The organism is Streptomyces sp. BBFR2, assembly GCF_044497305.1.
Taxonomy (GTDB): Bacteria; Actinomycetota; Actinomycetes; order Streptomycetales; family Streptomycetaceae; genus Streptomyces.
The window spans coordinates 2,353,672-2,408,981 of record NZ_CP172415.1; the positions used below are offsets into that span (position 1 = coordinate 2,353,672).

At 73.7% G+C, this 55,310-nt stretch carries 53 protein-coding genes (2 of these 53 only partly in view); 25 read left to right on the top strand and 28 right to left on the bottom strand.

Translation table 11 applies throughout. The features are described from left to right. Positions 1-123, bottom strand: partial view of a DUF5919 domain-containing protein gene (locus tag ACGH2B_RS08805; RefSeq protein WP_399086670.1) — the 5' end (the start) only. It extends 603 nt beyond the left edge of the window; the window shows 123 of its 726 coding nt (coding positions 1-123); the start codon lies at positions 121-123; its stop codon lies off the left edge, out of view. A 131-nt stretch (positions 124-254) separates the two neighbouring features. Here ACGH2B_RS08805 and ACGH2B_RS08810 point away from each other — a divergent pair, with 131 nt between their 5' ends. Continuing rightward, positions 255-914 (top strand): hypothetical protein, encoded by a 660-nt coding sequence (locus ACGH2B_RS08810; RefSeq protein WP_399086673.1) that lies wholly within the window; start codon positions 255-257, stop codon positions 912-914. Positions 915-933: 19 nt separating this feature from the next. On the opposite strand, the gene ACGH2B_RS08815 is transcribed toward ACGH2B_RS08810, so the two are convergent. After that, positions 934-2,130 (bottom strand): DUF2786 domain-containing protein, encoded by a 1,197-nt coding sequence (locus tag ACGH2B_RS08815; protein WP_399096825.1) that lies wholly within the window; start codon positions 2,128-2,130, stop codon positions 934-936. 466 nt (positions 2,131-2,596) lie between these two features. Next, on the bottom strand, positions 2,597-3,004 hold the full coding sequence (locus tag ACGH2B_RS08820; protein ID WP_399096827.1) for a MerR family transcriptional regulator: 408 nt from the start codon (positions 3,002-3,004) through the stop codon (positions 2,597-2,599). A 118-nt stretch (positions 3,005-3,122) separates the two neighbouring features. Here ACGH2B_RS08820 and ACGH2B_RS08825 point away from each other — a divergent pair, with 118 nt between their 5' ends. Further along, positions 3,123-4,196: an alkene reductase gene (locus ACGH2B_RS08825; protein WP_399086676.1), complete on the top strand. Its 1,074-nt coding sequence runs from the start codon at positions 3,123-3,125 to the stop codon at positions 4,194-4,196. 95 nt (positions 4,197-4,291) lie between these two features. Here the strand turns inward: ACGH2B_RS08825 and ACGH2B_RS08830 are convergent, their stop codons facing one another. Together ACGH2B_RS08830 and ACGH2B_RS08835 are read right to left on the bottom strand one after the other, a co-directional pair. After that, complete coding sequence (locus ACGH2B_RS08830) at positions 4,292-5,575, bottom strand: Ig-like domain-containing protein (protein WP_399086679.1); 1,284 nt, start codon at positions 5,573-5,575, stop codon at positions 4,292-4,294. 333 nt (positions 5,576-5,908) lie between these two features. After that, positions 5,909-6,256, bottom strand: a complete 348-nt coding sequence (locus ACGH2B_RS08835) for a hypothetical protein (protein WP_399086682.1) — start codon at positions 6,254-6,256, stop codon at positions 5,909-5,911. A gap of 107 nt (positions 6,257-6,363) precedes the next feature. Here ACGH2B_RS08835 and ACGH2B_RS08840 point away from each other — a divergent pair, with 107 nt between their 5' ends. Then, positions 6,364-6,723, top strand: coding sequence for an LAETG motif-containing sortase-dependent surface protein (locus ACGH2B_RS08840; protein WP_399086685.1), 360 nt, complete (start codon positions 6,364-6,366; stop codon positions 6,721-6,723). A 174-nt stretch (positions 6,724-6,897) separates the two neighbouring features. On the opposite strand, the gene ACGH2B_RS08845 is transcribed toward ACGH2B_RS08840, so the two are convergent. The 4 genes from ACGH2B_RS08845 to ACGH2B_RS08860 form a co-directional block, all read right to left on the bottom strand. Beyond that, positions 6,898-8,088 carry a GGDEF domain-containing protein gene (locus ACGH2B_RS08845; RefSeq protein WP_399096830.1) on the bottom strand — a complete coding sequence of 397 codons (1,191 nt, stop codon included), beginning with the start codon at positions 8,086-8,088 and terminating at the stop codon, positions 6,898-6,900. Between the two features lie 297 nt (positions 8,089-8,385). Beyond that, positions 8,386-9,174 (bottom strand): enoyl-CoA hydratase/isomerase family protein, encoded by a 789-nt coding sequence (locus ACGH2B_RS08850; RefSeq protein ID WP_399086688.1) that lies wholly within the window; start codon positions 9,172-9,174, stop codon positions 8,386-8,388. A gap of 117 nt (positions 9,175-9,291) precedes the next feature. Beyond that, positions 9,292-10,572: an adenylate/guanylate cyclase domain-containing protein gene (locus ACGH2B_RS08855; protein ID WP_399086691.1), complete on the bottom strand. Its 1,281-nt coding sequence runs from the start codon at positions 10,570-10,572 to the stop codon at positions 9,292-9,294. A 193-nt stretch (positions 10,573-10,765) separates the two neighbouring features. Next, entirely contained in the window at positions 10,766-11,698 is a 933-nt protein-coding gene (locus tag ACGH2B_RS08860; RefSeq protein WP_399086694.1) for a biotin--[acetyl-CoA-carboxylase] ligase, read from the bottom strand. Between the two features lie 130 nt (positions 11,699-11,828). On the opposite strand from ACGH2B_RS08860, the gene ACGH2B_RS08865 reads away from it, so the two are divergent. The 4 genes from ACGH2B_RS08865 (at position 11,829) to ACGH2B_RS08880 (ending at position 14,661) form a co-directional block, all read left to right on the top strand. Beyond that, positions 11,829-13,418, top strand: a complete 1,590-nt coding sequence (locus ACGH2B_RS08865; RefSeq protein ID WP_399086697.1) for an acyl-CoA carboxylase subunit beta — start codon at positions 11,829-11,831, stop codon at positions 13,416-13,418. Between the two features lie 26 nt (positions 13,419-13,444). Then, positions 13,445-13,651 (top strand): acyl-CoA carboxylase subunit epsilon, encoded by a 207-nt coding sequence (locus ACGH2B_RS08870; protein WP_399086699.1) that lies wholly within the window; start codon positions 13,445-13,447, stop codon positions 13,649-13,651. A 138-nt stretch (positions 13,652-13,789) separates the two neighbouring features. Next, positions 13,790-13,918 carry a morphogenic membrane protein MmpB gene (mmpB, locus tag ACGH2B_RS08875; protein WP_399086702.1) on the top strand — a complete coding sequence of 43 codons (129 nt, stop codon included), beginning with the start codon at positions 13,790-13,792 and terminating at the stop codon, positions 13,916-13,918. Between the two features lie 131 nt (positions 13,919-14,049). Then, complete coding sequence (locus tag ACGH2B_RS08880; RefSeq protein ID WP_399086705.1) at positions 14,050-14,661, top strand: Maf family protein; 612 nt, start codon at positions 14,050-14,052, stop codon at positions 14,659-14,661. 215 nt (positions 14,662-14,876) lie between these two features. Here the strand turns inward: ACGH2B_RS08880 and ACGH2B_RS08885 are convergent, their stop codons facing one another. Then, the gene (locus ACGH2B_RS08885) at positions 14,877-15,305 is read right to left on the bottom strand and encodes a hypothetical protein (protein ID WP_399096833.1); all 429 of its coding nucleotides are present in this window, start codon (positions 15,303-15,305) and stop codon (positions 14,877-14,879) included. Between the two features lie 528 nt (positions 15,306-15,833). On the opposite strand from ACGH2B_RS08885, the gene ACGH2B_RS08890 reads away from it, so the two are divergent. Beyond that, entirely contained in the window at positions 15,834-17,603 is a 1,770-nt protein-coding gene (locus ACGH2B_RS08890) for an acetyl/propionyl/methylcrotonyl-CoA carboxylase subunit alpha (RefSeq protein WP_399086708.1), read from the top strand. Positions 17,604-17,747: 144 nt separating this feature from the next. Here the strand turns inward: ACGH2B_RS08890 and ACGH2B_RS08895 are convergent, their stop codons facing one another. Next, positions 17,748-18,932: an alpha/beta hydrolase gene (locus ACGH2B_RS08895; protein WP_399086711.1), complete on the bottom strand. Its 1,185-nt coding sequence runs from the start codon at positions 18,930-18,932 to the stop codon at positions 17,748-17,750. A gap of 346 nt (positions 18,933-19,278) precedes the next feature. Between ACGH2B_RS08895 and ACGH2B_RS08900 the strand changes: the two genes are divergently transcribed. Further along, complete coding sequence (locus tag ACGH2B_RS08900) at positions 19,279-19,938, top strand: TetR/AcrR family transcriptional regulator (protein WP_399086714.1); 660 nt, start codon at positions 19,279-19,281, stop codon at positions 19,936-19,938. A 188-nt stretch (positions 19,939-20,126) separates the two neighbouring features. Here the strand turns inward: ACGH2B_RS08900 and ACGH2B_RS08905 are convergent, their stop codons facing one another. Further along, on the bottom strand, positions 20,127-21,074 hold the full coding sequence (locus tag ACGH2B_RS08905; RefSeq protein ID WP_399086717.1) for a DeoR/GlpR family DNA-binding transcription regulator: 948 nt from the start codon (positions 21,072-21,074) through the stop codon (positions 20,127-20,129). Between the two features lie 236 nt (positions 21,075-21,310). Continuing rightward, on the bottom strand, positions 21,311-22,756 hold the full coding sequence (locus tag ACGH2B_RS08910; protein WP_399086720.1) for an NAD(P)H-quinone dehydrogenase: 1,446 nt from the start codon (positions 22,754-22,756) through the stop codon (positions 21,311-21,313). Positions 22,757-22,870: 114 nt separating this feature from the next. On the opposite strand from ACGH2B_RS08910, the gene ACGH2B_RS08915 reads away from it, so the two are divergent. The 3 genes from ACGH2B_RS08915 to ACGH2B_RS08925 all read left to right on the top strand — a co-directional run bounded on the left by ACGH2B_RS08915 (position 22,871) and on the right by ACGH2B_RS08925 (position 26,360). Continuing rightward, the gene (locus ACGH2B_RS08915) at positions 22,871-23,308 is read left to right on the top strand and encodes a gamma-glutamylcyclotransferase (protein WP_399086723.1); all 438 of its coding nucleotides are present in this window, start codon (positions 22,871-22,873) and stop codon (positions 23,306-23,308) included. Positions 23,309-23,667: 359 nt separating this feature from the next. Beyond that, positions 23,668-24,489, top strand: coding sequence for a purine-nucleoside phosphorylase (locus ACGH2B_RS08920; RefSeq protein WP_399086726.1), 822 nt, complete (start codon positions 23,668-23,670; stop codon positions 24,487-24,489). A 191-nt stretch (positions 24,490-24,680) separates the two neighbouring features. After that, on the top strand, positions 24,681-26,360 hold the full coding sequence (locus tag ACGH2B_RS08925) for a phospho-sugar mutase (protein ID WP_399086729.1): 1,680 nt from the start codon (positions 24,681-24,683) through the stop codon (positions 26,358-26,360). Positions 26,361-26,679: 319 nt separating this feature from the next. On the opposite strand, the gene ACGH2B_RS08930 is transcribed toward ACGH2B_RS08925, so the two are convergent. Together ACGH2B_RS08930 and ACGH2B_RS08935 are read right to left on the bottom strand one after the other, a co-directional pair. Further along, the gene (locus tag ACGH2B_RS08930; RefSeq protein WP_399086732.1) at positions 26,680-27,048 is read right to left on the bottom strand and encodes a hypothetical protein; all 369 of its coding nucleotides are present in this window, start codon (positions 27,046-27,048) and stop codon (positions 26,680-26,682) included. A 546-nt stretch (positions 27,049-27,594) separates the two neighbouring features. Then, positions 27,595-28,218 (bottom strand): PH domain-containing protein, encoded by a 624-nt coding sequence (locus ACGH2B_RS08935; RefSeq protein WP_399086735.1) that lies wholly within the window; start codon positions 28,216-28,218, stop codon positions 27,595-27,597. Positions 28,219-28,540: 322 nt separating this feature from the next. Between ACGH2B_RS08935 and deoC the strand changes: the two genes are divergently transcribed. From deoC to ACGH2B_RS08950, 3 genes are read left to right on the top strand one after another with little or no spacing between them, the layout of a single operon-like run. Next, positions 28,541-29,536 carry a deoxyribose-phosphate aldolase gene (gene deoC / locus ACGH2B_RS08940; RefSeq protein ID WP_399096836.1) on the top strand — a complete coding sequence of 332 codons (996 nt, stop codon included), beginning with the start codon at positions 28,541-28,543 and terminating at the stop codon, positions 29,534-29,536. Positions 29,537-29,544: 8 nt separating this feature from the next. Next, the gene (locus ACGH2B_RS08945) at positions 29,545-31,020 is read left to right on the top strand and encodes an aldehyde dehydrogenase family protein (protein ID WP_399086738.1); all 1,476 of its coding nucleotides are present in this window, start codon (positions 29,545-29,547) and stop codon (positions 31,018-31,020) included. Then, on the top strand, positions 31,013-31,873 hold the full coding sequence (locus ACGH2B_RS08950) for an aldehyde dehydrogenase family protein (protein ID WP_399086740.1): 861 nt from the start codon (positions 31,013-31,015) through the stop codon (positions 31,871-31,873). Before ACGH2B_RS08945 ends, ACGH2B_RS08950 begins: the two co-directional genes overlap by 8 nt. A gap of 63 nt (positions 31,874-31,936) precedes the next feature. Here the strand turns inward: ACGH2B_RS08950 and ACGH2B_RS08955 are convergent, their stop codons facing one another. Continuing rightward, on the bottom strand, positions 31,937-32,323 hold the full coding sequence (locus ACGH2B_RS08955) for a hypothetical protein (protein WP_399086743.1): 387 nt from the start codon (positions 32,321-32,323) through the stop codon (positions 31,937-31,939). A 339-nt stretch (positions 32,324-32,662) separates the two neighbouring features. Here ACGH2B_RS08955 and ACGH2B_RS08960 point away from each other — a divergent pair, with 339 nt between their 5' ends. Both ACGH2B_RS08960 and ACGH2B_RS08965 read left to right on the top strand, forming a co-directional pair. Further along, entirely contained in the window at positions 32,663-33,373 is a 711-nt protein-coding gene (locus ACGH2B_RS08960; RefSeq protein WP_399086746.1) for an ATP-binding protein, read from the top strand. A 56-nt stretch (positions 33,374-33,429) separates the two neighbouring features. Continuing rightward, positions 33,430-33,921, top strand: coding sequence for an OsmC family protein (locus tag ACGH2B_RS08965; RefSeq protein WP_399086749.1), 492 nt, complete (start codon positions 33,430-33,432; stop codon positions 33,919-33,921). A gap of 311 nt (positions 33,922-34,232) precedes the next feature. Here ACGH2B_RS08965 and ACGH2B_RS08970 read toward each other — a convergent pair whose 3' ends face one another. Beyond that, positions 34,233-34,967: a SigE family RNA polymerase sigma factor gene (locus ACGH2B_RS08970; RefSeq protein ID WP_399086752.1), complete on the bottom strand. Its 735-nt coding sequence runs from the start codon at positions 34,965-34,967 to the stop codon at positions 34,233-34,235. 290 nt (positions 34,968-35,257) lie between these two features. Between ACGH2B_RS08970 and afsQ1 the strand changes: the two genes are divergently transcribed. The 5 genes from afsQ1 to ACGH2B_RS08995 all read left to right on the top strand — a co-directional run bounded on the left by afsQ1 (position 35,258) and on the right by ACGH2B_RS08995 (position 39,397). Then, positions 35,258-35,935, top strand: coding sequence for a two-component system response regulator AfsQ1 (afsQ1, locus tag ACGH2B_RS08975; RefSeq protein ID WP_399086755.1), 678 nt, complete (start codon positions 35,258-35,260; stop codon positions 35,933-35,935). Between the two features lie 92 nt (positions 35,936-36,027). Next, positions 36,028-37,632 carry an ATP-binding protein gene (locus ACGH2B_RS08980; RefSeq protein ID WP_399096840.1) on the top strand — a complete coding sequence of 535 codons (1,605 nt, stop codon included), beginning with the start codon at positions 36,028-36,030 and terminating at the stop codon, positions 37,630-37,632. Next, a complete protein-coding gene (locus ACGH2B_RS08985; RefSeq protein WP_399086758.1) occupies positions 37,629-38,261 on the top strand; it encodes a hypothetical protein in 633 nt (210 codons plus the stop codon). Before ACGH2B_RS08980 ends, ACGH2B_RS08985 begins: the two co-directional genes overlap by 4 nt. Positions 38,262-38,633: 372 nt before the next feature. Then, a complete protein-coding gene (locus ACGH2B_RS08990) occupies positions 38,634-39,146 on the top strand; it encodes a VanZ family protein (RefSeq protein ID WP_399096843.1) in 513 nt (170 codons plus the stop codon). A 44-nt stretch (positions 39,147-39,190) separates the two neighbouring features. Beyond that, positions 39,191-39,397 carry a PspC domain-containing protein gene (locus ACGH2B_RS08995; protein WP_399086761.1) on the top strand — a complete coding sequence of 69 codons (207 nt, stop codon included), beginning with the start codon at positions 39,191-39,193 and terminating at the stop codon, positions 39,395-39,397. A 71-nt stretch (positions 39,398-39,468) separates the two neighbouring features. On the opposite strand, the gene ACGH2B_RS09000 is transcribed toward ACGH2B_RS08995, so the two are convergent. Together ACGH2B_RS09000 and ACGH2B_RS09005 are read right to left on the bottom strand one after the other, a co-directional pair. Beyond that, positions 39,469-39,741 carry a hypothetical protein gene (locus ACGH2B_RS09000; protein ID WP_399086764.1) on the bottom strand — a complete coding sequence of 91 codons (273 nt, stop codon included), beginning with the start codon at positions 39,739-39,741 and terminating at the stop codon, positions 39,469-39,471. A 165-nt stretch (positions 39,742-39,906) separates the two neighbouring features. After that, positions 39,907-41,043 carry an adenosine deaminase gene (locus ACGH2B_RS09005; RefSeq protein WP_399086767.1) on the bottom strand — a complete coding sequence of 379 codons (1,137 nt, stop codon included), beginning with the start codon at positions 41,041-41,043 and terminating at the stop codon, positions 39,907-39,909. Positions 41,044-41,146: 103 nt separating this feature from the next. Between ACGH2B_RS09005 and ACGH2B_RS09010 the strand changes: the two genes are divergently transcribed. Further along, on the top strand, positions 41,147-42,034 hold the full coding sequence (locus tag ACGH2B_RS09010; protein ID WP_399086770.1) for an alpha/beta hydrolase family protein: 888 nt from the start codon (positions 41,147-41,149) through the stop codon (positions 42,032-42,034). A 71-nt stretch (positions 42,035-42,105) separates the two neighbouring features. Here ACGH2B_RS09010 and ACGH2B_RS09015 read toward each other — a convergent pair whose 3' ends face one another. After that, on the bottom strand, positions 42,106-42,993 hold the full coding sequence (locus ACGH2B_RS09015) for a LysR substrate-binding domain-containing protein (protein ID WP_399096846.1): 888 nt from the start codon (positions 42,991-42,993) through the stop codon (positions 42,106-42,108). A 479-nt stretch (positions 42,994-43,472) separates the two neighbouring features. Between ACGH2B_RS09015 and ACGH2B_RS09020 the strand changes: the two genes are divergently transcribed. Continuing rightward, positions 43,473-44,792 carry an MFS transporter gene (locus tag ACGH2B_RS09020; RefSeq protein WP_399086773.1) on the top strand — a complete coding sequence of 440 codons (1,320 nt, stop codon included), beginning with the start codon at positions 43,473-43,475 and terminating at the stop codon, positions 44,790-44,792. 69 nt (positions 44,793-44,861) lie between these two features. Here ACGH2B_RS09020 and ACGH2B_RS09025 read toward each other — a convergent pair whose 3' ends face one another. Then, positions 44,862-45,452, bottom strand: coding sequence for a Uma2 family endonuclease (locus tag ACGH2B_RS09025; protein WP_399086776.1), 591 nt, complete (start codon positions 45,450-45,452; stop codon positions 44,862-44,864). Between the two features lie 485 nt (positions 45,453-45,937). Between ACGH2B_RS09025 and ACGH2B_RS09030 the strand changes: the two genes are divergently transcribed. Beyond that, on the top strand, positions 45,938-47,350 hold the full coding sequence (locus tag ACGH2B_RS09030) for an aminotransferase class V-fold PLP-dependent enzyme (RefSeq protein ID WP_399086778.1): 1,413 nt from the start codon (positions 45,938-45,940) through the stop codon (positions 47,348-47,350). Between the two features lie 79 nt (positions 47,351-47,429). On the opposite strand, the gene ACGH2B_RS09035 is transcribed toward ACGH2B_RS09030, so the two are convergent. The 7 genes from ACGH2B_RS09035 to ACGH2B_RS09065 form a co-directional block, all read right to left on the bottom strand. Continuing rightward, positions 47,430-48,707: a thymidine phosphorylase gene (locus ACGH2B_RS09035; RefSeq protein WP_399086781.1), complete on the bottom strand. Its 1,278-nt coding sequence runs from the start codon at positions 48,705-48,707 to the stop codon at positions 47,430-47,432. A 450-nt stretch (positions 48,708-49,157) separates the two neighbouring features. Continuing rightward, positions 49,158-49,559: a cytidine deaminase gene (locus ACGH2B_RS09040; protein ID WP_399086784.1), complete on the bottom strand. Its 402-nt coding sequence runs from the start codon at positions 49,557-49,559 to the stop codon at positions 49,158-49,160. Beyond that, complete coding sequence (locus tag ACGH2B_RS09045) at positions 49,556-50,839, bottom strand: ABC transporter permease (protein ID WP_399086787.1); 1,284 nt, start codon at positions 50,837-50,839, stop codon at positions 49,556-49,558. Before ACGH2B_RS09045 ends, ACGH2B_RS09040 begins: the two co-directional genes overlap by 4 nt. After that, a complete protein-coding gene (locus ACGH2B_RS09050; RefSeq protein WP_399086789.1) occupies positions 50,836-51,990 on the bottom strand; it encodes an ABC transporter permease in 1,155 nt (384 codons plus the stop codon). Before ACGH2B_RS09050 ends, ACGH2B_RS09045 begins: the two co-directional genes overlap by 4 nt. Then, the gene (locus tag ACGH2B_RS09055) at positions 51,987-53,618 is read right to left on the bottom strand and encodes an ABC transporter ATP-binding protein (RefSeq protein WP_399096849.1); all 1,632 of its coding nucleotides are present in this window, start codon (positions 53,616-53,618) and stop codon (positions 51,987-51,989) included. Before ACGH2B_RS09055 ends, ACGH2B_RS09050 begins: the two co-directional genes overlap by 4 nt. Before the next feature lie 120 nt (positions 53,619-53,738). Next, positions 53,739-54,770: a BMP family protein gene (locus ACGH2B_RS09060; protein WP_399086791.1), complete on the bottom strand. Its 1,032-nt coding sequence runs from the start codon at positions 54,768-54,770 to the stop codon at positions 53,739-53,741. Positions 54,771-55,103: 333 nt separating this feature from the next. Next, positions 55,104-55,310: the 3' portion of an alpha/beta hydrolase gene (locus ACGH2B_RS09065; RefSeq protein ID WP_399086794.1), read on the bottom strand. 708 nt of this gene lie beyond the right edge of the window; the window shows 207 of its 915 coding nt (coding positions 709-915); the start codon falls outside the window, past its right edge; its stop codon occupies positions 55,104-55,106.

Below are 55,310 nucleotides of genomic sequence, written 5' to 3' on the forward strand. Positions count from 1 at the left end.
GGTGTCTTCCCTGTTCCTCGCGTGCGGGATCAGCGCGTCGTCGGCCAGCCAGCGCTCGACCGTCTTGCCTGTCACTCCTACGCGCAACGCCAGTTGGCGTGCGGAGACACCGGCGTCAGCCATAGCAGTACGTAACGAACCGTTCAAGGTGCCCTCCATGGACATTTGGGCGTTCTTCAAGGTACCGCCGTAATGCCCCAAAGCGCCTGGATCACGGGAGGATTCGTCCCTCATGGGTGGCCAGCCTGGCTGGCATGACGACCGACAGGCTCGCCCCTCAGAACCGGAAAAACCTCCCGCGCCAGACCTCTTGGACAGGTCCGGTCCCCTACATCACCCGGTGGAGTGCGGAGCGGCATCCGCCCCTACGCCTGGTGGAGAAGCGCGGAGGCATCGGTTACGCGGACGAGAAGCCCTACGACCGTGACACACGGGGTGTGCTGTGGAGCCGCACGCCGTCCATTCCTGGGAAGGGCCGCCCCCAGTTCGGCGAAGTGCACACGCTGCGGCAGCACCGGGCCATGGCAGAGCTGCTGTGCCAGGTGTGCGGCGGTCCCGCGGATCGCAACGCGGAGGGAGTGCTCTGGCTTCTGGGCGAAGATCCGCACGATCGCACGTCCTGGCCCGCGGAGTTGCTGACCACCCACCCGCCGCTGTGCAGGCCGTGCGCGGCCGCGTCCCTGCGGATCTGCCCTCATCTACGACAGCGGTGCGTGGCGTTGCGCGTCCGCAGCTTCCGGCCGGTGGGCGTGCGCGGTGCCCTCTACCGGCCGGGGCTTGCGGCGCCACTCCCGGTCGGTGCGGTCGGCGTCGCCTACGGCGACCCCAGAATCCGTTGGGTGCGGGCCGGGCAACTCATCATGCGCCTCGATGACGTGAACGTCGTGGATCCGGCCTCATGGGCTGACGGATGAGGCCCCCGGTCTGCGCCCCTCACCCCTCCCCCAACCGCGCCCGGTCCGCCGCCGCCCGCCCCTGGTGCCAGCCCTCCGCGTCGTTCAGGCCGCGGAGGCGGACGGGGGCCGTGTCGGGGAAGAGGGTGCTGGTGGCTTCCTCCACGGCCAGGGCTCGGGCGGCGAGGACGGGGAGGAGGTCGGCGGCCGTTCCGGCGCCTGAGGTCGTCGCCTCGGTCGTGGCCGTCTCGGTGGCGGTGGTCAGGCGGGTGCGGACGCGGTCGGCGTAGGCGACGAGGAAGGTCTGGCGGAAGTCGCGGGTGCGGCGGGCGCGGCCGCGGGTGTGGTGGGCGTCGGCGGCGCGGTGCATGGCGGTGGTGGCCTGGAGGAGGAGCGAGGTGTAGAGGAGTTCCGTCGCCTCCAGGTCGGGCCCGTGGCCGATGAGGGTGGAGAAGGCGGTGTCGGACGACCAGACGGCCTGGCAGCGGTTGGCGGTGGCGACGGCGTCGAGGAGGAGGGCCTTGGCCTGTTCGTACGGGCCCTCGATGCCGATGCGGATCGCGCCGGGGCCGTCCGCGGGGCCGCCGGCCGCCCCGGCGAGCAGGGCCTCGTCGATGCTGTGACGGGCCATCAGTTCCTGGGCCTTGGCCGACAGCGCCTCGGCCTCCTCGGCGTAGTCGGTCGCCTCGGCCTTGGCGAGCAGGCCGCGGATGCGGCCGAGGGCGCGGGAGGCTCCCGGGGACGCGGCGGCGGGCGGCGGTGCGGCCGGGAGCGGGGTGATGCGCGGTAGCCGGGCGAGGGCGCGGAGCGCCGCGAGGACGGCGCAGGCGGTCTCGAAGCGGGTGGTGCGGCGGCGGGCGGCGAGCGCGTCGAGGTAGCCGGCGTCGGACGGCCACCAGACCTCGGCGCCGAGCCGCCGTAGCTGGTCGTCCCAGCGGGCGGTGGCGGACGGCGGGCGGGGGCCGCGCCGGGCGTCGGCGGCGAGGGCGTCCACGACGGGCCCGACGTGCGCGGGGTCGGCGGCGTCGCGGCGGATGATCCGTTCCAGGTCGGCGGGTTCCCAGCCGCCCGCCCAGCAGCGGCGTACCGCGTCGGCGGCGGCCCGCAGGACGGCGGCGGAGACCGCCTCCCACCCCTCGGACGCGGCGGCGAGCCGGGAGGCACCCGCCTCGATCGCGTCCTCGGCTGCCGCCCCGTCGTCGGCGTAGCGGACGGCGCCGAGGACTTCCCCGACCAGGGCGTCGGCACCCCGGTCCCGGCCACCGGCGGCACGGCCGGAACGGTCCTCGCCGGAACGGCCCTGGCGAGAGCGGTCCCGACCGGAAGGATCCTCGCCAGAACGGCCCTCGCCAGAACGGTCCCGACCGGAACGCCCCCGGCCACCGGCGGCACGGCCGGAACGCTCCTCGCCGGAACGACCCCGACCGGAACGCTCCTCGCCGGAACGACCCCGACCGGAACGCCCCCCGCCGCCGCCCGCACCAGCCCGGCCCCCGCCCCCGCCCCCGGCGGGCTCCGCGCCGGACCCGGCCGAGCGGTCCCCGCCGTCACCCGCACCGGCGCGCCCCGTACGGGCCCGCCCGTCGTCGCCGGAAGCCTCCGATCCGGCCCGGTGGCTCCGACGCCCTTCCTCTCCGGCGCGGCCGCCCCCGGACCGGCCGCCCCCGCTCACCCGTCCGCTCTCCGTACGCTCACTCACCCGCTCACTGTACGGAGGGCCGGCGGGCCTCGGCGGTGTCCGGGCGACCCGTGCGGAGCTGTTCGCGGTAGGCGCGTGCCGTGGCCATGACGGTGTCGAGGGCGTCGCGGGTGCGGACGAGGTCGGCGATGTGGGCGGTGAGCCGGTCGCGTTCCTGGGCCATCCGGATCAGGGCGGAGTCGGAGTTCTCGGCGCTGGGCGCGTCGGCGCAGGGCAGCAGTTCGGCGATGATGCGGCTGGACAGGCCCGCCGCGTACAGCTGTTGGATGAACAGGACCCGCTCGACGTGGGCCTCCTCGTAGTGGCGCTGGCCGCTGGGGCTGCGCACGCTATGGAGCAGGTCCTGTTCCTCGTAGTAGCGCAGGGACCGGACGCTGACGCCCGTCCGTGTCGCGAGTTCCCCGATCCGCACGGCACCCTCCACCCCGCCTGTGACCTGCGCCACAGCGCTTGCCTCTGACATCGATGTGAGGTTTTAGCGTAGCCGCGTGTCCGAAGCGCGGGCACGCGGATTCCGAAGGAGCCCGGACGTGACAACCCTTTTCTCCGGTTACCGGCTCGGTGAACTGACGCTCCCCAACCGGGTGGTGATGGCCCCGATGACCCGGGTCCGGGCCGCCGCGGGCGGACTGGCGACCGGGTCGATGGCGGCCTACTACGCGCAGCGCGCCACCGCCGGGCTGCTGATCAGCGAGGGGGTGCAGCCGAGCCTGATCGGGCAGTCCAACCCGGGGACGCCGGGGCTGTACACCGATGAGCAGGTGGCGTCGTGGCGCCCGGTGACCGACGCCGTCCACACCAACGGCGGCCGGATCTTCGCCCAGATCATGCACGGCGGCCGGGTCTCCCACCCCGAGACCATCGGCACGCAGCCGGTCGGCCCCTCCGCCGTCCCCGCCACCGGCGACGTGTTCACCCCGTCCGGGCGGCAGCCCGCCCCGATGCCGCGCGCCCTGGAGACCGCCGAGGTGCCCGAGCACGCGCGGTCGTACGCGCTGGCCGCCCGGCGCGCGGTCGACGCGGGCTTCGACGGTGTGGAGCTGCACGGCGCCAACGGCTATCTGATCTCCCAGTTCCTCTCGTCCAACGCCAACCTGCGGACGGACCGTTACGGCGGTCCGGTGGCGCACCGCATCCGGTTCGCGGTCGAGGCGACCGCCGCCACCGTCGAGGCGGTGGGCGCGGCCCGCACCGGTATCCGGCTCTCGCCCGGCACCGATTTCTGGGGCGTCGAGGACCGCGACGTACCGGAGCTGTACACCGCCCTCCTCGCCGAACTGGCCCGCCTGGACCTCGCGTACATCCATCTGGAGGCGACCGCCGAGGAGGAGCTGCTGCTCGCGCTGCGCCGGGCCTGGCCGGGCGCGCTGATCATGAATCCGGTGCTGCCGATGGGCGCGAAGCGGACCGGACGGGACGACGCCGACCGCTGGCTGGGCCTGGGCGCCGACCTGATCAGCTTCGGCCGCGCCTACGTCTCCAACCCCGACCTCGTCGAGCGGCTGCGCGCCGGACACCCGCTCGCCCCCGCCGACGAGACCACGTACTACGAGGGCGGGGACGCGGGCTATCTGACGTATCCGGCCTATCGGTACACGGTCTGACGCGGGCCGGGGACGGCTGAGCGGCGACCGGGTCAAACCGGTCGCCGCTCAGAGGTTGTCGCACCGCCGGAGCCGAGGGCCCGGCGGGAGCCGCGTCAGGAGGCGGCGCCGCCCAGGGCGCTGCCGGCGATCCACCGCTGCCAGTCCATGTTCCAGCCGTTGAGGCCGTTGTCGGGCTGGACGGTGCGGTCCGGGGAGTTGACCATGGTGACGACGTCGCCGATCAGCGAGTGGTCGTAGAACCACGCGCCGTCCGTGGACGGGTCGCCGGCGCCCTTCGCGTCCGCCAGGCCGATGCAGCCGTGGCTGGTGTTGACGGCGCCGAAGATGCCCTTGCCCCAGTAGTTGCCGTGGATGAAGGTGCCGGAGGTCGACAGGCGCATGGCGTGCGGCACGTCCGGGATGTCGTACTCGCCCTCGCCGTCGTTGTTGGTGAAGCCGACGGTGGAGCCGTCCATCCGGGTCTGCTCGTACTTCTCGGAGATGACCATCCGGCCGTTGTACGTCGGGTGGTCGTCGCTGCCGGCCGAGACCGGGATCGTCTTGAGGGTCCTTCCGTCGCGCACCACCGTCATCAGATGGGTCTTCGCGTCGACGGTGGAGACCTGCGAGCGGCCGACGTTGAAGTGGAACGTCTTGTTCTGGATGCCCTGCACACCGGGCGACGCCTGGACGCCGTCGAGCGCCAGCTTCACGGTGATCCCGGAGTGGGCCTTCCAGTACTCCTGCGGGCGGAAGTCCAGGCGGGTGTCGTCGAACCAGTGGCCGACGGCCTTCTGGTTGCTGCTGGAGGCGACGGTGATCGCGGACTCGACGGCCTTCTTGTCCTTGACCGGCTTGTCGAAGTGGATCGAGACCGGCATCCCGACGCCGACGGTCGCGCCGTCCTCGGGCGTGAAGGTGCCGATGAAGCTGTTGGCCGGGGAGACGGTGGTGAAGGTGGAGTTCTCGACCGCCTTACGGCCCGCGGAGTCCACGGCATGTGCGGTGATCTTGTACTTCGTCGCGCGGGCGAGGTCCGACGACGGCGTCCAGGACGCGCCGTCGGCGGAGAGCGTGCCGCCGACGCTCTTCTTCGACTCGACGGCGGTCATGGTGACCGAGGTGAGCTTGCCGCTCTTGACGGTGACCTTCGCGTCCTTGCTGATGCCCGCGGTGGAGGCGCCATCCTTGGGCGTGATCTTGATCTTCGCGTCCGAGGCGTCCTGCGCCGCGGCCTCGTCGACCTGCTGGGACTTCTCGTGCGCCGGGGTGGAACCGCTGCTCGCGTGGCTGTCGCCGCCCACGCCGCTCGCACTGCCGCAGGCCGAGAGCACGACCACGCCCCCGGCCAGCGCGGCGGTGGCTATGAAGCCCTTGCGGCGCTTGCTGTCCGTCATCACACGCTTCTCCATTGATCCGATAGGAATCCCCGAGCAGCAGACCGGGTGCAGCCTCCCCGGCCGACGTCCAGGAAACGCCACTTTCCCCGTGGTTCGCGCCGGATCCGGACAAAGTGTGGGGAACGACACGCAATGCGGGCACACGCCCGCGAGACGCCCCGATCATGCTCCGCCCGCTCCATGGAGCGGCGGGCGGGGCTTCGCCGCGCACGGGAACGGCCCTCGTACGACAGGTGTCGTACGAGGGCCGCGGGGGCGCCGGGAGGGGAGCACGGAAGCTCCCCCGGGGGCGCGCGGACGGTGGTCACGCTCCGTGTGGACGGGGCCGGATCAGACCTCCTCCTCGACGGGGAGGGAGTCGCCCGCCAGCTCCCACTCATCGGCGTCCCACGCCGCGTCCGGGTCGTAGTCGCCGCGCTCCTCGCAGCTCCAGGACGCCTGCGCGAGGGCGGTGCCGGGGACCGCGGTGACCAGGTCGGACGGGTCGACGAGGTGGGCCAGCGCCTCCGCCGGGTCCTCGCGCACCGCCTCCTGTGCCTGATGGCGTCCGCCGTCCGGGAAGGAGGGGTCGGCGGCGACGTGGTCGAGCGCCGCGGCGGTCAGCAGACCGGGGTCGGTGACCTCCAGGACCAGTTCGATATGAAGCCGTACAAACCGTGATGTCTCGCCATTGCTCATGGGACGGAGGGTAAGCACTCCGGGGCCTGACTTTCCCGCGACCCGCTGCGGTCACTAACATCTGAGGTCAGCGGCCAATTCGCCGGACCTGCAAGGGGGATTGTTCTGTGACCGCGCGCCGACCACTGCTGACCGCCGCAGCCGCGGGGTCGGTGCTGATCGCCCTGTGGTTCGTCCCGTCCGCGCACGCGATCGTCTCCGCCGAGGACGCCCCCGCCACCGGAGCGCGGACCACCGCCGCCACGGTCCCGGACGGCGGAGCCCGAGGCTCCGATGCGGTGACCGCCGACCGGGGCAGTGCCCTCCGGAGCGGCCCGGGAACACGGCCCGACGGCGCCGCCGCCCGCTCCCTCGCCGAGACCGGCTCCCCGGACACCACCCCGTACGTCATCGGCGGCGCCGCCTGCCTCGCCCTCGGCGCCGGACTGGTCAGCTACTCCGTCCGCCGGAACCACGACGGTACGTGAACCGCGACAGCGCGCGCTGAGCCCGCGCGACACCAGCCCTGACCTGCACAGAAGCATCGGGCCGGGTCTGCGGAAGCACCTCGGCCCCGGCTCGTACGGAGCGTTCCGGCCGGTCCCCGCACCAAGCTCCCGGCGCCCCCGGGGCCCGTACCGTCCGACGTGCCCCGCGCCCCCTCACCGCCGGAACCGCCGCCGCTCCGTGCCCGGCCGGCGCTCCGGGGTGTCGGCGAGGCGGACGACGGGGTCGTCCGGGCCGCCGTGGCGCCCGGCCACCACCGGCTCCGCCGCGCGGGCGGCCTTCGCGCGGTACTGCGCGGCGTCGGCGAGGCGGAAGAGACGGCGGGCGGTGCGGACCGGGCCGATCGGGTCGCCGGTCGAGGCGACGCCCACCGCGACACCGTCACCGAGCCCCAACTCCCCTGCGCGGACGCAGAGTTCGGCGGCGACCTCGACCACGTCGTCGGGTGGCGGGCCGACCGCGAGGAGGCAGAACTCGTCGCCGCCGAGCCGGGCGGCGAGGGTGCCGGGCAGCCGGGCGCCGCAGAGCGAGAGGACCGAGCCGAATCGTTCCAGCAGGCGGTCGCCGACCGCGTGACCCTGCGAATCGTTCACCTGCTTGAGGCCGTTGAGGTCGCAGACCACCAGGCTCACCACGGCCGCCTCCCGGCGGTGCGCCTCCAGCGCCTCGTCCAGCCGCATATCGACGGCGCGGCGGTTGGCGAGCCCGGTCAGCGCGTCGGTGAAGGCCAGCCGGCGGGCCTCCGCCAACCGCTCGGTCTGGGCGATCCCGGCGGCGGTCACGGCGGCCAGCACCGTCGCGAACTCCGCGTCCGCCGCGCCGAACACCGGCTCCCCCGCCGCCCGCGCCACGTACAGCTCGCCCCACGCGCGTCCGCGCAGCACCAGCGGCGCCACCACGCAGCAGCCGCGGCCACGGCGGCGCAGCGCGGCCGCCCGCCGCCGGTTGGCGCTCCCGCCGCCTTCCGGCGCGACGGCCGTCACCTGCGCCGGGGCCCCGGGCAGCGGCGCGTCCTGGGGGCTGGCCGCCGCGGGCACCACGGCGAGCGGCACCCCGCTCGCCGCACCGGCCCCGTCGGCGTGCTCCACCCACGCGTCGGGGCCGCCGCCCGCCGCCCGGCGCTCGCGCGGCAGTCCGACGATCTCCGGGAACTCGTGCACCGGGTACGACTCGTCCTCCGGGAACTCCTGCTCGTCGTCGGCGAGTTCGCCGACGTTGACCAGCACCCGCAGCTTTCCGCGCTCGCGTTCCCACTTCGAGATCGCGGCGAAGGAGCCGCCCAGGGCCAGCCGTACGCTCTGCGCCGCGGCGTGCGCGGCATCGCGTGGTGCGTGCGCCGCCGCCATCGCCTGCGCCAGTTCCACCACGGCCCGCAGCTTCGCATCGCCCTCATCCGTCACCGGGCCCTCACATTCCGTAACCGTGAGCACACTCTGTACTACAGCGTAGGAATGTTTAACCCCTTTCGCCCCTTACGCGCGGCTCCCACACCCGGAGGTCATCCTCACCCACGGTGATCCACCCGCGTCCCGCGGAACCGGCGGGGCGGACGGGGGCGCGGACCGGCGGCCATGGGGAGCGCGCCCGCGCGCGCCGGGCGCCCCCGCGCTCCCCGGGGGCACAGGTCCGGTCCGCCCCGCGCCTCACTCCCCGGGCCAGTCCGGATCCCGCTTCTCGTTGAACGCCGCGACGCCCTCCGCGCGGTCGCCGGAGAAGGCCACGGAGCGCCAGGCGGCGTCCTCGACCTCCAGCCCGGCACGCAGATCGAGACCGTGGCCCAGCCGCATCGCACGCTTCGCGGCACGCAGCCCCACCGGCGAGTTCCGCGCGATCCGCGCGGCCAGCTCCAGCGCCTGCGCCCGGTCCGCGCCGACGTCCACGAGCTGATCGACCAGCCCCAGCCGTACGGCCTCCTCGGCGCGCACCCGCCGGGCGGTGAAGACGAGTTCGGCGGCGCGTGCCGCCCCCACCCGGCGCGGCAGCAACTGCGTACCGCCGCCCCCGGGGATCACACCCACCGACACCTCGGGCAGCCCGACCACCGCACTGCCGTCGGCCACGATGAGATCGCAGGCCAGCGCCAGTTCGAAGCCGCCGCCGAGCGCGTAGCCGTGGACCGCGGCGACGGTGGGCTGCGGCAGCTCCAGGACACCGGTGTAGGCGGCGCGGGTGCGCGGGCGCTGCCGCAGCAGGTCCGCGTCGGTGAAGGAGTTGCGCTCCTTGAGGTCGGCGCCGACGCAGAACGCCCGCTCGTGGGTGGAGGTGAGGACGACCGCCCGTACGGCGGTGTCGGCGGCGAGGGCGGCGCACGCCTGCGCCAGCGCGTCGGCCATCGCTGTCGACACCGCGTTCATCGCCTCGGGCCGGTCCATGACCAGCTCCGCCACCCAGCCGTGCCGCTCCACACGGACCCATTCGCCGAACCGCTGCATGCGACCCTCCCGGTTAACGACCGTTGATTCGGTTCCGCCGGGATCATGTCAGCTCGGCACGGACCGGAACAGGGCCGACCGGCCGGAAGGGACCCGCACCGCCCCGGGCGCGCCGTCTCAGCCGCGCCGGGTCAACTGCCAGGGCTCGATGACGCCCAGCCCGCGCACCGGCCGCTGGTACATCGGCTGGAGCGCGAAGCGGTACGTCGGCAGCTCCGGCGTCAGCCCGCTCGCGGTGGCCTCTGCCGCGGCCTTCTCCGCCGCCGCGGCGGCCGCCTCGGAGACCGGGGCGTCGCCGGTGCGGCCCAGCTCCTCCGCGAACGCCTGGTCCACGAAGACGGCGTCCTTCGGCGCTATCGACGTCAGCCGGCTGGCGAGGTTGACGGTCGTGCCGAACACATCGCCCATCCGCGTCGTGACGGTGCCGAAGGCGATACCGACGCGCAGCTCCGGCATGGTCTCGTCGTGCGTCATCGTCTCGATGAGCCGCAGCCCGATCTCGGCGGCCACCCCGGCGTCGTCGGCGGAGAACAGCACCTCGTCGCCGAGTGTCTTGATCAGCCGGCCGCCGTGCGCCGCGACCAGGTCGGAACAGGTCGTCTCGAACGCCTCGACCAGCTCGCCCAGCTCCTCCTCCTCCAGCCGCCGGGTCAGCCGGGTGAAGCCCACCAGGTCGGCGAAGCCGACGGCCAGGCGCCGGTCCACCATCTCGTCGTCGTCCTGCGCGCGCACGACCCGCCCGGTGGCGGCCGCCAACTGCCGCCGCCAGACGTACACCAAGAACTCCTCCAGCTCCGGCAGGAGGAGTTCGACCAGCGGGTACGTGATCTCCGTACGGGTCATGCCGGAGTCCTGGGGCTCGGTGAGGCCCTCCAGGAAGGAGTCGATCTGCCAGTCCGCGAGGCGGGCGGTGGTCTGGCCCGTGGAGCGCGCCACCTGTACGGCCATCGCCTCGCTCAGCAGCCCGGCCTCGACCAGACCGGCCAGCCGCCGCAGCGCCAGCACATCGGCCTCGGTGAGCGCCTTGACCTGCCCGATGTCGGCGAAGCCCATGGCGCGCCAGAACCGGGCCGCCAGATCCATCGAGACCCCGGCGCTGCGGGCCGCCTGGAACGGCGTGTAGCGGCGGTCGGCGCCGAGGATGAGCTGTTCCAGACGGATGGCGATGGTGTCGTCGGAGTCGGCGGCCGTCGACGAGGCCGCCGGGGCCGCGCCCGGCGCCGCGGAGCCCGCGCCGGGCGCCCCGGGCGGGGGTTCGTCCGCGGTCGCGGAGGCCGCCGCGCCGCCGGGGCCCCGCTCGCCGGGGCCGTCGTCGGATGCGGCGGCGCCGGAGCCCGTGGCGGGTCCGTCCGGCGTGGCCGCGCTCTCGGGCGGTCCGCCCGCGTCGCCGGCGGTCACCGCCCGCTCCCTGTCCGCTGCCTGCGCACTGCCCTTCCGATCACTGCTCGCCGGTGGCCCGCTCCCCGGCGGGCCGCCTCAACGATACGGCAGGTGTGCTCTGGCTCACTCTCCCGTGCCCGGTCGGAGCCGTCCGCCCGGCCGCGCCGCTCGGCGTTTCGGCCACCGGCGCCGCCGTACGCAAGGGCGCAGGTCAGGTGTAGCCGCCGCCCGCGTCCGGCCGCAGATGGACGATGTCGCCGGCGCCCACCGGCTGCTGCACGCCCTCCTCGGTCGCGAGGATCAGCCGCCCGTCGCCGTCGAGCGCCACCGCCTCACCGCGCAGCACCCGGTCACCGGGGAGTTCGGCGCGGACGGTACGGCCCAGGGTCGCGCATCCCGCGGCGTACGCCTCCTGCACCCCGCTCGCGCCCGGGTCACCGTCCGCGTCCTGCCAGGCGGCGTACCAGGTCTCCAGGGAGCGCAGGACGGCCCGCAGCAGGGTGTCGCGGTCGGTGGTGTGCGCCCCGGCCAGGGCGAGGGAGGTGGCGGTGGGCACCGGCAGCTCGTCCTCGCGCAGCGAGACGTTGAGGCCCATACCGAGGACGATGCCGTCCCCGGCGCGCTCGGCGAGGATGCCGCCGGCCTTCCGCTCGGCGCCGTCCACGGTCAGCAGGATGTCGTTGGGCCACTTGAGTGCGGTGTCCACGCCCGCGGCCCGGGAGAGCGCGGAGGCGACGGCGACCCCGGCGAGCAGCGGCAGCCAGCCCCAGCGCTCCTGGGGGACGCGCGGGGTCAGCACCACGGAGACGAAGATCCCCGAGCGGGCCGGCGCGCTCCAGCGGCGGTCCAGGCGCCCCCGGGCGGCGGTCTGTTCCTCGGCGAGGAGCACGGTGCCCTCGGGCGCCCCGGCGGCGGCGCGCAGTGCGAGGTCGGTGTTGGTGGAGCCGGTGGCGTCGACGACGTCGAGCGCGGTCCACAGGGAGCCGGGCCGCACCAGGGCCCGCCGGAGCGCCCGGGCGTCGAGCGGCGGCCGTTCCAGATCGCTCCAGCGGCCGCCCCCGGTGGCACCCGACGCGCCGGTGCCGTCCCCGGGCCCGGGCGAGCGGCCGTCTTTGTCCTGGTTTTCCGGCGGTTGAGGTGTCATGGAACCAGCCTAGGTGTGGTCAACGACGCAGTGCCGCCGATCACCCCCGCCGATACGCTACGAAGCGGTAGCAAGGCCGTACGTCTCCCCGTACGCGCACCAGTCCAGGACGAGCAGGAGCCGCATCCCGATGTCCGAGCCGGAAGCACACCTGACCACCACCGCGGGCAAACTGGCGGATTTGCAGCGGCGGATCGATGAAGCCACGCACGCCGGTTCCGCCCGTGCGGTGGAGAAGCAGCACGCGAAGGGCAAGTTGACCGCGCGCGAGCGGATCGATCTGCTCCTCGACGAGGGCTCGTTCGTCGAGCTCGACGAGTTCGCCCGGCACCGCTCGACCAACTTCGGGCTGGAGCAGACCCGCCCGTACGGCGACGGCGTGGTCACCGGCTACGGCACGGTCGACGGCCGCCCGGTCGCGGTGTTCTCGCAGGACTTCACGGTCTTCGGCGGTGCGCTCGGCGGCGTCTTCGGCGAGAAGATCGTCAAGGTGATGGACTTCGCGCTGAAGAACGGCTGCCCGGTCATCGGCATCAACGACTCCGGTGGCGCGCGCATCCAGGAGGGCGTGGTCTCGCTCGGGATGTACGGCGAGATCTTCCGCCGCAACACCCATGCCTCCGGCGTGATCCCGCAGATCTCACTGGTCGTCGGCCCGTGCGCGGGCGGCGCGGTCTACTCCCCCGCCATCACGGACTTCACGGTGATGGTCGATCAGACCTCACACATGTTCATCACCGGGCCGGACGTCATCAAGACCGTCACCGGCGAGGACGTCGGCTTCGAGGAGCTGGGCGGCGCCCGCACCCACAACGCCACCTCCGGCGTCGCGCACCACATGGCGTCCGACGAGAAGGACGCCATCGACTACGTCAAGGCGCTGCTGTCGTACCTGCCGTCCAACAACCTCTCCGAGCCGCCCGCCTTCCCCGAGGAGGCGGACCTGGAGACGTCGGACCACGACCGTGAACTCGACACGCTGATCCCGGACTCGGCGAACCAGCCGTACGACATGGTCACCGCGATCGAGCACATCCTGGACGACGGGGAGTTCCTGGAGGTCCAGCCGCTGTACGCGCCGAACATCCTCACCGGCTACGGCCGCGTCGAGGGCCACTCGGTGGGCATCGTCGCCAACCAGCCGATGCAGTACGCCGGCACCCTCGACATCAAGGCGTCCGAGAAGGCCGCCCGCTTCGTGCGGACCTGCGACGCGTACAACATCCCCGTCCTGACCTTCGTGGACGTGCCCGGCTTCCTGCCCGGCACCGACCAGGAGTGGGACGGCATCATCCGCCGCGGCGCCAAGCTGATCTACGCCTACGCGGAGGCGACGGTCCCGCTGATCACCGTCATCACCCGCAAGGCGTTCGGCGGCGCGTACGACGTCATGGGCTCCAAGCACCTGGGCGCCGACCTCAACCTCGCCTGGCCGACCGCGCAGATCGCCGTCATGGGCGCGCAGGGCGCCGTCAACATCCTGCACCGCCGCACCCTCGCCGCCATCGAGGACCCCGAGGCCCAGGCCACCCGCCGCCAGGAGCTGATCCAGGAGTACGAGGACGCGCTGCTCAACCCGTACGTGGCGGCCGAGCGCGGCTACGTCGACGCGGTGATCATGCCGTCCGAGACGCGGCGCCACATCGTCCGCGGACTGCGCGCACTGCGCAACAAGCGCGAGGCGCTGCCCCCGAAGAAGCACGGCAACATCCCGCTGTAGGCCGCGTCCCGAAGGAGGGCTTGACCATGATCAAGGTCGTACGGGGCAACCCCACACCCGAGGAGCTGGCCGCCGCGCTCGCGGTGGTGCAGGTCCGCGCCGCCGCTGCCGGGAGCGCAGAGCCGGAGCCGGAGCCGGTCTCGGAGTGGTCCGACCCGGCGGCGCGCATCCCGGCCCACCGCACCCCGCACCCGGGACCGCGCGCCTGGCGCACCAGCTACTGGCCGCGCTGACCGGCACCACCGGTATGTGAGGTACGCCGCACACGTCGCGTTCGCCCTGGTCGTCCGGGTGCGGGCGTTCCGCGCGCGAGGGCGCCTGAGTACGCGTACTCAGGCGCCCGAACCCTCGGCGGGCGCAGGATCGGAACCATGCTGTGGTCCGATCCGCCCGACGAGCCTCCCGAGGAGCTGCGCCATGCGCAGAAACGGCTCCGCCGGCTGGGCCTCGTCATGGCGATCGCCTCGATGCTCACCATGGTGCTGCTGGCCGGGCGTTGACGTGTAATCGTTCCCGCCGCCCGCCGGACCGCTCCACGGCCGAGGACGTCCGCCGGGCCGCCGGCGGTTCCGCCGGACCGGTTGTCCACAGGCCCGCCGCGCCCGCCGCGGCGCTCCGTACGATGGCGGGCATGACCGAAGAGCCCCGCCCCCGCCGTCTCGTCCTCGCCTCCCAGTCACCCGCGCGCCTGGGCCTGCTCCGGCAGGCCGGGCTGGCCCCGGAGGTGATCGTCAGCGGGGTCGACGAGGACGCGCTCACCGCCCCCACCCCCGGCGAGCTGGCCCGTGTGCTGGCCGAGGCGAAGGCCACCGCGGTCGCCGCGCGCCCGGAGGCCGCCGGGGCGCTCGTCATAGGGTGCGACTCGGTGCTGGAGCTGGACGGCCGGGCGCTGGGCAAGCCCGCCGACGCCGAGGACGCCACGGCCCGCTGGAAGGCGATGCGCGGCCGCTCCGGCGTGCTGCGGACGGGCCACTGCGTCATCGACACCGCGAACGGCCGCCGCACCTCCGCCACCGCCTCGACGACGGTCCGCTTCGGCGAGCCCGACGACGCCGAGATCGCCGCCTACGTCGCCAGCGGCGAACCGCTCCACGTCGCCGGCGCGTTCACCCTCGACGGTCGCTCGGCCCCCTTCATCGACGGCATCGACGGCGACCCGGGCAACGTCATCGGCCTCTCGCTCCCGCTGTTCCGCCGCCTCCTGGGCGAGCTGGACGTCCGCCTCACGGATCTGTGGGCGTGAGGCGGACGGGGAACGACGGGGGCGGGAGACGCGGAGACCTGACGGAACGGTAGGAGCCGCCGCGGCCGGGCCGGGCGGTCGGGGGCTCGCCGCCGCGCCCGTTCCGGAGCGACCACGACCGCCGGGCTCACGGCCGGAGCCGCTGCATCGCCCGTCGAGCCCCGCGGGCGGAGCCGCCGCCCGGTCCCGCGCCGCCGCGCCCGGGCCCGCCGGCCTCACACCGAAGTGGGCTCCGGACCGCCGGTTTCCGGGCCGGGCGCGGGCTCCGTGCCCGGCCCGGAAACCGGCGCGGCGGGCCGTTCCCCGTACGCCACCAGGGTCAGCACCAGCAGGGCGAGGACGGCCATCAGGGCGGCGAAGGCGAGCCAGCCGAGCATGCCGACGGCGAAGGCGCCGAGGACCGCGTGCGCCACGGCGCAGACGATCAGCGCGATCCGGGCGAGGGTGCCGGGCGGGCGGTCGCGGAGCGCGGTGCGCAGCAGCAGGGCGGCGCAGCCGAGGAGGCAGAGCGCGGCGAGGGCCCCGGCGGCCAGCGCGCCCGTGGTCATCGCGCCGGGCCGCAGCCCCGCCAGGGACATCTGCTGCCGGTCGACGACGATGCTCATGATCCAGTTCAGCAGGAGGACGCCGCCCGCCTCCAGCATCAGCACCACGGCCGCCACCACCGCCACGGGTCTCCGCGCCGCCACCGCCCCACCTGCTTCCGTCCGTACCGGATGTGCCGCCGCCGGGCGCCGAGGGCCCGTCGCCGTGCGCCCGCGTCCTGCGGGCCGTGCCGTGTTACCGCGAGTACAGAAGACAGCGCGCACGCTACTAACGGGTAACGGCCGGGGCAAGAGGTGTGCGCACACGGAGGCGGCGGGCCGCCCGGAGGCTCCCTGGCGCCGCGCCGGGCGCAAACTTTCCTTCGCCCATTCGTAGGGACTCCACAAAGAATTGCCGACCCGCTGTCCGATACAGCGCAGAGAGCTAGACCACATCGAGCCGCTCGTCCGGCGCCGCGGAACCGGGCCTACCCTGGGCTGTCAGGGGGTGTCACCTCCTGAGAGGCACGCGTGCCACGCTCCGTGTGGGGAAGGTCACCTCAGGGAACGGGTCGGCACGCGGTGTCGCCAGTCCCTAAACTCGCTGCGTTCAGTGTGTTGCGGCGTAGCGCCCAGGAAGGACCCATCGTGCGCAAGGTGCTCATCGCCAACCGTGGCGAAATCGCTGTCCGCGTTGCCCGTGCATGCCGGGACGCCGGAATCGGGAGCGTGGCGGTCTACGCCGACCCCGACCGGGACGCCCTGCACGTCCGCGCGGCCGACGAGGCTTACGCCCTGGGCGGTGACACCCCGGCCACCAGCTACCTCGACATCGCCAAGGTCCTCCAGGCGGCCAAGGACTCCGGCGCGGACGCCATCCACCCCGGTTACGGCTTCCTCTCCGAGAACGCCGAATTCGCCCAGGCCGTCCTGGACGCCGGGCTGACCTGGATCGGCCCGCCCCCGCACGCCATCCGTGACCTCGGCGACAAGGTCGCCGCCCGCCACATCGCGCAGCGCGCCGGCGCCCCGCTGGTCGCCGGCACCCCCGACCCGGTCTCCGGCGCGGACGAGGTCGTCGCCTTCGCGAAGGAGCACGGTCTGCCGATCGCCATCAAGGCGGCGTTCGGCGGCGGCGGCCGTGGCCTGAAGGTCGCCCGCACCCTCGAAGAGGTCCCGGAGCTGTACGACTCCGCGGTCCGCGAGGCCGTCGCCGCCTTCGGGCGCGGCGAGTGCTTCGTCGAGCGCTACCTCGACCGTCCGCGCCACGTCGAGACGCAGTGCCTGGCCGACAAGCACGGCAACGTCGTCGTCGTCTCCACCCGTGACTGCTCCCTCCAGCGCCGCCACCAGAAGCTGGTCGAGGAGGCCCCGGCGCCGTTCCTGAGCGAGGCGCAGAACGCCGAGCTGTACCGCGCGTCCAAGGCCATCCTCCGGGAGGCCGGTTACGCGGGCGCCGGCACCTGCGAGTTCCTGGTCGGCCAGGACGGCACGATCTCCTTCCTGGAGGTCAACACCCGCCTCCAGGTCGAGCACCCGGTCACCGAGGAGGTCACCGGCCTGGACCTGGTCCGCGAGATGTTCCGCATCGCCGACGGCGAGGAGCTGGGCTACGACGACCCCGCCGTGCGCGGCCACTCCTTCGAGTTCCGCATCAACGGTGAGGACCCGGGCCGGGGCTTCCTCCCGGCCCCCGGCACCGTCACCCTCTTCGACGCGCCCTCCGGCCCCGGTGTCCGCCTGGACGCGGGCGTGGAGTCGGGCAGCGTCATCGGCCCGGCGTGGGACTCCCTGCTGGCCAAGCTGATCATCACCGGCGCCACCCGTGAGCAGGCGCTCCAGCGCGCCGCCCGCGCGCTGAACGAGTTCACCGTCGAGGGCATGGCCACCGCCCTCACCTTCCACCGCGTGGTCGTCAAGGACCCGGCGTTCGCCCCCGAACTGACCGGCTCCGCCGACCCGTTCACCGTCCACACCCGGTGGATCGAGACGGAGTTCGTCAACGACATCCCGCCGTTCGCCGCCGCCGGCGGCGACGAGGCGGAGGCCGACACCCGCGAGACGGTCGTGGTGGAGGTCGGCGGCAAGCGCCTGGAGGTCTCGCTGCCGTCCTCGCTCGGGATGCCGCTGGCCCGCGCCGCGGTCGCCGGGGGTGCCAAGCCCAAGCGCAAGGCGTCGAAGAAGTCCGGCTCCGCCGCCTCCGGCGACACCCTCGCCTCCCCGATGCAGGGCACCATCGTCAAGGTCGCCGTCGAGGAGGGCCAGACCGTCGCCGAGGGCGAACTGGTCGTCGTCCTGGAGGCGATGAAGATGGAGCAGCCGATCAACGCCCACCGCGCCGGCACCGTCAAGGGCCTGGCCGCCGAGGTCGGCGCCGCCCTCACCTCCGGCGCCGTCATCTGCGAGATCAAGGACTGACGTCCGGCCGTACGCGGCGGAAGGCCCCGGCACGGGTGTGCCGGGGCCTTCGCGTGCCCGGGGCGCGCCGGGCCGGGCGGGGGCGCGCGCCGGTCCCGCCGGGGCGCGTACGGGGCAGCCGCGCGCCCCGGCGCCGTCACGGCGTCACGACGCCCCGACCACGTCCTCCGGGAACGTCAGCTCCTTGCTCATCCACCGCAGTGCGGCGGGCAGTTCGCGGCGCCAGGTGGCGAAGTTGTGGCTGCCCCGGTCGAGGAGGACGGTGCCGGCCCGCATCGGCGGGCGGACGGCGGCCAGGAACTCCCGGGCCGCCGGGTAGTTCTTCTCGCCGTGACGGCTGGTCCCGATCAGCACCGAGACCCGCGGCGGCGGCAGATGGCGCAGCCGCCACACCAGATCGTGCTCCTCGCGGCGGCGCACCCGGTCCCGCCCGCCGCCGAAGAGGTCGCCGGTGGTCGGGTCCGGGGTGACCTTGTAGTCCGGGGAGAGCGCCGCCGCCGCGGTGTACGTCCCGGGGTGACGCATGGCGAGCTGGAGGGCGCAGCTACCGCCGGAGGAGTAGCCGAGGACGCCCCAGCCGCCGGGGTCGTGGCCGACCCGGTAGTGGGACCGCAGGGCGTCCGGTACGTCCTGGGCGAAGAACGTCTCGGCCTGCGGGCCCCCGGGCACGTCGACGCACTGGGTGTCGCGCGGCGGGGCGACCGTGGGCCGCATCATCACGATGACGGTGGGCTGCGCCTGGCCGGAGCGCTGGAGCGCCGCCGCGGTCTGCGGCAGCCGCAGATGCTGGCCCAGCAGGTAGATGCCGCCCGGATAGCCGCTGAGCGCCACGACGACGGGGAATCTCTGACGGGCGTAGGCGGGCTGGAAGTACTGCGGCGGCAGGTAGACGTACGCCGGGTCCACCAGGCGGGTGCGCTTGCCGACGATCCGTACGGTCTCGACCTTCCCGGCGGTCGCGGGCGGTCCCTCGGGCAGGCCGTGCACCTTGTCGAGCCCTTCCGGGCCGGACGGCTGGACGAGGCCCTGCGTCGGGTCCCCGGCGGGTCCGGCGCCCGTGGCCCCGCCCCATTTGGCGACCGCGCCCGGGGCGTCGTCGTAGAGCCCCAGCAGTTCGTGCCAGGAGCCGTAGAACTGGAAGTTGGTGTTGACGGCGAGGGCGAGGGCGGCGACGAGGGCGAGCTGGGTGGCGAGGAGCGAGCCGAGGCGGCCGAGGAGGGCCCGCGGTCCGCGCCCGGCGAAGCGCGGCCACAGCCGGCAGGTCAGCGCGACCGCGGCCAGGGCGGCCAGAACGGCGGCGTACAACAGCGGGCGGCTGGTCAGCCCCATGACGTCTTCCCCAGGTCCGGTGGGGCCGCCGGGACGTGTGCCCGTGCCGACCCCGCGATGTGCCGGCGCCCCGGGCACGCACCGCCCGGAACGCCGTGTTGCGCCAGGTTTGACGGTGGTGCGGGGCGCGGCGTTGCGGCGTGCCCCGGTGTTCGGCGAGGTGTCGCCGGGCGGCCACCGCACATTGGGCCGCGGGACGCCGCCCGGCCACCAGCCGGGCCCGGGGCCCCTGTCAGGGGCGCACGCGACGGCCCCGCGCGCCCCCGGCGGGCGGCCCGCCGCGGCCCCGGTCAGTGGCATCCTGGAGCCACCGGGCCGGGACCGGCCGGGACGAGGAAGGACGGCGATGGCGACCGAGACGGCAGGGCGGCGGCCGGCCGCACGACGGAGCGAGGCGGCGGCCGGCGCGGCACCCACCCCGCGCCCCATGCGGGCCGACGCCCGGCGCAACTACGAGCGGCTGCTGGCCGCGGCCCGTACCGCCTTCATCGAGCACGGCACGGACACCTCGCTGGAGGAGATCGCCCGCCGCGCCGGGGTCGGCATCGGCACCCTCTACCGGCACTTCCCGCACCGTACGTCGCTGATGGGCGCGGTCTTCCAGAGCGAGGTGGACGCGCTGCTGGCGCAGGCGCGGGAGCTGGCGGACGCGCCGCAACCGTGCCGGGCGCTGGTCGAGTGGCTGCGCGCGATCATCACCCACGCCGGTACGTACCGGGGCCTGTCGCGGGCGCTGATGACGGCGACGGCGGACGAGAGTTCCGGGATGGCGCGGTGCAGTGTGCCGATGCGGGAGGCGGGCGGCGCGCTGCTGGCCCGCGCGCAGCGGGCCGGGGCGGTCCGGCCGGACGTCACCATCGGCGATCTGATGCGGCTGACGAACGGCATCGCGCTGGCCGCCGAGGAGTCCCCGGACGATCCGCTCCTCGCCGACCGCCTGCTGACCCTCACCCTGACCGGTCTGAAGGCGGACGGGAACGACTGCGCCGGGGAGCCGGGCGCGTAACGGGAGCGGCGGCGGGCGCGCCGGGCGGTGTACCGGAAACACCGCGGACGGGCCGGGGCCCCGCCGCCCGAAGCGCCTCGGCGGCACCCGCCCGCACGGGGCGCGTACCGCCGAGGTGCCGGAAGCCGGGTCGGGCGTACTGAGACCTCCCGGGGCCCCGCGGTCGTGCCGCCGGGCCCCGGGACGTCTCAGCGGCGCCGGGGGGCGAGATCGGCGACGCGGGGTGTGTCGCCCAGGGAGGCGGAGCGCAGGGCCGGGGACGCGCCCCCGGGCGGGTGGTTGCGGCGCTGGCCCGGCAGCGGGACCTCCCGGCGGTGGCCGCGCCGGTCGGGGGCGCCGTCCGCCGCGGTGGCGGCGGTACCGGTGACGGCGATCTGTACGCCTTGGTCGGCGAGGGCCTGCAACTCCGTCGCGGCGCGGTCGTCGTGGGCCGGGGGCTCGTCGGTGACCAGCCGGGTGATGAGGTCCGTCGGCACGGTCTGGAACATCGTGTCGGCGCCGAGCTTGGTGTGGTCGGCGAGGACCACCACCTCGCCCGCGGCCTGGACGAGGGCCCGGTCGACGCTGGCGGAGAGCATGTTGGACGTGGAGAGGCCGCGCTCGGCGGTCAGCCCGCTGCCCGACAGGAAGGCGCGGGAGACCCGCAGCCCCTGGAGCGACTGTTCGGCACCGCTGCCGACCAGCGCGTAGTTGGAGCCCCGCAGCGTCCCGCCGGTCATGACGACCTCGACGCGGTTGGCGTGGGCCAACGCCTGGGCGACCAGCAGGGAGTTGGTGACGACGGTCAGGCCGGGCACCCGCGCGAGCCGGCGGGCCAGCTCCTGGGTGGTGGTGCCGGCACCGACGACGATGGCCTCGCCTTCCTCCACGAAACCGGCGGCGAGATCGGCGATGGCCGTCTTCTCCGCCGTCGACAGGTGGGATTTCTGGGGCAGACCGGATTCCCGGGCGAGCCCGCCCGGGAGGACCGCTCCGCCGTGCCGGCGGTCGAGGAGCCCTTCCGCTTCCAGCGCGCGTACGTCCCGGCGCACGGTCACTTCGGAGGTCTGGACGACACGGGCGAGCTCCCGGAGCGACACCGCTCCGTTGGCCCGCACCATTTCAAGGATCAATTGGCGACGTTCTGCAGCGAACACGAAACTGACAGTAACGCCAACGCCCGTCTGTTTTCAGCAGGTTGCACCAATTAACGGAAATTGTGCACGGCGCGAACGGGCGAGTGGTATAGAAGGCTCCTACCCCGAACTCCCGCCCGGCAACGGCGACATGATCGCAGGTCAGCGCCGAACACCCGGCGAGGGTCCGGCACGCCCCTCACCCGCCGCGCGCACCCGGGGCACAAACGTACCCACCGTCCGCGCCCCGAGAACGGCTACTCGTTGGCCGCCTTACGGGTGTGCAACTGCCGGGCGACCTCGGCGAGCGAGCCGGACAGCGACGGGTAGACCGTGAAGGCGCTGGCGATCTGCTCGACGGTGAGGTTGTTGTCGACGGCGAGCGCGATCGGGTGGATCAGCTCACTGGCGCGCGGCGAGACCACCACACCGCCGACGACGATGCCGGTGCCCGGGCGGCAGAACAGCTTCACGAAGCCGTCGCGGATGCCCTGCATCTTGGCGCGCGGGTTGCGCAGCAGCGGGAGCTTGACCACCCGGGCGTCGATCTTGCCCGCGTCGACGTCCGCCTGGGAGTAGCCGACGGTGGCGATCTCCGGGTCGGTGAAGACGTTCGCGGAGACCGTCCGGAGGTTCAGCGGCGCCACGGCGTCGCCGAGGAAGTGGTACATCGCGATGCGGCCCTGCATCGCGGCGACCGACGCCAGCGCGAAGACGCCGGTGCAGTCGCCCGCCGCGTAGACACCGGGCGCGGAGGTGCGCGATACGCGGTCGGTGCGGATGTGCCCGGAGTCCTTCATCTGGACCCCGGCCTCCTCCAGGCCGATCCCGGCGGTGTTGGGGATGGAGCCGACCGCGACCAGGCAGTGGCTGCCGGAGATCGTCCGGCCGTCGGCGAGCGTCACCTCGACGCGGTCGCCGACCCGCTTGACGGCGGCGGCGCGGGAGCGGGCCATGACGTTCATGCCGCGGCGACGGAAGACGTCCTCCAGGACGGCGGCGGCGTCCGGGTCCTCGCCGGGCAGCACCCGGTCGCGGGAGGAGACGAGCGTGACGCGGGAGCCGAGCGCCTGGTAGGCACCGGCGAACTCGGCGCCGGTGACACCGGAGCCGACCACGATCAGTTCCTCGGGCAGTTCGTCGAGGTCGTAGAGCTGCGTCCAGTTCAGGATGCGCTCGCCGTCGGGGAGGGCGTCGGGGATCTCGCGGGGGTGCGCGCCGGTGGCGATCAGCACCGCGTCGGCGACGAGGGTCTGCTCGGTGCCGTCGGCGGCGGTGACCGTGACCTTGCGGGAGCCGTCCGTGGCCTGCCCCGGCTCCAGCCGGCCGCGGCCGCGCAGCACGCGGGCGCCGGCGCGGGTCACCGAGGCGGTGATGTCGTGCGACTGGGCGAGCGCGAGGCGCTTGACGCGGCGGTTGACCTTGCCGAGGTCGACGCCGACGACGCGGGCGGGCCGCTCCGGGTCGGGCGTGCCGTCCTCGACGATGATGCCCAGCTCCTCGTACGAGGAGTCGAAGGTCGTCATCACCTCGGCCGTCGCGATGAGAGTCTTCGAGGGGACGCAGTCGGTCAGCACCGACGCCCCGCCCAGACCGTCGCAGTCGACGACGGTCACCTCCGCGCCGAGCGAGGCGCCCACCAGGGCCGCTTCGTATCCGCCGGGTCCGCCACCGATGATCACGATCCGAGTCACGCCTTCCATTGTCCCGCACGCCGCGCGGTGCTTCCCGGCGGGGTGCGGCGGGCGGCGGATTTCCCGGCTCCGGATCCTTGATTCCCCAGGAGCTGGGCGGCCCGCCTCCCGTACCCTCGAACCATGTCGCTCTACGCCGCGTACGCCGGCAACCTCGACGCGCGGCTGATGTCCCGCCGCGCACCGCACTCCCCGCTGCGCGGCACCGGCTGGCTCAACGGCTGGCGGCTCACGTTCGGCGGTGAGCAGATGGGCTGGGAGGGCGCCCTCGCCACCATCGTCGAGGCACCGCGCTCCCAGGTCTTCGTCGCGCTCTACGACATCGCGCCCATGGACGAGGACTCCATGGACCGCTGGGAGGGCGTCGGCCTCGACATCTACCGCCGGATGCGGGTGCGGGTGCACACCCTCGACGGCGAGGAGCCCGCGTGGCTCTACGTCCTCAACGGCTACGAGGGCGGCCTCCCCTCCGCCCGCTATCTGGGCGAGATCGCCGACGCCGCCGAGTCGGCGGGCGCCCCGCACGACTACGTCATGGAGATGCGTAAGCGGCCCTGTTGAGGGGCCACGGGGCGGTCATCGGGCGCGGTCCGGCGGGGGCCGGAGCCTAGGCGGTCCGGCCGCGCGGGCCGGGGTGCGTCCGGCCCGATCCCGCCCCCCGCGTCTTTCCCGGACGCCGGAAACGGCACGGGCATCACGGACCTCGGCGAGCGTCCCTGCAGGGCCACCCGGGAGGCCCCGGCGACTTCCCCTGGGGCCCGCCCGGTGGACGGCCTCAGGGAACCCCGTCCCTCCCCAGCCGCTCCGACCCTCTTCCGGTTCTCCCGCCCGGCCCCCGCGCACCCCTCCCACCAGCGCCTTCCGGCCCCGTCCACGGCGGCATCTACGCGCGTAGGAGATTTCCCGCTACCCTCGTCGGCGTGAACGCATCTGTTACCACGGACCCCGCCCGCGACCCGCAGGCCGCCGCCGGGGACGCCGCCGCCCGCCTGCGCGAACTCACCGGTGCCGCCAGCCATGACGTCGCCCTGGTCATGGGCTCCGGCTGGGCCCCGGCCGCCGAGGCGCTGGGCGCGCCCGAGCACGAGTTCCCCGTCACCGAGCTGCCCGGCTTCCCGCCGCCCGCCGTGGAGGGCCACGGCGGCAAGATCCGCTCGTACCTCATGGGCGACAAGCGCGCGCTGGTCTTCCTCGGCCGTACGCACTACTACGAGGGCCGTGGGGTGGCCGCCGTCGCGCACGGAGTGCGGACCGCCGTCGCCGCCGGATGCAAGACGATCGTGCTCACCAACGGGTGCGGCGGTCTGCGTGACGGGATGCGTCCGGGTCAGCCGGTGCTGATCAGCGACCACCTCAACCTCACCGCCACCTCGCCGATCGAGGGTGCCCGCTTCGTCGACCTGACGGACCTGTACTCGCCGCGGCTGCGCGCGCTGTGCAAGGAGGTCGACCCGACCCTGGAGGAGGGCGTCTACGCGCAGCTCCCCGGGCCGCACTACGAGACGCCCGCCGAGATCCGGATGATCCGGACGCTCGGCGCCGACCTGGTCGGTATGTCGACGGCGTTGGAGGCCATCGCCGCCCGTGAGGCGGGCGCCGAGGTGCTGGGTCTGTCCCTGGTGACCAACCTCGCCGCGGGCATGACCGGTGAGCCGCTCAACCACGAAGAGGTCCTCCAGGCCGGCCGTGACTCCGCGACGCGGATGGGCAGCCTGCTGGCCCAGGTGCTCGGCAAGCTCTGAGCCCCGTCCGGCCCGGGCCGGACGGCCGGGGCGGGCACCACGCCCGGCCCGGCCGCCCGCCCCGGGACCGTACGCCGTCCCCCGGTGGCGTACGCCGTTCCCGTACGCCGCCGGGCCTCCGGCCCTCAGCCGGAGCCCGGCCGTCCCGTCCCCGCCTCCCCGCCCCACCCACCGTCGTCAGGAGCATCAACGTGGCCACCGATCCCGCGGAGCTGATCCGTCTCGCCCAGACCTGGCTGGCCGAGGACCCCGACCCGCAGACCCGCGACGAGCTGTCCCGGCTGATCGACGCCGGTGACGTGAGCGAGCTGGCCGACCGGTTCGCCGGGACGCTCCAGTTCGGCACCGCGGGGCTGCGCGGGGAGCTGGGCGCGGGCCCGATGCGGATGAACCGCGCGGTGGTCATCCGCGCGGCCGCCGGTCTCGCCGCGTACCTCAAGGGCCGCGGGGACGGCGACGGCCTCGTGGTCATCGGCTACGACGCCCGCCACAAGAGCGCCGACTTCGCGCGTGACACGGCCGCGGTGATGGTGGGCGCGGGGCTGCGCGCCGCGGTGCTGCCGCGCCCGCTGCCCACTCCGGTCCTGGCGTTCGCGATCCGGCAGCTCGGCGCGGTCGCCGGTATCGAGGTCACCGCCAGCCACAACCCGCCGCGCGACAACGGCTACAAGGTCTACCTCGGCGACGGCTCCCAGATCGTGCCGCCCGCGGACGGCGAGATCGCCGCGGAGATCGCCGCGATCGGCTCGCTGCACGACGTGCCGCGACCGGAGTCCGGCTGGCAGACCCTCGGCGACGACGTCCTCACCGCGTACCTGGAGCGGACCGACGCGGTCCTCACCCCCGGTTCGCCGCGCGACGCCCGTGTCGTCTACACCCCGATGCACGGCGTCGGCCGGGACACGCTGCTCGCCGCGTTCGCCCGCGCCGGGTTCCCCGCCCCGCTGGTCGTCGCGGAACAGGCCGAGCCGGACCCGGAGTTCCCGACCGTCGCCTTCCCCAACCCGGAGGAGCCCGGCGCGATGGACCTGGCGTTCGCCACCGCCCGCGCCGCGGGCGACGGCGTCGACCTCGTCATCGCCAACGACCCGGACGCGGACCGCTGCGCGGTGGCCGTGCCCGCTCCCGGCACCGACGCGGGCTGGCGCATGCTCCGCGGCGACGAGGTCGGCGCCCTCCTCGCCGCCCACCTCGTCAGCAAGCAGGCGTCCGGCACCTTCGCCACCACCATCGTCTCCTCCTCCCTCCTCTCCCGGATCGCCGCCGCCGCCACGCTCCCGTACGAGGAGACCCTGACCGGCTTCAAGTGGCTGGCCCGGGTGGACGGCCTGCGGTACGCGTTCGAGGAGGCGCTGGGCTACTGCGTCGACCCCGAGGGCGTCCGCGACAAGGACGGCATCACCGCCGCCCTGCTGATCACCGAACTGGCGGCGGAGCTGAAGCGCTCCGGCCGCACCCTCACCGACCTGCTGGACGACCTCGCCGTCGAATACGGCCTGCACGCCACCGACCAGCTCTCGGTCCGGGTCGAGGACCTGTCCCTGATCGCCGGTGCCATGCGCCGGCTCCGCGAGGCCCCGCCGGCGACGCTCGCCGGGCTGCCGGTCGCCGAGGCCGAGGACCTCTCGCGCGGCACCGCTTCCCTGCCGCCGACCGATGGCCTGCGGTACACGCTGGCCGGTGCGCCGGAGCGCGGCGTGGCGGCCGGCCGGGTCGTGGTCCGCCCGAGCGGCACGGAGCCGAAGATCAAGTGCTACCTGGAGGTCGTGCTGCCGGTGGCGGCCGCGGACGCGCTGCACGGGACGCGGGAGCGGGCGGCCGAGGTGCTGGCGGAGCTGAAGGCGGACCTGGGAGAGGCCGCGGGAATCTGAGGGCGCGCTCCGGCCGGGCGGCGGTAGCCGGCCGGCCGGAGCGGGAATGGCACGGGCTGGGGAAAACCCAGGTGGGCCCGCGTGTGCGGGCATGTCCCCTGGACGTTCGTCGACCCGCGCGCGGCGTCGTTCGGTCCCCGCGGGTACGCGAGGGGGGCTCGGTCCCTGCGGGTACGCGGGGGGGGGCTCGGTCCCGCCGTCGCTTTACGCGGACGGCGGCCAGGCCGGTGCCCCTCGGGGCGGGCGGCCGCTACCGCCGTCCGCCCCGAGGCGGCCCGCCCCTACGGCGATCCGTTCCACCGGCTGCGCCTTCGGTCCGTCAGTCCGTGACCGGGGTGCAGGGCCCGGTACCGCCGAGCCGGTCGCCGATACGTACCTCGACCTCGTCCCCGTCCGGCCGCAGCGCGCGTACGGACCACAGCCGGGCGGCGATACGCGTACCCGCCGCCGTCACGTACGCGTCCACGGCGAGCACCGCCCCGCCGTCCTCGGCGACCTCCAGCTCCGCGGCGGCGACGGCCCCGTCGGAGAACCGCAGCGCGACCCCTACGGGCCGGGGCGCCCCCGCGAACCCCTCGGGATCGGGCACCTTCAGGAGGCGGCAGCGCGCCCCGGGGAAGAGGTGGGTGTGGGCGCAGAGGGCCGGGAAGGCGCGGTCCTCGCACGGGCCGGGAACGGAGTGAGTCATCGAGGGCTCCGGGCTGGGCGGAAGTGGGGATGCCCGCGCAGTCTCTCCCGGTCGGTGGGGTGAACGATGCGGTGCGGCTACCCGGCGGTCGGTGTGTCGGGGCGGCTCCACGGGCGTTCGTACGGGCCCGGCATGGGCGGCGGGGTGGGTACGCTCCGGGCGGGCCGAGGCCGTACCGCCCGGAAGCGCAGGACGAACGGGTGCGGTTGGCGGCACGCACCGGATGGGACGTGCGGGGCCCGCGAGCGCCGAGGGGTCCCGGCTCGTCGTCCCGCGGGGCACGATCAGGACGTTCACCCCGCGTGCAGGACGTTCAACCCGCGTGCGCGGGGGTGTTCCCTGGGAAGTCGACGTGCTGAGCGTCGAGGCCGCGTCCACCCGCGAGTGCGGGGATGGCCCCGTCCGGGCGACCAGCAGATCGAAGACCGTCTGGTGAGCCCCGCGTGCGCGGGGGCCTGTGCGGGCCTCCGCAGACGCGGCTGCCCGGGGCCTTGCGGACCGGGGCGGCGACGCAGGGCGCAAGTGCCGCCCCGCCCTCCGAGCCCCCTACACCGCCAGCATCACGGCCAACCCCACAACCCCCACCACACACGGCGCGATGAACCCGTAAGCCCACCGGACCACCGGCTCCCCGCTCGCGCCTTCCCGGTGGGTGGCCTGGGCCTTGATCTCGCGCAGTTCGTCCATCGTCTGGTCGGCCGTGGCGCGCGGCACCGGGCCGGGGTCGCCGCCCATGCCGAGGCGGCGCGGCGCCGCTCCGCGCGCCGCCTGCCGCCCCGCCTTCTTGCGCTGGCGCAGGGAGACCGGGATCGCCCAGAGCTGGTACTTACGGCCGCCGGTGGTGAAGACCTCGCAGGAGAAGGAGGCGCGGAGGTCCTCGATCGCGCCCCAGGGGAGCGTCAGCGTGCGGAACGGGTTGCGGACCAGCAGACGGTCCTCACCCGCCTTCACCACGGGACGCAGCGTGAACGCGGCGACCAGCGGGACGCCGAGGAGCAGCGCGAAGAGGGCGGTGAGTTTGGTTTCCAGGGCGCCGCGCACCAGGGCGTCGCCGCCGAGCCAGAGGCCGAGGGCGATCAGCAGCGCGCCGCCGACCAGGCCCATGGGCGAGCGGTAGCTGCGCTCGGCGTACTTCTGCGGGGCCGTGCTGGCGGGTTCCTGGCGCGTCATGGTGCCGATTCTGCCTGACCGTCCGGATGCCGGACATTGCGTTACGGCATCAGTCGGGCGGAACGCCGTATCCGGGACGGGACGGAGCGCGACGGCGCCGGCGGGGCGTACGCCGCCGGTGCGTACGCCCCGCAGCGGCCCGTCCCGGCGCCCCCGCAGGCTCGGCCACCGACCGGGCGCCTGTCCCCTCACGTGCCCCCGCCGGGCCACCGCGCCCCGCTCCCCGGGGATGGCCCCGGGCGCGCGCCACATTCCCGCACGCCCCGGCCTTCCTGGGGGGATGACAGGCCGCTACGCGCGTAGATATGCTCCCCTCGTGACCATGCCCACCACAGTTCCCGCATACGGCAAGGAAGCCGCGGGGCGGCTGGCGTCGATGGCGGACGTGACCGCCGACGACGGCGCGCTGCGCCGCTTCCTGCACGGCCTCCCAGGCGTCGACAAGGTCGGCCTGGAGGCCCGCGCCGCCACCCTCGGTACCCGTTCGGTCAAGACGACGGCGAAGGCGTACGCCATCGACCTCGCCGTCTCGATGATCGACCTGACGACGCTCGAAGGAGCCGACACCCCCGGCAAGGTGCGGGCGCTGTGCGCCAAGGGCATCAACCCGGACCCCACCGACCGCACCGTCCCGAAGGTCGCGGCGATCTGCGTCTACCCGGACATGGTCGCGACGGCCAAGGAGGCGCTCGCCGGCTCCGGTATCCATGTCGCGTCCGTGGCGACCGCCTTCCCGGCGGGCCGCGCCGCGCTGCCGGTCAAGCTCGCCGATGTGCGGGACGCGGTCGCCGCCGGCGCCGACGAGATCGACATGGTCATCGACCGGGGCGCGTTCCTCGCCGGTCGCTACCTGTCCGTCTACGAGGAGATCAAGGCCGTGAAGGAGGCGTGCGCCCGGCCCGACGGGTCCGCCGCCCACCTCAAGGTGATCTTCGAGACCGGCGAACTCCAGACGTACGACAACGTCCGCCGGGTCTCCTGGCTGGCGATGCTCGCGGGCGCCGACTTCATCAAGACCTCGACCGGCAAGGTCGCCGTCAACGCCACCCCGCCCGTCACCCTCCTGATGCTGGAGGCGGTCCGCGACTTCCACGCGGCCACCGGCGTGCAGGTCGGCGTGAAGCCGGCCGGCGGTATCCGGACGACCAAGGACGCGATGAAGTACCTGGTCATGGTCAACGAGACGCTGGGCGCGCCCTGGCTGACCGCCGACTGGTTCCGGTTCGGTGCCTCCAGCCTGCTCAACGACCTGCTGATGCAGCGCCAGAAGCTCAGCACCGGCCGCTACTCCGGCCCCGACTACGTCACGGTGGACTGAGGCAATCCATGACTTTCGACGCTTCCACCCCCTTCACCTACGCCCCGGCGCCCGAGTCCCGTGCGGTGGTCGACATCGCGCCGTCGTACGGACTCTTCATCGACGGAGAGTTCGCTCCGGCGGCGGGCGGCAAGGTCTTCAAGACCGTCTCGCCCGCGACCGAGGAGGTGCTGTCCGAGGTCGCGCAGGCCGAGGCCGCCGACGTCGACCGTGCCGTGGCCGCCGCCCGCACGGCGTTCGTGACCTGGTCCGCGCTGCCCGGTGCCGAGCGGGCCAAGTACCTCTTCCGGATCGCCCGGATCATCCAGGAGCGCTCGCGTGAGCTGGCCGTCCTGGAGACGCTGGACAACGGCAAGCCGATCCGCGAGTCCCGCGACGCGGACCTGCCGCAGGTCGCCGCCCATTTCTTCTACTACGCCGGCTGGGCCGACAAGCTGGAGTACGCGGGCTACGGCCCGAACCCGCGCCCGCTCGGCGTCGCCGGGCAGGTCATCCCGTGGAACTTCCCGCTGCTGATGCTGGCGTGGAAGGTCGCCCCGGCGCTGGCCACCGGCAACACCGTGGTGCTGAAGCCCGCCGAGACCACCCCGCTGTCGGCGCTGTTCTTCGCGGACATCTGCCGTCAGGCGGGGCTGCCGAAGGGCGTCGTCAACATCCTGACCGGTGACGGCTCCACGGGCGCCGCGCTGGTCGCGCACCCGGACGTGAACAAGGTCGCCTTCACCGGCTCCACCGAGGTCGGCAAGGCCATCGCCCGCACGGTCGCCGGCACCGACAAGAAGGTGACGCTGGAGCTGGGCGGCAAGGCGGCGAACATCGTCTTCGACGACGCCCCGCTCGACCAGGCCGTCGAGGGCGTGGTCAACGGCATCTTCTTCAACCAGGGCCATGTCTGCTGCGCCGGTTCGCGGCTGCTGGTCCAGGAGTCCGTCGCCGACGAGCTGCTGGAGGCGCTCAAGCGCCGGATGCGGACGCTGCGCGTCGGCGACCCGCTCGACAAGAACACCGACATCGGCGCGATCAACTCCGCCGAGCAGTTGGCCCGGATCACCGCGCTCGCCGACGCGGGCGAGGCCGAGGGCGCCGAGCGCTGGTCCCCGGAGTGCGAACTCCCCTCCTCCGGCTACTGGTTCGCGCCGACGCTCTTCACCGGCGTCACCCAGGCGCACCGCATCGCCCGCGAGGAGATCTTCGGCCCGGTGCTGTCGGTCCTGACCTTCCGTACGCCGGAGGAGGCCGTCGCCAAGGCCAACAACACGCCGTACGGACTCTCCGCCGGGATCTGGACGGAGAAGGGTTCGCGGATGCTGTGGATGGCGGACAAGCTGCGCGCCGGGGTCGTCTGGTCCAACACCTTCAACAAGTTCGACCCGACGTCGCCGTTCGGCGGCTACAAGGAGTCGGGCCACGGCCGCGAGGGCGGCCGTCACGGACTGGCGGCGTATCTGACCCCGTCGACCCCGAAGGGCGAGCACCATGGCTGACCGACTCTCCGTCTTCAAGACCTACAAGCTGTACGTCGGGGGGAAGTTCCCCCGTTCCGAGAGCGGGCGGGTGTACGAGGTGACCGACTCCGAGGGCAATTGGCTGGCCAACGCGCCGCTGGCGTCCCGTAAGGACGCGCGGGACGCGGTCGTCGCGGCCCGTAAGGCGTTCGGCGGCTGGTCGGGCGCGACGGCGTACAACCGCGGGCAGATCCTCTACCGCGTCGCGGAGATGCTCCAGGGCCGCCGGGCGCAGTTCACCGCGGAGGTCGCGGCGGCCGAGGGGCTGGCCGAGGCCGAGGCCGCGGCGCAGGTGGACGCGGCCGTGGACCGCTGGGTCTGGTACGCGGGCTGGTCCGACAAGGTCGCCCAGATCGCGGGCGGCCCCAACCCCGTCGCGGGCCCGTACTTCAACCTGTCGTCGCCGGAGCCGACCGGCGTGGTCGCGGTGCTGGCGCCGCAGGAGTCGTCGTTCCTCGGGCTGGTGTCGGTCCTCGCGCCCGCGATCGTCACGGGCAACACCGTGGTCGCGGTGGCGGCGGAGCGGGCTCCGCTGCCCGCGCTGTCGCTGGCCGAGGTACTGGCCACCTCCGACCTGCCGGGCGGGGTGGTCAACCTCCTCTCCGGCCGTACGGCGGAGCTGGGCGCGCCGCTCGCCGCACACCAGGACGTCAACGCCATCGACCTGGCGGGCGCGGACGCGGAGCTGGCGGCGGAGCTGGAGACCGCGGCGGCGGACAACCTCAAGCGGGTGCGCCGCCCGGCCCCGGTGGACTGGTCCGCCGACCCGGGCACCGGCCGCCTCCTGTCCTTCCTGGAGACGAAGACGGTGTGGCACCCGATGGGCGTCTGACACCGGCACGAACACCACGGGCCCCGATCCCGCGCGGATCGGGGCCCGTACGGCTTTCCGGGACTACGGCAGGAGGCGAGTGACCGCGCCGATCAGCGGCAGGTCCTTGAGCGCGCCGCCCTTGGTGACCGGGTCGGTCAGCAGTTGGGTGCCGACCGGCTTGAAGTCGGCGACCTGGGTGCCGACGGCGTTGGCGAGCGGGTCGACGGAGGTGTTGGCCAGCGGGTCGAGCTGGAGGTTCTTGACCGGTCCGGTGGCGCCGGCCACGGAGTTGAGCAGCGCGCCGGAGAGCGCGGAGGCGGTGGCGCCGGTGTCCGTGGACTTCACCGGCGCCGCGCTCGCCGCGCCGCCGCCCGCCACGAGCGCGGCCCCGGCCGCGGAGACCGCGAGCGAGGCCCGCAGGAGCGTACGGGAGAGCCGAGCGGGCTTGGGACGTGCGTGAGAGGCCATGCGCTGCCACCTGCCTGTGCGACGGAAGGCCCCGGAGAGGGAGCCTTCCACGGAAGAGAACCGTTCGGTAATCGATTGACCGCACAGCGTAGTTGACGGGCGCCGGGCGATCCAGTTCGTACGGAGCGGTGGCGGACCGCCGCGAGCCGGTCCGGAGCGGGCGGCACCACGGCGCGGCGCCGCGCCGCCCGGGGCCGCGCGGCGCCCAGGAGCCCCGCCCGGAGCCGCGCCCTGTCCGGACCCGCGCTCCCCCGCGCACCGCCCCGCCGGCCAGGTGTGAGGTGACCGGTGCGGCCCAGGGGGTGGCCCGGCGGGCCGGATGCCGGACAATGGGGTCCCGTGAGCTTTCCGTCCGCCGCCCGGCGCCCCGCCGCCCGCGTCCTGCTGCTGACCGGTCCCTCCGGATCGGGCAAGTCCTCCCTCGCCGCCCGTACGGGCCTGCCGGTGCTCCGGCTCGACGACTTCTACAAGGAAGCCGGCGACCCGACACTGCCGCGGCTGCCCGACGGCGGCGGCGCGGACTGGGACTCCCCGCTCTCCTGGGACGCGGACGCCGCGGTCGCCGCCGTCGCCGCGCTCTGCCGTGAGGGCCGCGCGGCGGTCCCGGTGTACGACATCGGGGCCAGCGCCCGCACCGGCGTCGTGGACGTCACGCTGGACGGCGCCGCGCTCTTCGTCGCGGAGGGCATCTTCGCCGCCGAGGTGATCGACCGCTGCCGGGCCGCCGGGCTGCTCGCCGACGCGCTGTGCCTGCGCGGACGGCCCACGACGACCTTCCGCCGCCGGCTGCTGCGGGACGTGCGCGAGAGCCGTAAGCCGGTGCCGTACCTGATACGCCGCGGGCTGCGGCTGCTGCGGGCCGAACGCTCCGTGGTGGCGCGGCAGACGGCGCTCGGCGCCCACCCGTGCGCCCGCCCCGAGGCGCTGGCCCGGATCGCGGCGGCGCGGACGGCGGGCCCGGACGACGGCCGCACGGAGAGGCCGGGACCCCCCGAAGGGGCGATCTCCCGTACCGGCGGCGGGCCCGGAGTGACGCACGCAGGCTCCTGAGCCCGGCCGCCGGACCCGGTGGCCGCTCGCGGAAACGGCGTCCCGGGAGGACACGCATGCCGAAGGCCAGGGAGCACACCTACCGCACGCGCGTCGTCCGGACCGGCGACACCGGCACGGGGACCAGCGGCTACCGCGACTACGACCGCGGGCACGAGGTCAGCGCCGACGGCCCGCCGCCGCTCGTCGCCGGCGCCGACCCGGCGTTCCTCGGCTCCGCCGGCGCCTGGAACCCCGAACAACTGCTGCTCGCCTCCCTGTCGCAGTGCCACATGCTGACCTACCTCGCGCTGTGCGCCCTGAACGGCGTGACGGTCACCGGCTACGAGGACAACTCCGGCGCCACGATGGCGGAGGACGGCTCCGGGGGCGGCGCGTTCACCGAGGCGGTGCTGCGCCCGAGGACGCGGGTCGTGGCGGAGTCGATGCGCGAGCGCGCGCTCGCCCTCCACGAGGAGGCGCACCGTAAGTGCTTCATCGCCAACTCCGTGGCGTTCCCGGTGCGGTACGAGGCGACGGTCGAGGTGCGGGCGGAGGCCGTGCGCTAAAGGCGGCACGGCGCGAGCCCCGCCCGGGACGCGCCGTCGTGCGGCGGCCGGGCGGGGCTTACGCCGTACGGGCTGCACACATGGCGAAGCGGGTCCGGACGCCCTCCCCGGCAGTCCGGACCCGCTTCACCTTTCCCCCGTGTCCCCCGTTCCCCTTCCCTCGGGTTCCCCCGCTTTCTCCCCGTTGTTCGCGGACGCGTCCCGGATACGCACGGCCTTCGCGGTAGTCCGACCGGACCGTGTTCCCCCGTGTCCCCCGTTTCCGGGACGTGTCCGCAGCCCTTGATCCCCTCGGGCTTTCTCCCCGTCCTTCAGGCCACCAGCTCGCCGAAGGACTCCTCCTCGTCACGGCCGAAGCTGAGGACCTCGTCCTCACGCAGCCGGCGCAGCGAGCGCCAGATGCTGGACTTGACCGTGCCGACACTGATGTTGAGGATGTCCGCGATCTCCGGGTCCGTACGGCCCTCGTAGTAGCGCAGGACCAGCATCGTGCGCTGCGGTTCGGGCAGGCGGGCCAGCGCCTGCCAGAGCACCGCGCGCAGTTCGGTACCGCGCATCGCGTCCGTGTCGCCCGCCGTCTCCGGCAGTTCCTCGGTGGGGTATTCGTTCAGCTTGCGGCGGCGCCACGCGCTGATGTGCAGGTTCGTCATGGTGCGCCGCAGGTAGCCGCCGAGCGCCGCCTTGTCGCTGATCCGGTCCCAGGCGCGGTAGGTCGAGAACAGCGCGCTCTGCAGCAGGTCCTCGGCCTCGTAGCGGTCGCCGGTCAGGTGGTAGGCGGTGGCGTAGAGCGCGGAGCGGCGCTCCTGGACGTACGCGGTGAAGGCGGCGTCGGACCCGTCGGCGGGCGCGGTGCGCTCCGTGGCCGGGCCGGCCGGCGCCGGGCCGTTCACCGTGGCGTCAACGGCGATCATGTACGGCTGCCGCTGACGTCCGGTGCCGCGGGAACACCCCCGCCCTCCCGCGGCACCGGACTTCTCGGAGGCCCGTGCGACGTCGCAGAGACGCGTGACCACCGTGCTGGTGCTCTTGGCGTGCTTGGTGTTCATCTCGCGCCCCCCGTCGGTAGAGCCTGGCTTGATCGGTCTGTCCCGGTCGGTGTCCCTCCCGGTGCCAAGAACCCTGCCAACGCAGTTTCATCGCGTTGTCCGTCGACTGTCACAGCCGTGTCACAGGGGGCCGCGACATGCTCGATGCGCACGTCACAGGGGTGCCAGATGTGCCTTGGGGGGTCTTTTGAGCCCTTCGTGGAGCGCGCGGCGGCCCCTGGGCGCCAGGTTGGCGTCCCGCGCCACCGGCCGGTCGATGCGGCGGGGGGCCATGGGCCAGAATGGCGGGCGTGCCTTTCCTGTTGCTGATCGAGGACGACGACGCCATCCGCACGGCGCTCGAACTCTCCCTGTCGCGCCAAGGTCACCGTGTGGTGACCGCGGCGTCGGGCGAGGACGGCCTCCTGCTGCTGCGCGAGCAGCGGCCGGACCTGATCGTGCTGGATGTGATGCTGCCGGGCATCGACGGTTTCGAGGTGTGCCGGCGGATCAGGCGTACGGACCAACTGCCCATCATTCTGCTGACCGCCCGCAACGACGACATCGACGTCGTGGTGGGCCTGGAGTCCGGGGCGGACGACTACGTCGTCAAACCGGTGCAGGGCCGGGTGCTGGACGCCCGGATCCGGGCCGTGCTGCGCCGCGGGGAGCGGGAGTCGAACGACGCGGCGACGTTCGGTTCGCTGGTGATCGACCGTTCGGCGATGACGGTCACCAAGAACGGCGAGGATCTCCAACTGACCCCGACGGAGCTGCGGCTGCTGCTGGAGCTGAGCCGCCGCCCCGGTCAGGCGCTCTCCCGCCAGCAACTGCTGCGGCTGGTGTGGGAGCACGACTACCTGGGTGACTCGCGGCTGGTGGACGCCTGTGTGCAGCGGCTGCGGGCCAAGGTCGAGGACGTCCCGTCGTCGCCGACGCTGATCCGTACGGTCCGCGGGGTCGGCTACCGGCTGGACACCCCGCAGTGACGGACGGCGCCACCGGGGCGGACGGCCGCGCCCGGCGGCTGCCGCGGTTCCGGCGCCGGGCGGCGGGGCTGCTGCGCTGGACGAGCCTGCGGATGCGGCTGGTGTTCGTCTTCGCGCTGGTCGCGCTGACAGCGGCGGTCTCCGCGTCCGGCATCGCGTACTGGCTCAACCGCAACACCGTCCTGGAGCGCACCCAGAACGCGGTGCTCAAGGACTTCCGTACGGCGCTGGCCGAGCGCGCCGGGGCGCTGCCGGTGCAGCCGCGGTGCGGGGAACTGCAGGACGCTGCGCGGCAGATGGCGGCCGGGCCGCAGAACTACGCGGTGCTGCTGATCGGTACGGACTCCGAGGGCAAGGAGTGCGTGGCCGCGACGGACCGGGAGCTGCTGACGCCGGGGCGCCTGCCCGCGTCGCTGCGCACGGCGGTGGACACCGCGCGCCCGGTGGACGACGCCAACCGCTTCTCGCACCACCTGTACTGGCAGCGCAAGGAGGTCGGCGACGTGCCGTACCTGGTCGCCGGGGCGAAGGTGACCGGCGGCGGGCCGACCGGCTATCTGATGAAGTCGCTGGCGACGGAGCGGCAGGACCTCAACTCGCTTGCCTGGTCGCTGGGGATCGCGACGGCGCTGGCGCTGGTCGGCTCGGCGCTGCTGGCGCAGGCGGCCGCGTCGATGGTGCTGCGCCCGGTGCAGCGGCTCGGGCACGCGGCGCGGCAACTGGGCGAGGGCCGGCTGGAGACCCGGCTGCGGGTGACCGGCACCGATGAACTGGCCGATCTGTCGCGGACGTTCAACCGTACGGCGGAGCAGGTCGAGCAGCGGGTGGAGGAGCTGAGCGCGCGGGAGGCGGCGTCCCGGCGGTTCGTCGCGGACATGTCGCACGAGCTGCGGACGCCGCTGACGGCGATCACCGCGGTCTCAGAGGTCCTGGAGGAGGAGGCCGACTCCCTGGACCCGATGATCGAACCCGCGGTGCGGCTGGTGGTCAGCGAGACCCGGCGGCTGAACGACCTGGTGGAGAACCTGATGGAGGTGACCCGTTTCGACGCGGGCACCGCCCGGCTGGTGCTGGACGACGTCGACGTCGCGGACCAGGTGACGGCGTGCATCGACGCGCGCGCCTGGCTGGACGCCGTGGAGCTGGACGCGGACCGCGGCATCGTCGCCCGCCTCGACCCGCGCCGCCTCGACGTGATCCTCGCCAACCTCATCGGCAACGCCCTCAAGCACGGCGGCTCGCCGGTGCGGGTGTCGGTCCGTACCCGGGACGCCTCGGGGGCCGAGCACCGGTGCCCGCCCGAGGCGGTCCGCGCGGGCAGCAGCGCGGCGTCCGCCGCGGAGCCGGCGGACGGCCCGGTGGACGGCTCCCTGCTGATCCAGGTGCGCGACCACGGCCCCGGTATCCCCGAGGAGGTCCTGCCGCACGTCTTCGACCGCTTCTACAAGGCGAGCGCGTCGCGGCCCCGCTCCGACGGCAGCGGTCTGGGCCTGTCGATCGCCCTGGAGAACGCGCACATCCACGGCGGTGAGATCACCGCGGCCAACCTCCCCGAGGGCGGCGCGGTCTTCACGCTGCGGCTGCCGATGGACGCCTCCCGGCTGGCCGGCGACGACCTCGGCGAGAGCGGCGGCGTGACCCGCACGCCGGGCGCCGGGGACGACGGTGCCCGCGGCGGCGCGGAGGGCGGACGGTGAGCCGGGCGGGGCGGCCGCGGTCCGGCCACGCGCGGCGGGCGGCGGGCGGCGCGCTGGGCGCCGTCGCGGCCCTGACGCTGGCCGGCTGCGGGGTGCGCGGGACGACGGTTCCGGTGGACGCCGGGGGCGCGCCGTCCCGGGTGAGCTGCGAGGTCGAGGAGGCGGGCGCCGGGGAGCACGGCCCGGACCGGACGGCGGCCACGGTGTATCTGGTGTGCGGCGGGGCGCTGGTGCCCGTCGACCGCCCGGTGCCACGCACCGCGGGGACGGAGCCGCTGCGGGCGGCCCGGGCGCTCCTCGACGAGCTGCGCCGCCCGCCGTCGGCGCCCGAGGAGGAGGCCGGTTTCGCGTCCGCGGTGCCGGAGGACCTGTCGGTCACCGGGGCGCGGCCGGGTGATCCCGCGGGAACGCTGCGGCTGAGCGTCCCCCCGGACGCCCTGCCGTCCTTCGCGCTGGCCCAGCTCGCCTGCACCTTCGGGGACGTCCCGGCCCTCGGCCACCCCCGCGCGGCGGTCCTCGGCGGCCCGGACGACACGGAGCCGCCGCACCGCTACGCCTGCACGGCCGCCGTCCGCGCCCACCCGGACGCCGGACGGGAGACTGTGGAGAAGACGCCGGTGGTCCCGTAGGGGCATAGGGGGCGGCGGGCCGGGTCCGGGCTCTCGGGTCCGGGGCCGACTCCTCGGCCCGGGTCCAGCTCCTCGGCCCGGGGCCGGCTCTCCGGGAAGGGGCTCTCGGTCCGGGTCCAGCTCCTCGGTCCGGGGCCGGCTTCCCGGAAAGGGGCTCTCGGGTCCGGGGCCGGCTTCCCGGGAAGGGGCTCTCGGTGTGGGATCAGCTCCTCGGACCCGCGCCCTCGGCTCCAGCCCCCAGGGGCGCGGCCACCCCCTGCAGCGCTCTCCCCCTATGCCCGGCCCGGCCCGGACGCGGGCGGAACCGCGGCCGCCGGTCCCGGCGTCCTGGGCTGTGTGCAGCATGGCCCCGGCGTTTTCGCCACCTTCCGTATGCGCGCCACCGGACGGCTCCTCCTCGTGGTGCATCTGCTGGTCATCGGCCGTCTGATGCTGTGGCCCCGGCAGGTGCCCTGGGTCCCGGAGGCCAATCTCGAACCGCTGGCGACGATCGGCGCCGCGCTGTCGCGCGGCCCGTGGGAGGCGGTGTGCGGTATCGGCGTACCGCTGCTGACGCTCGCCCCGCTGGGCGTGCTGCTGCCGCTCGCGGGCGGGCGCCTGAACGTTTCCCCGGTGCTGTCCCTGCTCCGCACGGTGGGCGCCGGCGGGCTGCTGGCGCTGGCCTTGGAGGCGTTGCAGAGCTCGGTGCCGGGCCGGGTGGCGGACGTCGACACGCTGCTGCTGAACGTCCTGGGGGTGGCCCTGGCGCATCTCGCCGTCGTCCCCGGGGCGCGGGCGCGGCTCCGCCGCCGGGCGGAGGATCTCAGGGGTCCGACCCCGAGAATCACCAGGGTCGGCCCCCTCCCGAAGACTGATGTCCTCTCCGCGTCGCGTACCTACCTTTGAGATACCGGGGCATTCACCCCGTTCCGTCGAGAAGGAGGAGTCTCATGGCCGCCGCACTGGTCCGTCCCCGCGACAACCGCATGATCGCCGGAGTCTGCGCGGGTCTGGCCCGCCGCTTCGGTACGACGCCGGCGACGATGCGCGTGATATTCGTCCTCTCCTGTCTGCTGCCGGGCCCGCAGTTCCTCGTCTACCTGGCGCTGTGGCTGCTGCTGCCGTCCGAGTCGGAGAGCGCCGCCACCGCCTGGTGACCGGCGCCCGGACACGGCGGTGCCCCGGCCCGCACGCGAAGCGGGGACCGGGGCACGGTGTGGTGCGGGGCTCAGCCGCCGAGGACCTTGCCGAGGGCGTTGGTGGGCAGGCCGCCCAGGAGGCGGTTGCCCTTGGCGTTGGGCGTGGCCTGGATGTCGCCGGTGGCCGAGTGGGCGGTCTTGGAGACGCCGGAGACGGTGTCGGCGGTCTGCTCGACCGGCAGCTTGTGGAGCACGCCGCCGAGCTGACCGGCGTCGACCGCGGAGGCGGTGCCCGCGGCGGTGGCGGCGAAGGCCACGCCGAGGAGGGCGGTGCCGAGCGTCTTGATGGTTGCCTGCTTCATCGCAATTACGTCCTCATGATGGGGAGTCGACCGGCAACGCAACGTAGTGAGCCGCCCGGGGCGCCGCAAACATCCCCGGGCGCGGAAAAACGGCCGGTGCGCAGCGCCCCGGCCGTCCCGTCCGCTCCCCCGCCGGACGGCCCACGCCGCCTCAGCAGCCGTGCCTCACGCGGTAGTTGGGGCCGCCTTCGGGAAGAGCCATTCGGCGCGCAGCTCCGCGTAGCCCGGCTTGATGACGTCGTTGATCATGGCGAGACGTTCATCGAAAGGAATGAATGCTGATTTCATCGCATTGACCGTGAACCACTGCATGTCATCGAGGGTGTAGCGGAACGTCCGCACCAGGTGGCCGAACTCCCGGGACATCGTCGTGCCGCTCATCAGCCGGTTGTCGGTGTTGACGGTGAGCCGGAACTGCAGCCGCCGCAGCAGCCCGATCGGGTGCTCCGCGTACGAGGGCGCGGCGCCGGTCTGGAGGTTGGAGCTGGGGCACATCTCCAGCGGGATGCGCTTGTCGCGGACGTACGAGGCGAGGCGGCCGAGGGTGATGGTGCCGTCGTCGCCGACCTGGATGTCGTCGATGATCCGCACGCCGTGGCCGAGCCGGTCGGCGCCGCACCACTGGAGCGCCTGCCAGATCGACGGCAGACCGAACGCCTCGCCCGCGTGGATGGTGAAGTGGTTGTTCTCGCGCTTGAGGTATTCGAAGGCGTCGAGGTGGCGGGTGGGCGGGTAGCCGGCTTCGGCGCCCGCGATGTCGAAGCCGACGACGCCGGAGTCCCGGTAGCGGTTGGCGAGTTCGGCGATCTCCAGGGCGCGGGCGGCGTGCCGCATCGCGGTGAGCAGCGCGCCGACGCGGATGCGGTGACCGGCCGCGCGGGCCCGCCGCTCCCCCTCACGGAAGCCCTCGTTGACCGCCTCGACGACCTCTTCGAGGCTCAGTCCGCTCTCCAGGTGCTGCTCGGGGGCGTAGCGGATCTCGGCGTAGACGACACCGTCGGCGGCGAGGTCCTCGGCGCATTCGGCGGCGACCCGGGTCAGTGCCTCGCGGGTCTGCATGACGGCGCAGGTGTGCGCGAAGGTCTCCAGATACCGCTCCAGCGAACCGGAGTCGGCCGCCTCGCGGAACCAGTCGCCGAGCTTGCCGGCGTCGGTCTCGGGCAGTGCGGTGTACCCGCAGGCGCGGGCGAGGTCGACGACGGTGGCGGGGCGCAGTCCGCCGTCGAGGTGATCATGGAGCAGCACCTTCGGTGCGCGCCGGATCTGGTCACTGGTCGGGAGGGTGCTGGTCTCGCTCGTCATTGCGGCACTCTAGCGCCTACGCGCGTAGAACTCACCGAACGATACGGAACGGTGACCCGTCGGCGGGGTGGCCCGCTCGCTACGATCTGCCATCGTTCTGGGCATGGCTCAGCAAGCACTGCCGGTGCGTGACGCCCGGCTGGGAAAACCGCTGGGAGCGTCCGGTGACGAGGGGGTACGCGCCGCGCTGCGGCGAGGCGGCGCGGGGGGTTCCGGGCGTTCGGTGAGCGGGGTGGCGTTGTTACTGCCGGACGGCTCCCCGGGCGGGACGGGGCGCCCGTCGCCGTGGCCGGCGCTCGCGGTCCGGCCGCTCGCCGGACGGCTGGCCCGCGCGGGGCGCGCCGAGGGGCTGACCGCCCACGTCGTGCGCTACCGCCACCGGGGCTGGAACGGCGCCGCGGGCGATCCGGCACGGGACGCCGCCTGGGCGATCGAGGAAGTGGTCCGCCGCTACGGCGATGTGCCCGTCTGCCTGGTCGGCGCCGGGGTGGGCGCGCGGGCGGCGCTGCACGCGGCGGGCCATCCGGCGGTCGGCGCGGTGCTGGGGCTCGCGCCGTGGTTCCCGGAGCCGGGTGCGGCGGACGGCGGGCCGCGGGCGGAGCCGGACGGGGCGGGCGAGCCCGGTCCGCAGGGCGCGACGGAGCCCGGCGCCCCGCCGGAGACCTCCGATCCGGTCAAGCAACTCGTCGGCCGTCAGGTGCTGTTGGTACACGGCACGAACGACGGGCGGACCGATCCGGAGCTGTCGTACCGCTACGCCGAGCGCGCCAAGAAGATCAACCGGGACACCTGCCGGTTCGAGGTGCACTCCGACGGCCACGCGCTGCTCCAGCACCGGTCCGAGGTCCACGCCCTCGCCGTCGACTTCCTGCTCGGCACGCTCTTCGCCCAGGACTTCGCCCGCCCGGTGCAGGACGCGATGGCCGCGCCGCCGCCCCTGGGCCTGCGGATGCCGCTGGCCGCCGGGTTCGGCGCGTCGCTGCGGCGGTAGCGCCCCCTCGCACCCAAGGGGCACACCCGGGCCCGTAACTCTCTTTCCGTACAAGGGAGTTACGGGCTTTCTCAGCGCAGCAGCAGGCCCCGGCGGCTCAGCAGGAACTTCTTGAAGGCGGCGACCGGCGGGGTGTCCTGGTGGCCGTCGAGCCAGGCGAGGCCGATCTCGCGGACGGCGCGGGGCGCGGTGACCGTCAGTTCGGCGACGCCGGGCCGGGGCACCGCGGGCGGCGGCAGCAGCGCCACGCCGAGCCCGGCGGCGACCAGTCCGCGCAGCGTCTCCGCCTCCTCCCCCTCGAACGCGATCCGGGGCGCGAACCCCGCCTCCGCGCAGAGCGCGTCGGTGATCCGGCGCAGCCCGTAGCCGGGCTCCAGGGTGACGAAGAGTTCGTTCGCCGCCTCCGCCAGCCGGACGCGTTTGCGGACGGCCAGGGGGTGGTCGTCGGGGACGACGAGCCGCAGCTTCTGCTCGTCGAGGCGGCGGGCGACGAGGTCCGGGTAGTCGGGGACCGGCGAGGTCAGGCAGAGGTCGAGGTCGCCGGCGCGCAGCCGCTCGATCATCGCCTCGCCGTGGTTCTGCACGAGCTGGAAGCGGACCCTGGGGTGGTCGGCGCGGAAGGTGCGCAGCAGTCCGGGGACGGTCTCGGAGCCGAGGGTGTGGAGGAAGCCGAAGGCGACCTTCCCGGCGGCGGGGTCGGCGTCGGCGCGGACGGCTTCGGTGGCGCGGTCCAGATCGGCGAGCGCCTTCTCCGTCTGGGCGCGGAAGGCGCGGCCCGCCGGGGTGAGCGAGAGGGTACGGCCGTGCCGGGCGAAGAGGGCGACGCCCAACTCGTCCTCCAGCCGCACCAGCGCCCGGCTGAGCGTCGGCTGCGGCATCCCCAGCTCCTGCGCCGCGCGGGTGACGTGCTCGTACCGGGCGACCGCGGTGAACTGCGCGAGCCGGGGCGCGAGGGCCAGCGCCCACGATCCCGCGCCGACGTCGGCGCCGTCGGACGCCTCGGCGGGGGCGCGGGGTGTGGCGGGGCGGACCGGGCCGCCGGGGCTGGGGCCGCCGGTGGCCGGACGCGGTGAGCCGGTGGCGGTCCGGGGCGCGCCGGTGGGGGTGGATCGCCCGGCGCCGGTGGCCGGGCTCGCGGCCCGGGAGCCGCCGGCGGGGCGGCCCGTGGCGCGCCGTCCCGGGGACGGGTGCGCCGCGCCGGGCGTCCGGACCGGATCGGACGGCCGGCCCGCGCCGCGCCCGGCGTCCGCGCCCCCGGTCCGGCCCCGTGTCCGCTCCTTCGCCATCGCCGGCCGCCTTTCCGTTTGCTGCTCTGGATGTCTTTTCCGTTGCGAAGCGGTGACACAGCCCTCGCTGAGCTGCTGTCATACACCAGCACATCGATTATGGCGTTTCCATGCATTGGACGCATAAAACGTGGGCGGCCTACGTTCGGACCATGCCTCCCGCTGATACCGGGGCGACCGCCACCACCCGTGCGGCCGCCTCTCCTCTGTCGTCCCCCGACTCCTCCTCCGTGGCCGCCGCCGTCGACCCCGACGCGGCCAAGCTGCACCCGGGCGGCCCCGGCTACCGCCGGATGAGCTTCGCCCTCTTCGCCGCGGGTCTCGCGACCTTTGCGCTGCTGTACTCCACGCAGGCGCTGCTCCCCGCGATCTCCGCGTCCCTGCGCGTCTCGCCGGACCAGGCGAGCTGGACGGTCTCCGGCGCCACCTTCGGGCTGGCCCTCGCGGTGATCCCGCTCAGCGCGGTCTCCGAACGCTTCGGCCGCCGCACGATGATGACCGCCTCGCTGACCGTCGCCGCGCTGCTCGCCCTGCTCGTCCCGTTCGCGCCGTCGCTGGGCTGGCTGATCGCGCTCCGCGTCGCACAGGGCGTGGCGCTGGCCGGGCTGCCCGCGTCGGCGATGGCGTTCCTCGCGGAAGAGGTCCGCCCCCGGGCGCTGGTCGGCGCGATCGGCCTGTTCGTGGCGGGCAACAGCATCGGCGGGATGTCCGGCCGGATCGTCACCGGCTGGGTCGCGCAGGCGTGGGGCTGGCGGGCGGCGCTCGCCGCGGTCGGTCTGATGGCCGTGGTGTGCGCGGTGGTCTTCCGGGTACTGGTGCCCCGCGCACGGCACTTCGCCTCGCGTGCGGTCGGCCCGCGCGCCCTCGCCCGCACCCTCGCCGCCCACCTCGCCGATCCGCTGCTGCGCCGCCTGTACGGCATCGGCGCGCTGTTCATGACGGTCTTCGGCGCGGTCTACACGGTGATCGGCTACCGCCTGGTCTCCGACCCCTTCAACCTGCCGCAGGGCATCGTCGGTTCGATCTTCCTGGTGTACCTGGTCGGTACGGCGTCGTCCGCGGCGGCGGGCAAGCTGGTCGGCCGGATGGGCCGCCGCGGCGCCCTCTACCTCGCGGTCGGCACGACGACCGCCGGGCTGCTGCTGACCCTCTCCGACGCGGTCGCCGGGGTGCTGGCCGGGCTGGTCCTGATCACCGCCGGGTTCTTCGCCGGACACGCGGTCGCCTCGTCCTCGGTCAGCCGCGCCGCCAAGTCGGCGCGCGCCCAGGCGTCGGCGCTGTACCAGTGCGCGTACTACGCGGGCAGCAGCGTCGGCGGTGCGCTCGGCGCGACGGCCTTCCGCGCGGCGGGCTGGGACGGCACCGTCGTCCTCGGCCTGCTGGCGATGGTCGCCGCCGCCGCGATCACCCTCTACGCCACCCGCAAGGCCCTCGCCGAACAGCGGATGCTGCGGCTCCGGAAAGCCGCGTAACCGCCCCCGAACCCGGAGGGCCCGCCCCACCACCTGTCCTGGTGGGGCGGGCCCTTCGTCGTGGGAGCGTCAGGCGGGGAAGATCCCCGTGTCCAGCAGAAGATCGAACGGCGCCGGAAGGGCCAGCTCATCGCCGAACTTCACCGCTTGGAGCACGCGGTAGACGTCGCCCCCCGGCTCCCCGTAGAGGGTGATGGTGGGCCCGCCGGGGGCCCACCGGTCGACGAGGAGGTAGAGCGGAACACCGGCACGGGCGTACCCGGCGGCCTTCGCGATCCGGTCGTGGCTGGCGTTGGCCTTCGAGGTGATCTCGACCACCAGCTCGGCGGCGCCCGCCGGGACGTAGCAGCCCGTCACGTCGCGGACCACCGCGTCCGGAACCACCGCCAGATCCGGGATGTAGAGCCCCTTACGGGAGGGGACCTCCGCCCCGAGAGTCTGGTAGATGCCCCAGTCCTCGGGGAGCACGGTGTAGAGACGGCGCTGAATCTTGTCGGCGATGAAGTTGTGGACGGTGTCCGGCGGCGGTGACACGGTGACGATCCCCTCGATGATCTCCACCTTGCAGCCCTCCGGTGCGTCCGTCTGTTCCCAGATGCGGACGGTGTCGTCCCACTCGCGGCCCTGGTCCGGAGTGTGGTCGACGGTGAGTGCGCTCATGGCGGTCTCCTCTATCGGTACGTCACCCATCCCAGCATGCCCGGCGGGCGCCCACCCCGTCCACGCAACGCTCTCACCCGAACGAGAAATCGCAGGTCAGAAGGTACGTTCCGGCACTACGGGCGAGGCGGCGGAGGGGCCGTCCCGATGGGCCCGCGGACGTACGCGCGGGGCGGGCGCGGACGCCGAGGGCGGGCGCGGAGGCGGGGCCTGATGCCGGGCCGGGCGCCGGGGTTCGCGCGACTGGTTCCAGGGACATGAGCCGGGTGCCCGGCGGCAGGGCCTCGGGGGCCGGGTGGCCGGACGTCAGGGCCGGCTCTCCAGGGTGCCAGGGGCCATTCGAACAAGACCCCTAAATCTCTCCGGGTATCCCCTTAATCCCTTTGTCCGGGCGGTTGTTGAGGGTTGGTCAGGCGTACGTTGAAGACGAGGCGCGCAGCCGCGAACCGGGGCTCCACGCCCTCCACGACGTTCGAAGAGGAACCATGTCCGACGCAGTTGTCACCCCCGCACCCCCCGCGCAGGGCATCGACGCGCTGCGCGCCACCGAATTCGACTATCTCGACGCGCAGGGGCACGTCTATCTCGACCACGCCGGCGCCGGGCTCCCGGCCCGCAGCAGCCTGCGCGCCCACACCGACCGCATAGCCGCGGGCTGCTTCGGCAACCCGCACTCCGCCAACCCCACCTCCGCCGCCTCCACCGAGCTGATCGAGGCGACCCGCGCGCGGGTGCTGCGGTACCTGCGCGCCGATCCCGCCGAGTACGCCGTGATCTTCACCCCCAACGCCACCGGGGCCTGCCGCCTGGTCGGGGAGGCGTACCCGTTCGCGCCCGGTGGGCGGCTGGCGCTGACGCTGGACAACCACAACTCCGTCCTCGGGCTGCGGTCGTTCGCCACCGCGGGCGGCGCGTCCGTCACCTCCATACCGTTCGCCGGGCGGGAGTTGCGGATCGCCGACACGGAGGTGGACGGCGTGCTCGGCGGGGCGGACACCGGCGGTGCGCCGCGGCTGCTGGCCTATCCGGCGCAGAGCAACTTCACCGGGGTGCGCCATCCGCTCGACTGGGTCGGGCGGGCGCGCGAGCGTGGCTGGCACGTACTGCTGGACGCCGCCGCCCATCTGCCGACCACCCGGCTCGATCTGAGCCGGGTGCACCCCGACTTCGTGGCGCTCAGTTGGTACAAGGTCTTCGGCTATCCGACCGGGATCGGCGCCCTCATCGCCCGCCGGGAGGCGCTGGCGGTGCTGCGGCGGCCGTGGTTCTCCGGCGGCACCGTCCAGGTCGCCAGCGCCGGCGGCGGCTGGCACCGGATGACCGACGACGAGAGCGCCTTCGAGGACGGCACGCTCAACTACCTCAGCATCCCGGACGTCGCCACGGGCCTGGACTGGCTCGACGCCATCGGACCCGAGGCCGTCCACGCCCATGTCATGGCGCTCACCGCCCGGTTGCTCGACGGACTGCTGGCCCTGCGGCACACCAACGGCGCCCCGCTGGCCAGGGTGTACGGGCCCACCGGCACCCGGATGCGCGGCGGCACGGTCGCGCTGCACCTGCTCGACCCGCACGGCGCCGTCATCGATGAGCGGGCCGTCGCCCGGGACAGCTCCGCCCGGGGCATCTCGCTGCGTACGGGCTGTTTCTGCAACCCCGGCGCGGGCGAGACCGCCTTCGGCATACCCCGCGCCGCCCTGGAGACGGTGAGCCGCCGGGAGTCCGGCACGGTCGACGACTACGTACAGGCGCTGGGGCTGCCGTTCGGCGGCGCGGTGCGGGTCTCGCTGGGCGTCTCGTCCCACGAGTGGGACGTCCGCGCCTTCCTGGACTTCGCCGCGACGTACCGCGACCGGCCGGTGGACGTCCAGGGACTGCCACCGCGGGTGCACTGCTGACGGCAGCGGCGGGCCGCCTCGCGAAGCGGCCCCCGGGGGAGCGCCCCGCGCCCTCGCCCCGGGAGGCGGCCCGCACCGTTCAGCCGATGCGCTCCAGGACCACCGACGTGGCGGTGTACTCCGTGTCGGCGGGGCCGACGTGGAGGTGGCCGTCGAGGGCTTCGAGGGCGTAGGGGAGCTTCTCGGGGGTGTCGGTGTGCAGGGTGAGCAGCGGCTGTCCGGCGGCGACGAAGTCGCCCGGCTTGGCGTGGATCTCGACGCCGGCGCCGGCCTGCACCGGGTCCTCCTTACGGGCCCGGCCGGCGCCCAGCCGCCAGGCGGCGAGGCCGACGGCGTACGCGTCGAGACCGGTGAGGATGCCGGTGGCGGGGGCGTTGACGGTGTGCTGTTCGCGGGCGACGGGCAGCGGCGCGTCCGGGTCACCGCCCTGGGCGAGGATCATGCGGCGCCAGTGGTCCATGGCGGAGCCGTCGGCGAGCGCCTTGGCCGGGTCGGCGTCGGGCAGTCCGGCCGCGTTCAGCATCTCCCGGGCGAGGGCGAGGGTCAGGTCGACGACATCGCGGGGGCCGCCGCCGGCCAGTACCTCGACGGATTCGCGGACTTCGAGGGCGTTACCGGCGGTGAGACCGAGCGGGGTGGCCATGTCGGTGAGCAGCGCGGTGGTACGGACACCGTGATCGGTGCCCAACTCGACCATGGTGGAGGCGAGTTCGCGGGCGTCGTCGAGGTTCTTCATGAACGCGCCGGAGCCGACCTTGACGTCCAGGACGAGGGAGCCGGTGCCCTCGGCGATCTTCTTGGACATGATCGAGGAGGCGATGAGCGGGATCGCCTCGACGGTGCCGGTGACATCGCGCAGCGCGTAGAGCTTCTTGTCGGCGGGGGCGAGCCCGTCGCCGGCGGCGCAGATGACGGAGCCGACGTCGCGGAGCACGTCCAGCATCTCGGCGTTGGTGAGCTGGGCGCGCCAGCCGGGGATGGCCTCCAGCTTGTCGAGGGTGCCGCCGGTGTGGCCGAGTCCGCGTCCGGAGAGCTGCGGGACGGCGGCGCCGCAGGCGGCGACCAGCGGGGCGAGCGGCAGGGTGATCTTGTCGCCGACGCCGCCGGTGGAGTGCTTGTCGGCGGTGGGGCGGGTGAGCGAGGAGAAGTCCATCCGCTCACCGGAGTTGATCATCGCGGCGGTCCAGCGGGCGATCTCCGTGCGGTTCATGCCGTTGAGGAAGATCGCCATGGCCAGGGCCGACATCTGCTCGTGGGCGACCTCGCCGCGGGTGTAGGCGCCGATGACCCAGTCGATCTGATCGGCGGTCAGCTCGCCGCGGTCGCGCTTGGTGCGGATGACGGAGATGACGTCCATGGAGGCTTCCTTTCGAACGGTTGCCTCCTGTTCTACACGCATAGAACAGGAGGGGCGAGGTTGGATGGCGCGGAACGCGCGCCGGGAGCACGGCCGGTGGTCCGGCGGACGGACGGAGTGACGCGGGCGCGGCCCGGGGCCGCCCGGCGCACACGCCCCGGGACGCGGCGGACCGGCCCGGCGATGTGCCACGACCCGGCGCGGCACGCGGCGCCCCGAAGCACCGCGGGCCCGAGCGCCAAGACGCCCGCCCGTATACCCCGTAGCGCCCGAACCCGGCCGGTCACGATGCCTGGCCCGCACATCCCGAGCCGCCCCGAGCCGCCGCGATCCCGGCCCCGGCCCGGCGCGCACGCCCCGGCGCGCCCCCGACCCACCCCGGAAAGCCCCCGGAAAAACCCCGGAGAATCCCGCCCCCGCTCCCCCGAGCCCGCGCCGCGCCGACCGCTCTCAGCCGACCAGGTGTTGCGGTCCGAACGGGTCCGGCAGCAGTTCGGCGAGCGGGCGGATGCCGGAGACGGTGTCGATCAGCAGCTCCGGGCCGCCGTGCTCGTACAGCAACTGCCTGCAGCGTCCGCACGGGATCAGCACCTCGCCCGCCGCGTCCGCGCAGGTGAAGGCCGTCAGACGGCCGCCGCCGGTGGCGAACAGCGCCGAGATCAGACCGCATTCGGCGCACAGCCCGAGGCCGTACGAGGCGTTCTCGACGTTGCAGCCGATGACCGTACGGCCGTCGTCGACGAGCGCCGCGGCCCCTACGGGATACCCGGAGTACGGGGCGTAGGCCCGGGACATCGCGTCCCGGGCCCGCGCGCGCAGAGCGGTCCAGTCGACCGGCTCCTGTGAGGTCATGCGCCCTGTCCTCGACGGTAGGGCCGGCCCCCCGCCTTCGGCGGCCGCAGCCGCTGCGAGAAGAGCGCGAGCACCAGCAGAGTGGCGATGTACGGGCTGGCCTCGACCAGCTCCAGCGGCACCGTATCGGCGACGGCGTACCAGACCACCAGCGCCACGGCGATGACCGCGGCGACGGCCGCCTGCGCCCGCTTGGCGGCGCGCAGCCGCAGCAGGGCGAGGACGGCGAGCAGCGCGGCCAGCCCCAGCAGCAGGGCGTGGACGGTGGGGCCGCCGCTGCGCAACTGCATCGCGTCCATGAAGCCGAAGAGTCCGGCGCCCATCGCGACGCCGCCCGGCCGCCAGTTGCCGAAGATCATGGTGGCGAGGCCGATGTAGCCGCGGCCGCCGGTCTGGCCGTCCTGGTAGAAGTGCACGCCGATGGAGAGGAACGCGCCGCCGAGCCCGGCGAGCGCGCCGGAGACCAGCACCGCCGCGTACTTGTACGCGTAGACGTTGACGCCGAGCGACTCCGCCGACAGCGGCGCCTCACCGCACGAGCGCAGCCGCAGGCCGAACGACGAGCGCCACAGCAGGTAGAAGGTGGCGACGAAGAGGCCGAGGGTGCCGAGGGTGAGCCAGGAGACGTTGGTGACGGCCGCGCCGAGGATGCCGGCGAGGTCGGAGACGAAGAACCAGTGGTGCGCCTCGATGGAGTTCAGCCAGTCGGACAGGCCGGGGACGGTGAACGTCGGCATGTCCGGCATCGGCGGCGACTGCTTGTCGTTGCCGCCCGCCGCCTGCGCCGCGCTGCCCTCCTGGCCGAACCAGAGGGTGGCGAGGTACTGCGTGGCGCCGAGCGCCAGGATGTTGATCGCGACACCGGAGACGATGTGGTCGACGCCGAAGGTGACGGTGGCGATGGCGTGAACCAGTCCGCCGAGCGCGCCGCCGACGATGCCCGCGGCGGCCGCCGCCCACGGTCCGTGCTGCCAGCCGATCCAGCCGGCGGCGAACGAGCCGAGCATCATCATGCCTTCGAGGCCGATGTTGACCACACCGGCCCGCTCCGACCACAGGCCGCCCAGACCGGCCAGGCCGATCGGTACGGCGGCGGAGAGCGCGGCACCGAACTGGCCGGTGGAGGTGAGGTCCGCGGTGCCGGTCAGCGCCCGCAGGCCGGAGACGGCGAGCAGCGCGACGGCGATGATCAGCAGGATCCAGGGGTAGGTCAGCTTGCGCCGCCCGCCCTTCGCGGGGGCCGCGGCGGACCGCGCCGCGGGCTTGAGGTCCGCGCTCACGCCGACACCTCCGGCTTCTCGTTGTTGTCGGCACCGGCCGCCTTGGCGGCTGCGGCCAGTTCCTCGCCGACCTTGCGCTGCTGGAGCCGCAGGCCGTAGCGGCGCACCAGTTCGTACGCGATGACGACGCAGAGGACGATGACGCCCTGGATGACGCCGACGATCTCCTGGGCGTAGCCCTCGAACTCCAGGCGGGAGCCGGTGCGGTCGAGGAACGCCCACAGCAGGGCGCCGAAGGCCATGCCGACCGGGTGGTTACGGCCGAGCAGGGCGATGGCGATGCCGGTGAAGCCGATGCCCGCCGGGAAGTCGGTGCCGTACTGGAAGGACTCGCCGAGCAGGGTGGGCATGCCGACCAGACCGGCGGCGGCGCCGGAGAGCAGCATCGAGATGACGACCATCCGCTTGACGCTGACGCCACTGGCCTCGGCGGCCGGTTCGGAGGCGCCGACGGCCCGCAGGTCGAAACCGAAGCGGGTGCGGGAGAGCAGGAACCAGTAGAGGGCTCCGGCGATCACCGCGATCACCACGAAGCCGTAGACCGGCTTGGGGTGGGTCGGGAAGGAGAAGAAGTGGCTGGATTCCGGCAGGAACTTGGTGTGCAGGAGGTTGCCGTCCTTGATCGCGAGACGGCCGTCCTGGAGGAAGTAGCCGATGACCGACGCCGCGATGGAGTTCAGCATGATCGTGGTGATCACCTCGCTGACCCCTCGGGTGGTCCTCAGCACTCCGGCGATCCCCGACCAGACCGCGCCGACCAGCATCGCGATGACGATGAGCAGCACGATCTGGAGCGCGCCGGGCAGCACCAGCGATCCACCGACCGCCGCGGCGGCGAACGCCGCGAGACGGTACTGGCCGTCGACGCCGATGTTGAAGAGGTTCATCCGGAAGCCGATGGCGACCGCGAGCGCGGACAGGTAGTACGGGACCGCCTTGTTGACGATCCAGACCTGACTGTCGCTGTAGTGGCCGTAATCGGCCATGATCCCGTACGCGCGGAACGGGTTCTCGCCGGACGCCAGGAAGACCAGTGAGCTGATCACTATCGCGGCGACGACGGCGAGCAGCGGGGCGGCGAGGGCGAGGACCACCTTGTCGCGGGTGGCGCTCCCCGCGGCGCCCCGCGCGGCCGGCTTGGCGGCGGTCATGCCTGGTCACCGCCCGTCTGCTCGGTTCCGGCGGACCGGGGACGGCCGGTGTCGGCGTCCCCGTCCGCGGTGAGGTGGCCGCTGGCGGCACCGGTCATGGCGGAGCCCAACTCCTCCGGGGTGATCACTGCGGGATCCGCGTCCGCGACCAGCCGGCCCCGGTACATCACCCGCAGGGTGTCGGACAGGCCGATCAGTTCGTCCAGATCGGCGGAGATCAGCAGGACGGCCAGGCCCTCACGGCGGGCCTCGCGGATCTGCTCCCAGATCTGCGCCTGCGCGCCGACGTCGACCCCTCGGGTGGGGTGCGCGGCGATCAGCAGCTTGGGGTGGTGGCTCATCTCGCGGCCGACGATCAGCTTCTGCTGATTGCCGCCGGAGAGCGAGGCGGCGGTGACCTCGATGCCGGGGGTGCGCACGTCGTACTCCTCGACGATCCGCGCGGTGTCCTTACGGGCACCGGCCGGGTCGAGGAGTCTGCCCTTGCTGTTGGGGCGTTCGGTGACGTGGCCGAGGATGCGGTTCTCCCACAGCGGCGCTTCGAGCAGCAGCCCGTGGCGGTGGCGGTCCTCGGGGACGTAGCCGATGCCGCCCTCGCGGCGGCGGCGGGTGGAGGTGCCCGACAGGTCGGTGCCGTCGAGGGTGACGGTGCCGCGGTCGGGCGTGCGGGTTCCCATGATCGCCTCGACCAGTTCCGCCTGGCCGTTGCCCTCGACGCCCGCGACGCCGAGGACCTCGCCCTTGTGGATGGTGAAGCCGATGCCGTCCAGGACGGTGCGGACCACGCCGTCGGAGTCGGTGGCCGACAGGTGCACCCCGTCGACCTGGAGCATCGGTACGTCGGTGACGGTCGACTCGCGGGTCTCGGGCGAGGGCAGTTCGCTGCCGACCATCAACTCGGCGAGCTGCTTGGGCGTGGTGTCGGCGGGCGCGACGGAGGCGACGGTGGTGCCGCGGCGGATGACGGTGATGTCGTCGGCGACCGACAGCACCTCGCCCAGCTTGTGCGAGATGAACAGGACGGTCAGGCCCTCGGACTTCAGCTCCCGCAGGTTGGCGAAGAGCGCGTCGACCTCCTGCGGGACGAGGACCGCGGTCGGCTCGTCGAGGATGAGGGTGCGGGCGCCGCGGTAGAGGACCTTAAGGATCTCCACGCGCTGCCGGTCGGCGACGCCGAGGTCCTCGACGAGCACGTCGGGCCGGATACCGAGGCCGTACGCGTCGGAGATCTCCATGATCCGGGCGCGGGCGCGCCCGCCGATGCCGTGCAGTTTCTCGGCGCCCAGGACGGTGTTCTCCAGGACGGTGAGGTTGTCGGCGAGCATGAAGTGCTGGTGGACCATGCCGATGCCGTGGGCGATGGCGTCGGCCGGGGTGTTCAGCGCCGTTACGGTGCCGTCCAGCGCGATGGTGCCCTCGTCCGGCTTCTGCATGCCGTAGAGGATCTTCATCAGGGTGGATTTGCCGGCGCCGTTCTCGCCGCAGAGGGCGTGGACGGTGCCGCGGCGGACGGTGAGGTGGATGTCGTGGTTGGCGACGACGCCCGGGAACCGTTTGGTGATTCCGCGGAGTTCTACGGCAGGGGCGTCCGGCCGGGCCGGGGCGCTGCTCGTGGCTGCTGCGTTGATGACGCACTCCCCTCGGGGATGAAGGAGCGGAAGGGGCGGGTGTGACGCGCGAGGGTCACGAAGGGGCACGGCGGGCGGCCCCGGGGCCCCGACCGGGCCGCCGGGTCGTGCCGTCCCGGGCTACGGCGTCTCCTTGACCTTCACCTTGCCCTCGACGATCTGCTTCCGGGCCGCGTCGATCTGCGGCTGGATGTCCTTGATGAAGCCGCCGGACGTGGCGAGCTTGACGCCGTTCTTCTTGAGGTCGTAGGCGTGGACGCCGGTCAGCGGCTTACCGTCCTCGACGCTCTTGATCAGGTCGTACACGGCGACGTCGACGTTCTTCACGACGGACGTGAGGATGCAGTCCCGGTACTTCGCCAGGCCCGCCTGCTGGTACTGGTCGGAGTCGACACCGATCGCCCAGGCGCCCTTGCGCTTGCTGATCGCCTCGATGGATCCGGCGCCGGACTGGCCGGCCGCGGAGTAGATCACGTCGATACCGCTGTCGAGCATGCCGGACGCCTTGGCCTTCGCCGCCGCCGGGTCGTTGAAGCCCTTGTCGTTGTTCGGGTAGAGGTACTGCGAGACGACCTGGGCCTTCGGGTCGGTGGCGCGCACCCCCTGCTCGAATCCGGCCTGGAACTTCTGGATCAGCGCGTTGTTCACCCCGCCGATGAAGCCGACCTTGTGGCTCTTGCTCTTCAGCGCCGCGGCGACGCCCGCCAGATACGAACCCTCGTGCTCGGCGAAGACCATCGCGTCGACGTTCTTGCCCGTCGGCACCGCGTCGACCACGCCGAACGTGGTGTCCGGGAAGTCCTTCGCGACGTTCTGCACCGACTGGCTGTAGGCGAAGCCGACGCCGATGACGGGGTTGTACCCGGCCTCCGCGAACGACGTCAGCCGCTGCTCGCGGTCGGCCTCGGTCTCGCCGTTCTTCGCCGTGAGCATCTTGACGTTGACGCCGAGATCCTTCCGGGCGTTCTCCGTACCCCGCGCGGCCGCCTCGTTGAACGAGTGGTCGTCGCGGCCACCGATGTCGAAGGCGAGTCCGACGCCCGCGTGCTTGGCGCGGTTCGCCTCGGCGAAGCTCTGCCCGCACGCGGTGGCCGTGAGCGCGAGAACCGCGGTGGCACTGGCCGCGGCGGCAATCCTGGTGACCCGACGCACGGGGCCTTCCCTTCGCTCCCGGAGCCCCCTGTGGCTCCGGCTTAGCGGGAGATTAACGCGCGTAGACATGGCGCAAAACCCTCTACGGCGCTGCCGTTATCGATTCGTCGTGCAAGGGGGGTGGGGGACGGGGCGGGAGCGTGGAGGGGGTCGGCCGAAACTCTGTCGGCAACTGGTGCCGCCTGCGGCACCGGGCCGCCCGGACGCGGCACCGGCGGGCCCGGGGGCGCGGCCCGCTCGTGGCGGCGCCCCCGGGGGTCCCGGGGGCGCCGAGGTGTCCTCGCGGGGACACGCGGGTGAGCGCGCGTTCGTAGGGGCAGCGGTTCGGTGCCGTCAGAGGTGCTTGCCGAAGAAGGCGGTCAGCTTGGCGACGGCCGGGGTCACGGCCTCGTCCCGGTCGTAGAGGTCCACGTGCGTGGCGCCGTCGACGACGAACAGTTCGGCGGTGTCACCGGCCTTCTCCACCGCGCCGCTGCTGAAGGGCAGGGTCTCGGCCCGGGAGCCGGCGATCATCAGGAGCGGGCGCGGAGCGATCTTGTG

Excerpts from the sequence above, each read along its gene's own strand:
- ACGH2B_RS08810 (WP_399086673.1), top strand. The coding sequence starts at position 255 with ATGACGACCGACAGGCTCGCCCCTCAGAACCGGAAAAACCTCCCGCGC.
- ACGH2B_RS08830 (WP_399086679.1), bottom strand. The coding sequence starts at position 5,575 with ATGACGGACAGCAAGCGCCGCAAGGGCTTCATAGCCACCGCCGCGCTG.
- ACGH2B_RS08835 (WP_399086682.1), bottom strand. The coding sequence starts at position 6,256 with ATGAGCAATGGCGAGACATCACGGTTTGTACGGCTTCATATCGAACTG.
- ACGH2B_RS08845 (WP_399096830.1), bottom strand. The coding sequence starts at position 8,088 with ATGGCGGCGGCGCACGCACCACGCGATGCCGCGCACGCCGCGGCGCAG.
- ACGH2B_RS08850 (WP_399086688.1), bottom strand. The coding sequence starts at position 9,174 with ATGCAGCGGTTCGGCGAATGGGTCCGTGTGGAGCGGCACGGCTGGGTG.
- ACGH2B_RS08860 (WP_399086694.1), bottom strand. The coding sequence starts at position 11,698 with ATGACACCTCAACCGCCGGAAAACCAGGACAAAGACGGCCGCTCGCCC.
- ACGH2B_RS08865 (WP_399086697.1), top strand. The coding sequence starts at position 11,829 with ATGTCCGAGCCGGAAGCACACCTGACCACCACCGCGGGCAAACTGGCG.
- ACGH2B_RS08870 (WP_399086699.1), top strand. The coding sequence starts at position 13,445 with ATGATCAAGGTCGTACGGGGCAACCCCACACCCGAGGAGCTGGCCGCC.
- mmpB (WP_399086702.1), top strand. The coding sequence starts at position 13,790 with ATGCTGTGGTCCGATCCGCCCGACGAGCCTCCCGAGGAGCTGCGCCAT.
- ACGH2B_RS08880 (WP_399086705.1), top strand. The coding sequence starts at position 14,050 with ATGACCGAAGAGCCCCGCCCCCGCCGTCTCGTCCTCGCCTCCCAGTCA.
- ACGH2B_RS08885 (WP_399096833.1), bottom strand. The coding sequence starts at position 15,305 with ATGCTGGAGGCGGGCGGCGTCCTCCTGCTGAACTGGATCATGAGCATC.
- ACGH2B_RS08895 (WP_399086711.1), bottom strand. The coding sequence starts at position 18,932 with ATGGGGCTGACCAGCCGCCCGCTGTTGTACGCCGCCGTTCTGGCCGCC.
- ACGH2B_RS08900 (WP_399086714.1), top strand. The coding sequence starts at position 19,279 with ATGGCGACCGAGACGGCAGGGCGGCGGCCGGCCGCACGACGGAGCGAG.
- ACGH2B_RS08910 (WP_399086720.1), bottom strand. The coding sequence starts at position 22,756 with ATGGAAGGCGTGACTCGGATCGTGATCATCGGTGGCGGACCCGGCGGA.
- ACGH2B_RS08915 (WP_399086723.1), top strand. The coding sequence starts at position 22,871 with ATGTCGCTCTACGCCGCGTACGCCGGCAACCTCGACGCGCGGCTGATG.
- ACGH2B_RS08930 (WP_399086732.1), bottom strand. The coding sequence starts at position 27,048 with ATGACTCACTCCGTTCCCGGCCCGTGCGAGGACCGCGCCTTCCCGGCC.
- ACGH2B_RS08935 (WP_399086735.1), bottom strand. The coding sequence starts at position 28,218 with ATGACGCGCCAGGAACCCGCCAGCACGGCCCCGCAGAAGTACGCCGAG.
- deoC (WP_399096836.1), top strand. The coding sequence starts at position 28,541 with ATGCCCACCACAGTTCCCGCATACGGCAAGGAAGCCGCGGGGCGGCTG.
- ACGH2B_RS08945 (WP_399086738.1), top strand. The coding sequence starts at position 29,545 with ATGACTTTCGACGCTTCCACCCCCTTCACCTACGCCCCGGCGCCCGAG.
- ACGH2B_RS08950 (WP_399086740.1), top strand. The coding sequence starts at position 31,013 with ATGGCTGACCGACTCTCCGTCTTCAAGACCTACAAGCTGTACGTCGGG.
- ACGH2B_RS08955 (WP_399086743.1), bottom strand. The coding sequence starts at position 32,323 with ATGGCCTCTCACGCACGTCCCAAGCCCGCTCGGCTCTCCCGTACGCTC.
- ACGH2B_RS08965 (WP_399086749.1), top strand. The coding sequence starts at position 33,430 with ATGCCGAAGGCCAGGGAGCACACCTACCGCACGCGCGTCGTCCGGACC.
- ACGH2B_RS08970 (WP_399086752.1), bottom strand. The coding sequence starts at position 34,967 with ATGAACACCAAGCACGCCAAGAGCACCAGCACGGTGGTCACGCGTCTC.
- ACGH2B_RS08980 (WP_399096840.1), top strand. The coding sequence starts at position 36,028 with ATGCGGCTGGTGTTCGTCTTCGCGCTGGTCGCGCTGACAGCGGCGGTC.
- ACGH2B_RS08990 (WP_399096843.1), top strand. The coding sequence starts at position 38,634 with ATGCGCGCCACCGGACGGCTCCTCCTCGTGGTGCATCTGCTGGTCATC.
- ACGH2B_RS08995 (WP_399086761.1), top strand. The coding sequence starts at position 39,191 with ATGGCCGCCGCACTGGTCCGTCCCCGCGACAACCGCATGATCGCCGGA.
- ACGH2B_RS09000 (WP_399086764.1), bottom strand. The coding sequence starts at position 39,741 with ATGAAGCAGGCAACCATCAAGACGCTCGGCACCGCCCTCCTCGGCGTG.
- ACGH2B_RS09005 (WP_399086767.1), bottom strand. The coding sequence starts at position 41,043 with ATGACGAGCGAGACCAGCACCCTCCCGACCAGTGACCAGATCCGGCGC.
- ACGH2B_RS09010 (WP_399086770.1), top strand. The coding sequence starts at position 41,147 with ATGGCTCAGCAAGCACTGCCGGTGCGTGACGCCCGGCTGGGAAAACCG.
- ACGH2B_RS09020 (WP_399086773.1), top strand. The coding sequence starts at position 43,473 with ATGCCTCCCGCTGATACCGGGGCGACCGCCACCACCCGTGCGGCCGCC.
- ACGH2B_RS09025 (WP_399086776.1), bottom strand. The coding sequence starts at position 45,452 with ATGAGCGCACTCACCGTCGACCACACTCCGGACCAGGGCCGCGAGTGG.
- ACGH2B_RS09030 (WP_399086778.1), top strand. The coding sequence starts at position 45,938 with ATGTCCGACGCAGTTGTCACCCCCGCACCCCCCGCGCAGGGCATCGAC.
- ACGH2B_RS09035 (WP_399086781.1), bottom strand. The coding sequence starts at position 48,707 with ATGGACGTCATCTCCGTCATCCGCACCAAGCGCGACCGCGGCGAGCTG.
- ACGH2B_RS09040 (WP_399086784.1), bottom strand. The coding sequence starts at position 49,559 with ATGACCTCACAGGAGCCGGTCGACTGGACCGCTCTGCGCGCGCGGGCC.
- ACGH2B_RS09050 (WP_399086789.1), bottom strand. The coding sequence starts at position 51,990 with ATGACCGCCGCCAAGCCGGCCGCGCGGGGCGCCGCGGGGAGCGCCACC.